The sequence below is a fragment of the Streptomyces sp. NPDC060205 genome (assembly GCF_042728395.1).
Taxonomy (GTDB): domain Bacteria; phylum Actinomycetota; class Actinomycetes; order Streptomycetales; family Streptomycetaceae; genus Streptomyces.
In genome coordinates, this window is the sequence record NZ_JBHWZP010000049.1 from 1 (window position 1) to 41,078 (window position 41,078).

Sequence of the window (41,078 nt, forward strand, 5' to 3'; positions counted from 1 at the left end):
AGCCCGGGGCACACCCCACCGGGCGGCGTGCCCCGGTTTCACCCCGCCGCGTAGTTCCGGAGGAACAACGCCTCCGCCACGGCGAGCCGCTCCAGCTCGTCCGGCGACACGCTCTCGTTCACGGCGTGGATCTGCGCCTCCGGCTCGCTGAGCCCGATCAGCAGGATCTCCGCCTGCGGGTACAGCGACGCGAGGGTGTTGCACAGCGGAATGGACCCGCCCTGCCCCGCGTACTGCATCTCCGCCCCGTCGTACGCGACACCCATCGCCTCGGCCATCGCCGCGTACGCGGGGCTCGTGGTGTCGGCGCGGAACGGCTGGCCCTGCCCGATCTGCTCGGTGCTCACCCGCGCTCCCCACGGCGTGTGCGTCTCCAGGTGGGCCTGGAGCAGCTTGGTCGCCTCGGCGGCGTCCACGCCCGCCGGCACGCGCAGGCTGACCAGCGCGCGGGCGCCGGCCTGCACGGACGGCGTGGCGCCGACCACCGGCGGGGCGTCGATGCCGAGCACGGTCACGGCGGGCCGCGCCCAGATGCGGTCGGCGACCGTGCCGGAGCCGATCAGCTCCACACCGTCGAGCACCTTGGCGTCCTTGCGGAACTGCGCCTCGTCGTACTGCAGGCCCTCCCACGAGGAGGCGCCCGCGAGCCCGTCGACCGTGGTCGAGCCGTCCTCGGCGCGCAGCGAGTCGAGCGCGCGGATGAGCGCGCTCAGCGCGTCGGGGGCCGCGCCGCCGAACTGGCCGGAGTGCAGATTGCCTTCGAGGGTGTCGACCTGGACGCGCACGAGGGTCATGCCGCGCAGCGCGGTGGTGACCGTCGGTACCCCGACCCGGAAGTTCCCGGAGTCGCCGATGACGATCGCGTCGGCCGTCAGCAGCTCGGGGTGTTCCTCGGCGTACCGCTCCAGTCCGCCCGTGCCCTGCTCCTCCGAGCCCTCCGCGATGACCTTGACGCCGACCGGGACGCCGCCGTTGGCCTTCAGCGCGCGCAGCGCCAGCAGGTGCATGATCAGGCCGCCCTTGCAGTCGGCGGCCCCGCGCCCGTACCAGCGGCCGTCCCGCTCGGTCAGCTCGAAGGGCGGCGTCCGCCAGCCGGCCTCGTCGAGAGGCGGCTGCACGTCGTAGTGCGCGTACAGCAGGACGGTCTTCGAGCCCTCGGGGCCCGGCAGGTAGCCGTACACCGACTGGGTGCCGTCAGGGGTGTCGAGCAGGGCGACGTCCTGGAAACCCTCGGCGCGCAGCGCGTCGGCCACCCAGTTCGCGGCGCCCTCGCTCTCGCTGCGCGGGAACTGGTCGAAGTCCGCCACCGATTTGAAGGCCACGAGCTCGGTCAGCTCCGTCTTCGCCCTGGGCATCAGGGAGAGGACGGTCTCGGCGACCGGATTCGACGACATGGGCACGCTCCTCGTGGGTGCGACGTTGTACGAGTGGGTACGGCTGCGAGTGCGCGCGAACGGGTGTGCGCGCTGCATACGCTGCCGATCCTCCCACAGCGGTCTTCGCCGGACGCCGCCGTAGGATGCGTGGAGCAGGTGCGGCAGGCGGCTGGATCGGAGCAGCAGACCATCGTGAGCAGCGAGAACTCTTCGGACGACGGACAGGACGACGGGCAGCAGGTGTGGGACGTCGTCGTGGTCGGGGCGGGACCGGCGGGCGCCTCGGCCGCCTATGCGGCGGCGGTCGCGGGGCGCCGCGTCCTGTTGCTGGAGAAAGCGGAGTTGCCCCGCTACAAGACGTGCGGCGGAGGCATCATCGGACCCAGCCGTGACGCGTTGCCGCCCGGTTTCGAGCTGCCGTTCCGGGACCGGGTCCACGCGGTCACGTTCTCGCTGGAGGGCAGGTTCGCGCGGACGCGGCGCTCCAAGCAGATGCTCTTCGGGCTCATCAACAGGCCGGAGTTCGACCAGCAGCTCGTCGAGCACGCGCAGAAGGCGGGCGCCGAACTGCGTACGGGGGCCACGGTCTCGCGGGTGGAGCAGCACGGCTCGGCGGTTCCCGACCGGCGCTCGGTCGCCGTCGTCCTCCAGGACGGCGAGACACTGCTGGCGCGGTCGGTGGTCGGCGCGGACGGCAGCGCCAGCCGGATAGGAGCCCACGTCGGGGTGAAGCTCGACCAGGTCGACCTCGGCCTGGAGGCGGAGATCCCGGTGCCGGAGACGGTCGCGGAGGACTGGAAGGGCCGGGTCCTCATCGACTGGGGCCCCCTGCCCGGCAGTTACGGCTGGGTGTTCCCCAAGGGAGACACCCTCACCGTCGGAGTGATCTCGGCCCGCGGCGAGGGCGCCGCCACCAAGCGGTACCTGGAGGACTTCATCGCCCGGCTCGGCCTCGCGGGCTTCGAGCCCAGCATCTCCTCCGGGCACCTGACCCGCTGCCGCGCCGACGACTCGCCGCTGTCGCGGGGCCGGGTGCTGGTGTGCGGGGACGCGGCCGGTCTGCTGGAGCCGTGGACCCGCGAGGGCATCTCCTTCGCACTGCGCTCCGGACGGCTCGCGGGGGAGTGGGCGGTGCGCATCGCCGAGGCCCACGACGCCGTGGACACCCGACGGCAGGCGCTGAACTACGCCTTCGCGATCAAGGCGGGGCTGGGCGTGGAGATGAGCATCGGCAGGCGCATGCTCCAGATCTTCGAGCGCCGGCCCGGTGTGTTCCATGCCGCGCTGACCGGCTTCCGGCCCGCGTGGAAGGCGTTCGCGGGGATCACCCGCGGCTCCACCTCGCTGGGCGACATGGTCCGCTCGCACCCGATGGCGGAGCGGGCCCTGAGCCGGATCGACCGCTGACGATCGAGCGCTGACGGTCGAGCGCCGACGGTCGGCCGTCGACTGTGGTGCGCCGACTGCGGGCCGCTGACTGCGGGCCGCCACCGACGGGTACCGACCGTCGGCGGTGGCCCGGGCGCGTACTCCGCCGGGAGTACGTGTGATCACCACGCCCGGCGGACGCCCCCGGCGGGCCGTGCCGTCTAGCGTGGCGGGCATGGAAGAGCAGCGCACACGCCGGTGCGGCGGACCCCCCTGGACCAGGGGCGGCCCACCGGGGAGCCGGTGGCACGGGCCCCCGTGGTGGAACCACCGCGGGGAGGAGGAAGAGAGCGGCGGCCACCCCCGGTGGCCGTGGCGTTCGACGCTGCTCCTCGCCGCGTTCGTCATGGTCGGCAGCAACTTCGCCGCCGAGGCGCAGCCCGGGCGGGAGCGGCTGGACGCCCTCGCGCGCGCCCTGCTCCTCGGCGGCGCTGTGCTGCTCCTGTGGCGGCAGCGGTACCCGGCGCTGGTGATGTGCGGCACCGCGGCCACGGCCCTCGTCTACTTCAGTGCGGGATACCCGTACGGGCCGGTGTTCCTCACGGTCGCGCTCGCCTGCTTCAGCGCGGTCCTCGCCGGGCACCGCCGGCTCGCCTGGGGTGCGCTCGGCACGCTGTGGACGGTGCATGTCCTGGTGGGGCACTGGCTCCACCGCTGGCTGCCGCCGGAAGGCGACCCGGCCTCCTCCTGGGGCGAGGAAGTCGCCGTCGCCGCCTGGATCGTGGCGATCCTCGCGGTCTCCGAGCTGGCCCGCGTCCGCCGCGAGCAGGGGGACCGCGACCGGGCGGAACGCCGTCAGGCGGCCCGGCGGCGCGCCGACGAGGAACGGCTGCGCATCGCCCGCGAACTGCACGACGTCCTCGCGCACAGCATCTCGGTCATCAACGTCCAGGCCGGAGTGGGCCTCGCGCTCCTCGACTCCGACCCGGAGCAGGCCCGGACCGCGCTCACCACCATCAAGGCCGCGAGCAAGGAGGCGCTGGGGGAGGTGCGCCAGGTGCTCGACACGCTCCGCACGCCCGGGGACGCGCCGCGCGCTCCGGCGCCCGGCCTCGACCGGCTCCCCGAACTGGTGGAACAGGCCGCGGGCGCCGGTCTGACCGTCGTCGTCGAGAACGGGGACGGCGGGGGGAAGCTCTCGCCGGGCGCCGATCTCGCGGCCTTCCGCATCGTCCAGGAGGCGTTGACCAACGTCGTACGGCATTCCGGGTCCCGCCGCGCGCGCGTGCGGGTCGGGCGCACGGGCGACGCCCTGCGGCTGCGGATCGACGACGACGGCCCGGCGACCGGTGAGGAGGCGGGCGGCAGCGGCAACGGACTGGCCGGAATGCGGGAGCGCGCGGCGGCCCTGGGTGGCACCATCGAGGCCGGACCCCGGAAGGACGGCGGGTTCCGGGTGCTCGCCGTGCTGCCGCTGACGAAGTCCCGCATCCCCGAGGAGGACCGGTGATCCGCGTACTGCTCGCCGACGACCAGTCGTTGGTCCGCGCGGGATTCAAGGCGCTGCTGGACGCCCAGCCGGACATCGAGGTGGCCGGAGAGGCCGCGGACGGTGCGCAGGCCCTGCGGGGAGTACGCCAACTGCGGCCCGACGTGGTCCTGATGGACATCCGTATGCCGGTGCTCGACGGGCTCGCCGCGACGCGCCACATCACGGACGCGCCGGATCTGGCGGACATCAAGGTCGTCATGCTCACCACGTTCGAACTCGACGAGTACGTCTTCGAGGCGATCCGTTCCGGGGCGTCCGGCTTCCTCGTCAAGGACACCGAACCGGAGGAACTCCTGCGTGCCGTCCGGGCGGTGGTCGACGGCGACGCGCTCCTGTCGCCGGGTGTGACGCGCCGGCTCATCGCCGAGTTCGCGGCCCGTTCGAAGGAGCCGGCCGCGGCGGACGCGCTCGGCGAACTCACCGAGCGGGAGCGGGAGGTGATGGCCTTGGTCGGCATCGGACTGTCGAACGACGAGATCGCGCGGCGCCTGGTGGTGAGCCCCCTGACGGCCAAGACCCACGTCAGCCGCACCATGGTCAAACTGGGCGCCCGCGACCGCGCCCAACTGGTCGTACTGGCCTACGAGTCGGGCCTGGTCCGACCGGGCTGGCTGGGCTGAGGCCCCTGCCGGAAGCGGACCAGCACCGAGATCACCCGCAGGACGAAGAGGGCGGCCGCGAGCCATGTCCCGGCGAGGAGGAGGACCTTCTCGACCGTCGCCGACAGGTCGAACAGCAGGGCGGGACCGGCCAGCACCCCGAACAGCACGGCCGCGGCGAACACGGCGCTGGCCAGGGCGTATCCGATCTCGACGGTGATCGCGTCCCGCTCGGACTGGGTCCGTCGCCCCCCGGTGTGTTCCATACGGGAAGTGTCACAGCCGTGCGCCCGGCGGGGCAAGGAAGCCCGCCGGGCGTACAGCGGCCGGGGCGGTCCCGCGGCGAGGGCGGTCCGGGCCGCGTTCGTGCCGGGGCAGGGGGTCAGTCGCGTACCGGCACGCGGTCGTCGTCCTGTCGCTGCGGTGTCGCCCTCGCCGTGTCCGGGGCGGGGTCGGACGTGGCGACCAGGATCGTCGTCTGCGGCGTGCGCTGCCGTCGCAGCCCGGTGGCCGTGATCAGCAGGCCCGCCAGGGCGACCGCGGCCACCACGACGAGGCCGGGCCGGTAGCTGTCCAGGACCGCCTGCGGTGAGGAGGCGCCGGACGAGTTGGCCGTCACGACGGCCGTCACGATCGCGAGGAAGATCGCCCCGCCCACCTGCACCGAGGTGTTGAGCAGCCCCGAGACCATGCCCTGTTCGTGGTCGTCGACGCCGTTGGTGGCCTGGATGTTGAGCGAGGGGAAGACCAGCGCGCAGGCCGCGCCGATCAGCAGCATCGACGGCAGGATCACCGCCGCGTACACGGGGTCGAGGTCGACGCGCAGGAACAGCGCGTAGCCGACGACCATCAGGGCGAAGCCCAGTACGAGCAGCCGCGGTGTGCCGAACCGGTCGACGATCGCGCCCATCTTCGTCGCCGAGAGCGCCACGAGCACGCCCGCGGGCAGGAAGGCGAGCGCGGTGTGCAGGGCCGACCAGCCGAGCAGCGACTGCATGTACAGCGTGACGAGGAACTGGAAGCCGACGTACGAGCCGAAGAACATCATGGCGCCGAGCTGGGCGCGGACCTGGTCGCCGGAGCGCAGCACACCGAGCCGGATCAGCGGGCTCGCACTGCGCAGTTCGACGCGGACGAAGACGGTGAGCAGGACCGCGACCGCGAGGAACGACAGCAGCGTACGGACCGAGGTCCAGCCCGCCTCGGGTGCCTCGACGACGGTGAAGACGAGCAGCAGCATGGAGGCGGTGCCGATGACGGCGCCGGGGATGTCGTAGCCGCGGTGGGTGCGGTCGCGTTCGCTGCGCGGGATGAGCTTCAGGCCGGCGACCAGGGCGAGGACCGCGATGGGCGCGGGCAGCAGCATGGTCAGCCGCCAGCTGGCCTCGGTGAGCAGCCCGGACAGGACGAGGCCCATCGAGAAGCCGGTGGCGGCGCAGGTGGTGTAGATCGACAGGGCGCGGTTGCGCAGCGGGCCCTGCGGGAACGTCGTGGTGATGATCGACAGCCCTGCGGGGGCGGTGAACGCCGCGCTCAGGCCCTTGATGAACCGGCTCGCGATCAGCAGCGGTCCGGAGTCGACGAGCCCGCCGAGCAGGGAGGCGAGGGCGAAGACGCCGAGGGCGACGAGGAACACCTGGCGGCGGCCGAGGAGGTCGGCGGTGCGGCCGCCGAGGAGGAGGAGGCCGCCGTAGCCGAGTATGTAGCCGCTGACGATCCACTGCAGGGTCGAGGTGGAGAGGTCCAGTTCGGAACCGATGGACGGCAGGGCGACACCGACCATCGACACGTCGAGCGCGTCCAGGAACATCGCGGCGCAGAGCACCAGCAGGGTGCCCCACAGGCGAGGCGTCCAGTGTCCCTGGGACGCGGGGGTGGTGAGCGGAGAGGTCATGGGCGCCACAGTACATGCGCATGCATTCAATGCAACTGCATTTAATTCCGATGCAACAAACTCGGAGCCTTGCTAAGGTGCGGCCATGGCGGCTGTGGAGAACGCCGAGCAGGGGCTCGTGGACCGGTGGCGCGACATCCTCGCGGTGCACGCGCGCACCCTGTGCGAACTCGACCGCGCACTGCATCAACACGGCCTGGGCGCAAGTGACTTCGAAGTCCTCGACGTACTGGCCGCGGGCGCGTCGGCGGACGGCGGCAACGCCTACCGCGTCCAGGAGATCGCCGAACGGGTGCATCTGAGCCAGAGCGCGCTGTCCCGGCTGATCGGCCGCCTGGAGAAGGACGGCCTCGTGGAGCGCTGCATGTGCCCGGAGGACCGGCGGGGCGTCCGCGTGTCCCTCACGGCGAAGGGGCGCACCCTGCACGGCGAGGTGCTGCCCCTTCAACGGGCGGTGCTGGGACGGATGCTGGCGGGCGGGTCGGGCTCGCGGGACTGACCGTCGTCCGCCGGTCCCGCGGCTCCGACCGGGCGCCGCACTCCGGCTCGGCGCCCGGCTGCCGGAGCGGGGGTCTACCGGCCGGCTGAGCCGTCGGTGTCCTCGTCGAAGCTCGCGAAGTAGGCCGCGGCCATGTCCTCGTCCGCGTGACCCTGCGCGGCGGCCCGCTCGAAGCGTTCGGCGCTCGCCGCCGCGACGTCCAGGCGGACCCCGTGCTGCTCACCGGCCTCGACGATGAGACGGGCGTCCTTGCCCGCCGTGGACACGGCGAAGGCGGCGGGTGACAGCCGGTCCTCCAGGATGAGGGCGCTCTTGGCGTGCAGATACCCCATGTCGAGGGGGCCGCCGGCGATGGCGTCGAAGAAGCTCTGCGGCTCCACGCCCAGCGCCTTGGCCAGGGCGAGGGTCTCGCCGGTCGCGCTCGTGGCGGCGATGACCCAGCTGTTGGCGACGAGCTTGAGGCGGGTGGCACTGCCCGCCGCCCCGTCCTCCCCGGTCCACACCGTACGGGCGCCGACCGCGTCGAAGACCGGCGCCACGGTCTCCCGGCCGTCGACCGGACCCGCGGCGAGGACGAGCAGCTGCCCCGCCTCGGCGGGCTGCCGGGTGCCGAGCACGGGCGCGTCGTAGAAGACCAGGCCCTTCTCGCGGGCGAACCCGGCCAGAACGCCGACGCCGTCGAGGCCCGCGGTCGTCGACTGGATCCACGGCGTGCCCGCGCGCAGGGCGGGCGAGGCCTGCCGCATCACGTCCAGTGCGGCGGGCCCGTCGTACAGCATGGTCAGCACGACGTCGGCGCCCTCCACGGCCTCGGCGGGCGCCTTGGCGATGTGCGCGCCGTCGGCGGCGAGCGGTTCGGCCTTGTCCGGGCTGCGGTTCCAGGCCCGGACGGTGTGCCCGGCCCGTGCGAGGTTACGGGCCATCGCGGCCCCCATGATCCCGGTGCCCAGGACACTGACGGTGAGCTTGTCGGTCATGACATCAACTTTCCTGTCCGTTCAATGCGGTGGACACCACTCTGCCGTGCGCGGCTCGATGCGGTGGACACCACTCTGCCGTGCGCGGCCGGCCATCGCGTTCCCCGGGCCGTTCGGTTCTCGTCGATTCCTTTCGGAATCGCCAAGAACGGTTCAACAACTGCTCAACAGCCGCTCAGGATTGAGCAACCCGAACAGAGGGGCGGCGGAGCGGACATACGTTCCCGTGCGTGATCTCTGACCCAGCACCCCACACAGCCGCCGGCGCGACACCCACCGCCCGGCGCTCCCTCCTGCGCGCCGCTCTCACCGGGACCGCGGTTCTCGGCGCGGGACTGACCGTCGGCGCCGGACCGGCGGTCGCCGCGGCGCCGGCCGCCGCGCGCACGCGGCCCACCACCGCCGCGCAGGCCCTGCGGGAGCTGTCGGCGGGCAATCGCCGCTGGCGCACCTTCCGGGAGAAGCACCCCGACGAGTCCCCCGCCGTCCGGCAGACGCTGACCGGCGGTCAGCACCCCTTCGCGCTTCTGCTCGGCTGCATCGACTCCCGGGTGCCCCCGGAGCTGGTCTTCGACCAGGGACTCGGCGATCTGATGACCGTCCGCAGCGCGGGCCAGGTCCTCGACGAGGCCGTGCTCGGCAGCCTCGCCTACGGGGTGCTCGAACTGGGCATCCCGCTGCTCATGGTGCTCGGCCACCAGTCGTGCGGGGCCGTGAAGGCGACGGTCGAGGCGGACGAGTCGGGTACGCAACTCCCCAACCACATCCAGTACTTGGCCGACCAGATCAGTCCTGCCATCGACCGTGGCAAGGAGGGCGACGCCCGCGTCGACGCGACGATCGACGCCAACATACGGCTCGTCCGTTCACGGCTCGCGGCGGAGCCCGATCTCGCCGCCAGGGTCGACTCGGGGGCGTTGCAGATCGTCGGCGCCCGCTACGAGCTGACCACTCAGCTCGTGCACCGCGTCAGCTGACACGCACGACGAGGACGGCCCCGGCCGACGCGACCGCAGGTCCGAACCCGTGAAGGCTCGGACCTGCGGCTGGGACCGGCACCGCCGGCCCGCGGCCGGGCGGGCGGGCGGGCGGTGCACGTGTACGGACCTTCGGCGCGGCACGCGCGCACTACCGGCGCGGGCGGCCCTCGTCGTCGTCCTCGACGCCGTCGGCGGCGATCCGCTCCTTGCGGACCTGACCCGTGACGGTCTCCTCCTCGGTGACCTCCTCGGTGCTCAGCCGCACCCGCTCCACCGGAACCGTCTCCGTCTCCACGACGGGACGCTCGGCGTGCAGCGTGACCTCGTGCTCGGCCTCGGAGATCTCGGGGCCCGACAGGGCGTCGCCGACGTTCGCGTCCGTGATGGGCTCGCGTACGACGCGTACCTCCTCGTGGCGCAGGGGCACCGTCTGCTGGACCTCCTCCGTCACCACGTACTTGCGCAGCCGCGCCCGCCCCGTCTCGTACCGTTCGGCGCCGACGTGCATGTGCTCCTCGGACCGGGTCATCGCCTCGTCCTGGGGCGTGGCCATGTCCCTCTCCGCGGTGCCGGCGGCCGCCGTCGTCCCGGCCGTGCCGGAGTGGGCCCAGCCGCCTCCGCCGGGCTGGTTCGCCTGCTGCCACGCGTCGTCCCAGGCGATGCCGTAGTACTCGTACAGCCGGACCTCCTCCGACTCGGACAGATGGCCGCCGCTGTCGACGTCGACGTTGGGCGCGTCCTTGACCATGCCCTTGGCGTAGGGCACCTCAAGGTGGTCCTCCACCACGACCGCTTCCCGGATGGGCACGAACGACTCGCTGGTGCCGAAGAAGCCGGTCTTGATGCTGACCCATTCCGGACGGCCGGTGGCGTCGTCGAAGAAGACGTGGTTCGCGTCCCCGATCTTGCTGCCGTCGGCGTCGTACACGGGATGTTCCAGTACTGCCGGTATCTGCTCCTGGGTGATCATCCTTCAGCACCCTCCTTCTGGGTCCGGTGTGCTGTCCGGGTCACCGCGACAGAAGGCGTGAAACATGGCAAAAGCGACAATAGCGATAGAAAGGGAAACTACTTTGCGGCCGGTTCAGGCCTCGCGCGGACGCGGGCCGCGAGTTTCCGCAGCAGGGGCCAGATCAGCAGCAGAGCCGTGACCGCGTACACGGTCACCGCGAAAGGCGTGTTGACCAGCCCCGACACACTCCCGTCGCTGATCTGCAGCGCGCGCCTCAGCTGCTGCTCGGCGTTCGGGCCGAGGATGACGCCGATGACGGCGGGCAGCACCGGCAGCCCGTACCGCCGCATACCGAAACCGATCAGGCCGATGATCAGCAGGATCACCAGGTCGACGACCTCACCGCCGACCGCGTACGCGCCGACCGCCGCGAAGAACAGGATCCCCGCGTACAGGTACGGGCGCGGGATGCGCAGCAGCTTCGCCCAGACCGGGGCCAGCGGGAGATTCAGGGCGAGCAGCAGGACCATGCCGACGAAGAGGGAGGCGATCAGGCCCCACACCAGGTCCGGCTCGCGCTCGAAGAGGAGCGGGCCCGGCTGGATGCCGTACTGCTGGAAGGCCGCCAGCATGACGGCCGCGACCGCCGTCGTCGGCAGGCCGAGCGTCAGCATGGACACCAGCGTGCCCGCCGCGGAGGCCGACGCCGCCGACTCCGGCCCCGCCACCCCCTCGATCGCGCCCTTGCCCCAGTCGTCCTTGTGCTTCGACAGCCGCTTCTCCGTGGCGTACGACAGGAACGTGGGGATCTCCGCGCCGCCCGCCGGGATCGCACCGAAGGGGAAGCCGATCAACGGGCCGCGCAGCCACGACTTCCAGGTCCGCCGCACGTCGTCGCGGCCCAGCCAGGGCCGGCCCACCGGGATCGGCTTGCCCGTGCTGCGCCGCAGATGCGCGGCCACCCACAGGGCCTCGCCGATCGCGAACAGGCCGACCGCCACGATCACCACGTCGATGCCGTCGGCCAGTTGCAGGGAACCGAAGGTCAGCCGCTGCTGGCCGGTCATCTGGTCCAGGCCGACCAGGCCCAGCGTCAGGCCGATGAGCAGGGACGCGAGCCCCCTGATCCGGGACGAGCCCAGCACGGATGTCACCGCGATGAACGCCAGCACCATGATGGCGAAGTAGTCCGGCGCGCCGATGTCCACCGCCAGGTCCGCGACCGTCGGGGCGAGCGCGACCAGCAGGAGCGTACCGATCAGGCCGCCCGCGAAGTGGCCGATGGCGGCGGCCGCGAGCGCCTGCGCGCCCCGCCCCGCCTTGGCCATCGGGTTGCCCTCCATGGCCGCGACCACGGCGGCGCTCTCACCCGGCGTGTTCAGCAGGATCGAGGTGGTCGAACCGCCGAACATCGCCCCGTAGTAGATCCCCGCGAACATGATGAACGCGCCGATCGGTTCGAGTCCGTACGTCACCGGCAGCAGCAGCGCCACGGCCATCGCGGGGCCGATGCCGGGCAGCACGCCGATCGCGGTGCCCAGCAGCACACCGAGGGCGGCCCACAGCAGATTGACCGGTGTGAGGGCCGTACCGAAGCCGTCCATCAGGGAGTTGAGGGCGTCCATGTCACAGCACTCCCATCAGCGGGCCGCCCGGCAGCGGTACCCCGAGCAGATTGTTGAAGACGACGTACGTGATGAGGGAGAGGACAGCCGCGATGAGAGGGTCCTTGTCGAGCCGGCGGCTGCCCAGCGCGAAGGCGGCGCCCCAGAAGAGGAGGGCGCCCGCGACGGGGAAGCCGAGCGGTTCGATCAGGACGGCCGAGCCGAGGAACACCCCGGCGAGCAGCAGCACCGTACGCCAGTCGGCCGGTTCGGACAGGTCGACGTCCTCGCCGCCCTCCGCCTCGCCGTGACCGCCGCGCAGCACGTCGACGGCGAGCAGCGCGGCGATCACGAGCAGCCCGATGCCGACCACGATCGGGACGGTCTTCGGTCCGACGGGTCCGCGCTGAGTGATGTCGACGTCCATGGTGAGCGCGTCGGTCAGGACGAGCACACCGAGCGCCAGCAGCAGGACGCAGACGCCGAGTTCGGAGTGCTCCCGCAGCCAGGTGCGGCGCGGGCCGGCGGGCGCCGGGGGTGTCGGAGGCGTCGCAGGGATGTCGGTGGTCCGCGTCGTCACAGTCCCAGCTCCTTCAGCACCGACACCACGCGCCTGTCCTGGGCGTCCAGGAAGTCGCCGAACCTCGCCCCGGTCAGGAAGGCGTCGTCCCAGCCGTTCGTCTCCAGGGACTTCTGCCACTCGGGGGAGTCGTGCAGCTCCTCGACGAGGCGTACGAGCTTGTCGCGTTCGGCGTCGGACAGCCCCGGCGGGGCCACGATGCCGCGCCAGTTGGTGAAGTCCACGTCGTAGCCGGACTCCTTCAGGGTGGGCGCGTCCAGCTCGTCGACCCGCTCGGGTCCGGTGACCGCGAGCACCCGCAGCTCACCCGCCTTGATCTGGTCGAGGTACTCGCCGACGCCGGACACCCCGAAGGCGACCTTGTTGCCGAGGATCGACGCGAGCAGTTCACCACCGCCGTCGAAGGGGATGTAGTTGACGTCCTTCGGTGCGATGCCCGCGGCCTTCGCCATCAGCATCGGCGCGAGATGGTCGGGCCCGCCGGGCGAGGAACCGCCGCCCACGGGCAGCTTGCCGGGATTCGCCTTCCAGGCGTCCACGAGCTGGTCGACCGACGTGTACGGGGAGTCCTTGGAGACCACGACGACGTCCTGCTCCTCGGTGAGCCGGGCGATCGGGGTGGTGTCCGCGAGGGTCTTGGGCGCGTCGTTGGAGCGCACCGCGCCCACCACGCCGAGCCCCATCGACATGGCCAGCTTGCCGTTGCCGTGCTCGCTCACCAGCCGGCTCAGCCCGACGGTGCCTCCGGCGCCCGGCAGGTTGAACACCTCGATGTTGTGGGTGAGTTCGGCGTCCTCGGCGTTCTTCGCCGCCGTACGGGCCGTGATGTCGTAACCGCCGCCGGGCGTGTTGGGAACCATGAAGCGCAGGCCGGGAATCTGGGTGCCGGTCTCGGCACCACTGCCTGTGGTGAGCAGCGGGGGTCCCACGAACACGAGCACGGCGGCCCCGAACAGGGCGAGGGGAGTGCTCAGGCGCACGAGTTCCACCACCTGTACATGAGATGCGGGGAGGGGCGTCCCCGTACTGGAGCCGGGGGGATACGGGGACGCCCTGGAATGGGGGGAGGGTGACGTGGGCCACATACTGCCCGTGAGCCGGGAGCCTGTCTCTCTTGCGGAACCAACGGAGGTTGTGGTCTTTGTGTCAGCCCCGGTCTCCTCCCTTTTCCCGGCCGCGGACGGGGGCCATGATGGAGCGATCCGGCAGCCGGGCCGTTCGGTGCCGTGTCAGTCAGTGCCGTGTCAGCGCCGTTCAGCACGAGAGATTGAGTCCGTCGTGGTCGCCGCCTTCCGTCGCCAGACCCTCGCGGGCGAGATGCTGGTGCTGCAGCTCGGCATCGTCGTAGTGGTGCTGGTGGCCGTCGCGGCACTTTCCCTCAGACAGTCGGAGCTGACCTTCACGCGCGTCGAGGGCCGCCGGGTCATCGCGCTCGCCGAGCAGTTGGCCGCGAACCCGCTGACGCGCAGCCAGCTGGTGCGGCCCGCGCCGCAGCAGGCCCTCGCGCCGCTGGTGAACTCCACGCAGACGCAGTCCGGAGTCACCTCGGTGACCGTCGCCGACGCGGACGGCCGGATCGTCAGCTCCACCGATCCCACGGCGGTCGGCGGCCCGCTCCCCCTCGGCGAGGGTGTCGCCGAGGGCCGCGGCTGGTCCGGCTCGCTGACGCTGGACGGCAGCCGCGAACTCGTGGCCCAGGTACCGGTGCTCGGCGCGACGCCGGAGAACCTCGGACAGCCGCTGGGTACGGTGATGATCGGTGAGGCGGACCCGACGGTGTGGCAGCGGCTGAGCGGGGCGTCCTCGTATCTGTTCGCCTACCTGGGCATCGCCAGCGGACTCGGTCTGATCGGCTCCTGGCTGCTGGCCCGACGCGTCAAACGCCAGAGCCTCGGCCTGGAGCCCCGCGAGATCGCGGGCCTCGCCGAGCACCGGGAGGCGATGCTGTACGGGATCGCCGAGGGCGTGATCGCCCTGGACCCGCAGCACCGGCTCACGCTGGCCAACGACATGGGGCGGCGCCTGCTCGACCTTCCCGCGGACTGCGTGGGCCGCAGCCTCGCCGAACTCGGCATCGAGGGACGGCTGCGGGATGTCCTCGCGGGGGACCGGAAGGGGGCGGCGGGCCCGGGGAACGGGCCCGGCGACCTCGGCGGCAGCGGGGAACGCGACGAGGTCGTCGTCCTGCACGGCCGGGTGCTGGTGATGAACCGGATGACCGTCACCAAGGACGGCCGCCCGCTCGGCTCGGTCACCACGCTGCGGGACCGTACCGAACTGGCCAGACTGGAAAGGGAGATCGGCTCCTTCCGCAGCTCCTCGGAGCTGCTGCGCGCGCAGGCCCACGAGTTCGCCAACCAGTTGCACACCATCTCGGGGCTGATCCAGATCGGTGAACAGGACGAAGTCGTGCGCTACATCAGGGGGTTGAACCAGCGCCGCCAGTCGCTGGACGTCACGCTCAGCCGCCGTGTCCGCGACACCGCGGTCGCCGCCCTGCTGATGGCGAAGTCCTCCCTGGCGGCCGAACGGAAGGTCAGCCTGCGGATCTCGGACGCGACCGCGCTCGACCGGCTCACCCCGGAGGACGCCGCCGATGTGGCGACGGTGGTCGGCAACCTCGTCGACAACGCGGTGGACGCCGCGTCCGTCGCTGCGGCGGGCCGTGATCCCCTCGGGCGCGAGCGATCGCATGGCCGGGCGGCACCCCACGGCCGCGAGGGACCCGACGGCCGCGAGGGACCCGAAGGCCGCGAAGGGCACAACGGCTTTAGGGGACGCAACGGTCACGGGGGCCTCGACGGCCATGAGGCATGGGTCGAGGTCGAACTGCGGCAGGACGCCTCCAGCGTGGAGATCGTGGTCCGCGACTCGGGCCCCGGCGTCGCTCCCGAGCTCGCCCGGGAGGTGTTCTCGCACGGCTTCACCACCAAGGCCGCCCAGGAGGGCGAGCGCGGGATCGGCCTGGCGCTCACCCGGCTGGTGTGCGAGCGTCACGGTGGCGAGATCTCGGTGACCAACACCCCCGACGGGGCGATGTTCACCGCACGCATGACCGTCAGCCACCTCACCGACGCGGTGGCGGAAGGAGCGACACGATGAACGGGGCGCCCGGTGGGGCAGACGCGACCGCGACGGCCGGCACGGCCGAGAGAGCCGACGGGTCGGACGGGTCGGACGGATCCGACTCCATCGATGTGCTCGTGGTCGACGACGACTTCATGGTGGCCCGGGTCCACCGCGCCTTCGTCGACCGCGTCGAGCCGTTCCGGGTCGTGGGGGTCGCCAGCACCGGCGAACAGGCCGCCCGCGCGGTCGACGAACTCCATCCCGACCTCGTCCTGCTCGACCTGTATCTGCCGGACGTCTTCGGGCTCGACGTGATCCCCCGGCTGCGTACCGCGGGGCACGACTGCGACGTCATGGTCATCAGCGCGGCTCGGGAGACCGACGCGGTCCGTGGGGCCGTCCGGCACGGCGTGGTCGACTACCTGCTCAAACCGTTCGAGTTCGAGGACCTGCGGGCCCGGCTTGAGCGGTACGCGGTGCGGCGCGGCCGGGTGCTCGCCACCGTCGTGCACGGCCAGGCCGATGTCGACCGGGTGCTGGCCGGAGCGGCCGTGCCCGCCGTGGCGCCCGCCACCCTGCCCAAGGGTCTGAGCGTGGAGACGGCCGCGCTGATCGAACGCACCCTGAGGACCGCGCAGGACACCCTGTCCGCCGCCGAGTGCGCGACCCTGGCCGGCATCTCCCGCGTCAGCGCCCGCCGTTACCTGGAGCACTTCCACTCCCTCGGCAGCGCGGAGGTGACCCTGCGCTACGGAGCGGCGGGCCGGCCCGAGCGCCGCTACCGGTTCCGTGGCCACCCGAGGACGGCCCCAAGGCCCGGCGACGAGGCCAGGGCCTAGCGGACCGCGCTCTCACACCAACTCTCACACCCTGACGACCGAGACGCCCGCCTCCTCGACGAGCTTCTCGAAGAAGAACTCGTGCTTCAGGAACGACACGTCGTACTCGCCGCCCGGGTACGGCGGGATCAACTGGGCCGCCTGGAACAGCCGCCAGCCGTCCCGCAGCGCCTCCACGCCCGACGCGTACGGGGGCACGTCACCGTCCCCGGTGGTGGGCGACGTGCGGCCCGTACCGTCGTACACCGACCAGCCGGCCACCGGGGAGTCCAGCGCCGACGTACCCAAGTAGAGGACCAGCACCTGCTGACGGACACTCATACGGCCTCCTGCTGAGGGCGGTTGGAGACGCGGGTGACCCAGTGCTCCAGGTCGAAGGACTCGTCGCCCGTGAGCGAGCGCCACAGCAGCACGCGGTTGTACAGCTCCAGACGGCCGGTGGCGGGCTCGTACCAGGGGAACGTCGTCGAGAGTTCCGCGGCCACCCGGGGGTCGGCGAGATCGGAGGTGTCCCACAGCCGGCGCTGGCGTACCGACGGATTGAAGCGGATCTTGAACATGTACCGCATGCCGTCGCTGTCGTTGCGCCGCCCGCCGTGCCACAGCCCGTGGTGCAGAAACACCACGGTGCCCGCCGGGCAGACCAGCCGTGACTGGCCGAGCAGGTTCTGGTACCGGCCGGTGTCCGACTCGTTCGTCCGCCGCAGATGACTGCCCGGCACGCTCAGGGTGCCGCCCATGTCCAGGGTGACGTCCTGCGGGTAGTACATCAGCTGGACGTCGAAGGCGTCCGTGCGGACGTCGATGATCGCGTCGCCGTGCAGCGGCTGGGCCGACCCCTCGTGGGGCTCGCGCACGTGCACCGCGTGATGGTCGACGAGCGGGCCGGGCCCGACGAGGCCGCGCAGCACCCCGGCCACCGCCGGGACACCGAGCAGCCGTCGTACGAAGGAGCCCTCGGGATAGGCGTCCGCCACCGTGCTGCCGTACGGCACGTCGGGCACGCCGTGCTCAAGGAAGCCGATCGCCTCGGCGTTCAGCTCCGCCGGCACCACCGCGTCCAGCCGCAGCGACCCGTGGGCCACGAAACGGGCCATCCGGACCGAGTCCAGCAGGGGAGGGTGTTGGGGGTCTTCCGGGGAGCGCTCGGGATGCGTCATGCGCCGACCGTACGGAGCCGGGCCCGCCGCGCGCGTTGGTCGGTTTCACCATCGCTGGTAGTTTTTCACCATGCGGGAGACGACCATCCACCTCGGCGAGCCGCCCGTCGTGGCCAACGCGGGCGTCGGCGTGCACGGGGTCGCGAGCCGCACGGACGTCTTCCGGCTGCCCGAGCTGTGGCAGCTGCACCTGTACCAGTACGAGGCGGAGCTGACCGTCGACGGCACACCGCACCACATCCGGCCCGGCCGCGTCGGCCTGGTCCCGCCGGGCGCGACCGTCCGCTACCGCTACCGGGGCCGCTCGGAACACCTGTACGCACACCTGCGCATCACCGCCGCCGGGAAGCCGCGGACCGTGCCCGTACTGCAGGACGCCGGAGCCGAACTCCCCATGCTCACCGAGCTGTTGCTCCAGGCGGTGGCGTCCGCGCCGGGCGAGCCCGAGCGCACCGGGGCCGAGATCTGGACCGCTCTGTGGCGTATCGCCCAGCTGGCCCCGGCCGCCGAACGGCCCGGCCCGCATCCCGCCGTCACCGCGGCGACGGCGTACATCGAGGGCCATCTCGCCGCCCCGCTCACCGTGCCCGCGGTCGCCCGCGCCGCGGGCGTCTCGCACAACCACCTGACCCGGCTCTTCCGCGCCACGACCGGTGCCACCGTGGTCGCGTACATCCGCCGCCGCAGGCTCGACCGCGCCCGGCATCTGCTGCGGGCCTCGACCCTGTCCATCCCGGCGGTCGCCGCGTCGGTCGGCATCCCCGACCTGCAGGCCTTCAACAAGGCCTGCCGGCGCGAACTCGGCGCCTCACCGCGCGCCCTGCGCGGCGAGAGCGGTGCTACCGCTGCGTCTGCTTGACGGCCTTCAGGACCACGAACTTCGCGTCGCTCGCGACCAGTTCGCTGTTGCCGAAGAGACGGCGGAGCTTCACGTGATAGCCCAGATGGCGATTGCCGACCACCCACAGCTCCCCGCCCGGACGCAGCGCGCGGCGCGCCCCGACGAACATCCGCCACGCCGTGGCGTCGGTGGTCGCCTGGTGCGAGTGGAAGGGCGGGTTGGTCAGGACCAGGTCGACGCTGTCCTGCGGAACACCGTTCAGACCGTCGTCGACCCGGAACTCCGCCTTGCCGTGCTCGGCCGTGTCGTCGGTGTTCACCCGGTACGTCGCCTCCGCCGAGGCCACCGCCTGGTACGACTCGTCGACGAACAGCACCTCGGCCTTCGGCCGCGCCAGGGCCACCGCGGTACCGACGACACCGTTGCCGCAGCCCAGGTCCACGACACGCCCGGCTCCGCGCTCGTACGGCAGGTGCTGCAGGAAGAACCTGGTGCCGATGTCCAGGCGCTCGGCGCAGAAGACGCCCGCCTCGTTGACGACCGTGCGGCCGGAGACGGGACCGATGCCGTCGGGCAGCGTGTAGCTCAGCGGCCAGGGGTTCGCCGCGGGCACGATCCCCGGGTTCGGGGTGCAGAAGATCAGCCGGGCCTTCTTCTCGGCCAGCGAGGTCCGGGTCGGCCCGATGATCCGCTCGAACAGCTTGAGGGTCGAGGTGTGGATCTCCTTGACCATGCCGGTGCCGACGACGACCGTCCCCTCGTGCACGGAGGGCGCCAGCCGCTGCAGCTGGTCCTCCAGCAGCGCGAGGCTCTTCGGGACACGCACCAGCAGCACGTCGACGCGCTCGGGCACCGCGTCCTGCGTGGTCAGAAGGCGTACGGACCCGTCGTCGGCGCCGTTGCGCGCCAGATTGGCGCGGGTCGCCTCCCGGGCGAGGAACGAGTCGGTGATCTGCACCGGCGCATGCGCCCGGAGGGCGGTGGTGAGGGCGCCCCAGCGGTCGCCGACCACGACGACCGTGCCGTCGAGCGCCTGGCCGCTGTCCGCGAGATGCCTCAGCAGGTACTCGTCGGAGGCGTCCCACGCACGGAGCTGGTCACGGGAGTCCTCGGGGAAGCGCGCCAGCGTCAGCTCGGCCGAGGGGGTCGTCATACGGTCGGTCATCGAGACCAGGCTAACTGAGGCGCAGCTCAGGGACGCCCGGCGACCACGCGCTAGGCCACGGCGGGAGCGTGCGCGGGCCCTGCGCGAGGATGGGAGCCATGGACGCCGAACTGTTTCCCAGGAGCCGGACGGAGATCGCGCCGGGCGCCGTGCACCTGCCGGACTGGCTGCCGCCCGGGCGCCAGAGGGACCTCCTGGAGGCCTGCCGCGACTGGGCCCGGCCGCCCGCGGGACTGCGCACGGTCCGTACCCCGGGCGGCGGCACGATGACCTCCCGGCAGGTCTGCCTCGGATGGCACTGGTATCCGTACGGGTACGCGCGGACGGTCGTCGACGGGGACGGCGCGCCCGTGAAGAAGTTCCCCGCCTGGCTGGGGGAGCTGGGGCGCCGGGCGGCCCGGGACGCCCTCGGGAACGCGGACCTGACCGCTCCCGGGGACCACACCGCGACGGCAGAAGGCCCGCCACCCCCGTACGACTACGACATCGCGCTGATCAATTTCTACGACGCCGATGCCCGCATGGGGATGCACCGCGACAGCGACGAGAAGTCCGGCGCCCCCGTGGTGTCGCTGAGCCTCGGCGACACCTGCGTCTTCCGGTTCGGCAACACCGGGTCGCGGGGCCGCCCCTGGACGGACGTGGAACTGCGCAGCGGCGACCTGTTCGTGTTCGGCGGCGCGGCCCGGCTCGCCCACCACGGCGTGCCGCGCGTCCACGCGGGTACGGCACCGCCCGAGTTGGGACTGACCGGCCGCCTGAACATCACCCTGCGGGTGAGCGGCCTCCGTAGCGCGTGAGCGGCTACTGACCGGTCACCGGGCGACCGGATCATGGGAGACTCGCCCTCATGAGCGGCGACACGGCCCCCGGAACGGTGGGAGAAGGAAGCACCAGGGCACGGCTGGACCGAGGGCGGGGTGCCCTCGGACCCGCGTTGGAGCTCGTGCACACGGGACGCGCGCCGACCCGGGCCGTGCTCACCGCCGAGCTGGGGGTCACCCGGGCGACGGCGGGCGCCGTCGCCGCGGAGCTGGAGGCGCTCGGTCTGATCCGCGTCGACGCCCGCCCGGGCGCTGCGGCCGGTTCGCAGGGCCGCCCCTCGCACCGGCTCGAACTCGCCGAGGACGGTCCCGTGGCGCTGGCCGCCCAGGTGCACGCCGACGGCTTCCGGGCCGCCCTGGTCGGCCTCGGCGGCCGGCTCGTGGCGACCGCGCCCGGCTGCGAGACCGTGGACGCCGACCCGGCGAAGGTGCTCCGCTCGGTCGTGGAGGCGGGTGCCGAACTGCTCCGGGAGACGGGTCGCCGCTGTGTGGGCGCCGGAGTGGCCGTCCCCTCGGCCGTCGCCGAACCCGAGGGCACCGCGCTCAACCCGCTGCACCTGGCCTGGCCGGCCGGCGCGCCCGTGCGGGAGATCTTCGCGGAGTGCGTCCGTGGGGCCGGCATCACCGGTCCGGCGTTCGCCGCCAACGACGTCAACCTCGCCGCGCTCGCCGAGCACCGGCACGGTGCCGGCCGCGGCTCCCGCGATCTGCTGTGCGTGGCGACCGGACACCGGGGGGTCGGCGGTGCGCTGGTGCTCGACGGGCGCCTGCACACGGGCAGTTCGGGCCTCGCGCTCGAAGTCGGTCACCTCACGGTCAATCCGGAGGGCCGCGCCTGTCACTGCGGCAGCCGGGGCTGCCTGGACGTCGAGGCGGACCCCCTGGCGTTCCTGACGGCGGCCGGCCGCGACCCCGGGCCCGAGGTGTCACTGCTCCAGCAGGCCAACGAACTGATCCGCGACCACCGTGCCGACCCGGGCGTACGCACCGCCGTCGAGGCACTCATCGACCGGCTCGGCCAGGGCCTCGCGGGCCTCGTCAACATCCTCAACCCGGACCGCATCATCCTCGGCGGCCTGCACCGCACCCTCCTCGACGCCGATCCGGAGAGGCTGCGGGCGGTCGTGGCGGACCGGAGTCTGTGGGGGCGCAGCGGCGGCGTACCCATCCTGGCCTGCACGCTGGACCACAACAGCCTGGTGGGCGCGGCCGAGTTGGCGTGGCAGCCGGTCCTGGACGACCCGATCGCGGCCCTGGCACACGCCTGAGCCGATCTGATCGCGCCGTTCCCCCTAAGCGGGACGGGGCGCAGCCCCCTCCCCGAGGGGCGCGGGGAACTGCGCGGCCCGCCCGCACCGGCCCGCAGACGAACGTCGTTTCACTGCTGCCCGTGGATCCACGTCCACCCGACGGCGTACGCCCGCTGCGGATTCGCCGTCAGGACCCGCTCCACCAGCTCGCTCCCCAGGGCGAGTTCGAGCCGGGGGCGGACGCGGCGCAGCAGATACGGCATCCCCGGCCCGCCGTTCACCGAGCGCGCCGCGGCCGTGGTCGTGTCCCCGCCGAGCAGCAGCCGGTCGCCGAACCCGGCGTCGGCGAGATCGCGTACGGCATCGGGCATGCGCCAGTCCGTCGCGTGGTTCGCGCGTGACGGACCGTCAAAGGCCAGATAGGCGCCGGACTCCGCGGCCTGCCGGTGCACCACCGGGTCGGGGGAGCGGTTGAGGTGTCCGAGGATCACACTGCCCGGTGCCACCCCCAACTCCCCGCAGAGCAGGTCGAGTACGTCGAGCGCGCCCGTGCCGAGCTCCAGGTGCACGGCGATCGGCGCCCCCGTGGCATGGTGTGCCTCGGCCGCCGCGGTCATCGTCCAGCGGGCATGCGCGTCGAGCGCGTGGAAACCACCCGCCACCTTGATGAAACCCGCCCGCACACCGGATGTGGCCAGCCCCTCGGTCAGCTCGGACACGAAGACGTCGGCGAGCCCGCCCCGCAGCCGGTCGAGCACCTCCGGCGCGTAGTGGACGGCCTGGTGCAGTCCCGTGGCGGCCACGACATGCACCCCTGCCGCACGGGCCAGCAGCGGCAGATCGGCGGCCCGCCTCCCCAGCCCGTACGGGGTCCACTGGGCGACACTTCCGCCGCCCGCCGCGCCGAACGCGGCCAGCTCGGCCGTCGCGGCGCCCGCGTCCCGCAACTCCTGCCCCGGAAGGCGGGGGCTGCTGAAGAAGAGATGGTCGTGCGCGTTGCACACCCCCAACTCCGCCGGGGGAACGTCCCCTAGGACCGTGCGGACGGTACGGGGCGCCCGGTCCCGGCTCACCACTGCCGTCCCCTGCGCAGCCGGTCACGCCCCGGCGCCGACAGATGCAGCACGCGATACGTCTCGCCCTCCGCCTTCGGCGTGTCATGGGCCCAGAGGGAGAAGTGCACCACCTCCCAGTGACGCGGGTCGACGGCGGCAGCGGCACCCACGACCCCGTCCAGCGCGGCCAGGCGCCCCGCCTCCAGGACGGCCTCCCGCGCCACCTCGGCGAGCGGCACGCCCTCGGGGACGCTCACCCGCCTGCGTACCGCGGCCTTCGGCGCCGCACCGGCGGCGCCCCCGTCCTCGTACGCCAGACCCGTCCAGTGCTGCACCACGGGGCGGCCGAAATCGTTCACCAGCCCCTGGAAACCGGGCCCCCAGAGGAAGGAGTTCATGCCCTCGGGGGTGTCCCACAGGTAGAACGGCGCGTACTGGTTGACCGGCGAGCCGTCCACACCCCGCTCCCGCAGCAGATACGCCTTCAGCCCGAGCCCGTCCCAGTCGTCGAGCAGATGCCCGACGCGGGCCACCCGGTCCCGGACGATGCCCATGTCGTAGTCCGCGGGCAGGGTGATCTCATACTCCATGGCGTGCATCGCTGCCTCCCGGCGGCTCAGGACGTAGTGGGGGCGGGGGAGTCGCCGACAGGGGAGCGGGGCGCGAGGAGGGACAGCAGTCCGCGGACCCCCGTGTCGAAGGCGGCGGTCGAGCCGGACGCGCGGGCCAGCACATAACCTCCCTGGACCGTGGCCACGATCGTCGCGGCGATCTCCTCGCCGTCCGGCGCCGGCGCGAACACGCCCCGCTCCTGGCCCTCCTCGACGATTCCGGCCAGCCGCTCGCGCAACCAGTCCAGCGTCTCGTCCACGGGCGCGCGCAGTTCGTCGCTCGCGACGACGTCCGGGTCCATCGTCAGCCGCCCGACCGGACAGCCGCGCAGGACATCGCGCTCGCGCCGCAGATACGCCTCGACCCGCTCGTACGGGGAACCGGGCCCGCCCAGCACCGCTTCGGCGGTGGCACGCATCTCCTCCGCGGTGCGCCGGATCGCGGCCAGGGCCAGATCGGGCTTGCCCGTGAAGTGGTGGTACATGCTGCCCTGGCCGGCGCCCGCCCGCTGCAGGATCGCTTTCGGGCTCGTGCCCACGTAACCGCGCTCCCACAGCAGCTCGCGGGTGGCTTCGATCAGACGCTCCGGAGTACTCACACAGTCACTGTACATACTAGTAGGTACAGAATCGAGAGCCAGACGGAGCCGAAGGCGCGAGGAGCAGCTGAAGTCCGCATTCCTACTCCCACGGAGGTACGCGCACTGCCGCTGGCCGTACGACGACCCGGACCCCCTCCCGGCGCGAGCCTCGAAGCATCACCGGAACACCCGGAACCAGCCGGAGTGCCGGACCTCCCGAGGAGATGACTTCAGATGCAGACCCTGGCGCACTGGGACGGCGGGCCCGGCCCGTGGATCCTGTTCTTCCCGCTGATCTGGGCGGCCGTCGTGATCGGTGTCGTGACCGTACTGCGCCGCACGGTGTGGCGCGGCCGGCGCGGCCCGTGGCACGGCCCCGACCGGCCCCGTCCCTCCGGCGACTCGCCGATAGCGATGCTCGGCAGGCGCTTCGCCGCCGGCGAGATCGACGAGGACGAGTACTGGCGGCGCCTCTCCGTCCTGGACGAGCAGTTCGGACGTACGGGCGCGGACGGACGCTACGGACGTACGGGCAAGGGCGGTGCGGCATGAACGCGCCACCCGCGACGACCGCCACCAAAGGCACCCGGACCGCGGCCCGGGTCGCCGGAGCGGTCAAGGTCTACGGAGCCGGCGACACCGCCGTACGGGCCCTGGACGGGATCGACGTCACCTTCCCCGCCGGACGCTTCACCGCGATCATGGGGCCCTCGGGCTCCGGCAAGTCCACGCTGATGCACTGCGCGGCGGGCCTGGACACCCTCACCTCGGGCGCGGCCTTCATCGGCGACACCGGGCTGGGCACGCTCGACGACCGCCGCCTCACACTGCTGCGGCGCGACCGGATCGGCTTCGTCTTCCAGTCCTTCAACCTGGTGCCGACGCTGACCGTCGCGGAGAACATCACACTGCCCATGGACCTGGCCGGGCGCGGGCGTGACCGCAGGGGTGGCGGGAGGGGTGACGGCAGGGGTGCCGGTTCGTCCGGCGAGTGGATCGACGCCCTCGTGGACGTCGTCGGCCTGCGCGACCGACTGCACCACCGGCCCGCCGAACTCTCCGGCGGTCAGCAGCAACGCGTCGCCGTGGCACGGGCGTTCGCGGGCCGGCCCGACGTCGTCTTCGCCGACGAACCGACCGGCAACCTCGATTCACGCTCCGGGGAGGAGGTCCTGAACCTCCTCGGCCGGGCCGTACGCCAGATGGACCGCACGGTCGTCATGGTCACCCACGACCCGGTCGCCGCCGCACACGCCGACGAGGTCGTCTTCCTCGCCGACGGACGCCTCGTGGACCGCATGGAGGCCCCTACGGCCGACCGGGTCCTGGACCGGCTGAAGGCGTTCGACGGCAGGTCCGACAGCAAGGGGGCACCGTCATGAACGCGTCCGTGCGGATCAGTGTCTCCTCGCTGCGCGCCCACAAGCGGCGCTTCGCCGGTACCTTCCTGGCGGTCCTGCTCGGTGTCGCCTTCCTGGCGGGCACGCTCGTCATGGGCGACACCCTGCGCGCCTCCTTCGACACGATGTTCGGCGACGCCACCAGCGGCACCGACGCCGTGGTCCGCAGCGCCGACACCATCACCACACCGGGGGAGAGCCAGGGTGTACGGCAGCCCGTGGACACCGACCTGGTGGCGGCCGTCGAGAAGATCCCCGGTGTCGCCGCTGCCGCCCCCGACATCCAGGGTGCGGGCCAGCTCGTCGGCGCGAACGGCAAGCCCATCGGCGGCCAGGGCCCGCCCACCCTCGCGGGCAACTGGATCGACGACCCCGAACTCAACGCCTACCGCCTCGCCGAGGGCCGCGCCCCGGCGAAGTCCGGCGAGGTCGTCGTCAACCGGGGCGCGGCCGAGAAGGGCGGCCTGCACATCGGCGACACGACGACCCTGCGGACGCCCGATCCCGTCGAGGTGACGATCGTCGGCCTCGCGACCTTCGGCGGCGAGGACGGCATGGCGCAGGTGACCTTCACCGGCATGACACGCTCCGACGCCGAGAAGTACCTGACCGCGAAGCCCGGCGACGCCGCGAGCATCCTCGTACGGGCCGGCCCCGGCACCGGTCAGCGGGAACTCGTCGACGCCCTGACTCCCGTACTGCCGACGGGGGTTGAGGCGATCACCGGTCAGGAGCTGGCCGAGGAGAACACCGACATGGTCTCCGGACAGTTCCTGACCCTCTTCACCGCGTTCCTGCTGGTGTTCTCCGGTGTGGCGCTGCTCGTCGCGACCTTCTCCATCCACAACACCTTCGCGATCGTGGTCGCCCAACGCACCCGTGAGAACGCCCTGTTGCGTGCCCTCGGCGCCTCCCGCCGCCAGGTCACCGCGTCGACGCTCGTGGAGGCGGGCGTGGTCGCCGTGGTCGCGTCCGCGGCCGGCCTCGCGGGTGGCATGGGTATCGCGGCAGGCCTGCAGGCGCTGTTCCCGGCCATCGGATTCCCCTTCCCCGAGGGCGACTTGGTGATCAGCGCCCTGTCGATGGCCCTGCCGCTCGCGGTCGGGGTCGTGGTCTGCCTCGGCTCCGCGCTGCTGCCCGCCGTACGTGCCGGACGCACCGCGCCCCTGGCCGCCCTGCGCGAGACGTCCGTCGACCGGTCCGGCGCGTCCCGGACCCGCGCCGTCGTGGGCACCGGACTCGCCGCTCTGGCGCTCGCCGTCACTCTGACCGGCGTCGTCGTCAGCCCTTCGCTGTGGCTCGCGGGCGGGGGCGCCGTGCTGGCACTCGCCGCCTTCGTGGTCCTCGGCCCGGTCGCCGCGACCAGCGCCGTACGCGTCCTGGGGGCGCCGCTGGACCGGCTGCGCGGTGTCACCGGCGCCCTGGCCGCGCGCAACGCCCTGCGCAGCCCCAAGCGCACCGCGGCCACCGCGAGCGCCCTGATGATCGGTGTGGCCGTGGTGTCACTGTTCACGGTCTTCGGTGCCTCACTGAAGGCGACCATGGACCAGACGGTGTCGCGGTCCTTCGCCGGGGACGTCGTCGTGAGCACCCCCTCGTTCGGCGCGGGCGGCAGCGGACTGAGCCCCGCACTCGCCGGCGCGATCGGCGAACGGCCCGAGGTCGACACGGCGGTCGGACTGGGCCGCGGGGTGGCCGAAGTCGACGGCAAGGGAAGGGCGTTGACGGTCACGGACCCGGTCGCGCTGGAACGGACCTTCGACCTCGGCGACATACGGGGCTCGATGCGCGGCCTGGGCGCCGACGGCATCGCCCTCACGGAGGAGGAGGCCGACAAGCAGGGCCTCAAGGCCGGCGACACCACCCGGCTCGTCTTCACGGACGGCCAGGAGAAGACCTTCACCGTCCGCGCGGTCTACGGCCGCTCCGAGCTGGCCGGTGAGTACGTCATCACCCGCGAGGCCTGGGCCCCGCACCGCACCCAGGACTCCGACACTGTCGTCGCCGTGAGCTTCAAGGACGGTGTGACGGCGTCCGAGGGCAAGGCGGCGGTCGAGAAGGTCGCGAAGGCGTACGGCAACCCCGAGGTGCAGACCCGCGACGAGTACGCGCGGTCCTCGGCCGGGGCCATCGACATGATGCTCACCCTGGTCTACGCGCTGCTCGCGCTCGCCGTGCTCATCGCACTGCTAGGCATCGCCAACACGCTGACCCTCGCGATCCACGAACGCACCCGCGAACTGGGCCTGTTGCGAGCCGTCGGGCAGACCCGGTCGCAGCTGCGCGCCATGGTCCGCTGGGAGTCGGTCCTGGTCGCCGCGTTCGGCACGGCGGGCGGGCTGGCGCTCGGCGGCTTCCTCGGCTGGGTCCTGGTCAAGGCGTCCGACGGCGCGTCGAGCAGCGCGTTCGCGTTCGCGGTGCCGCCGGGGCAGCTGTGCGTGGTCGCCGGGGTGGGGGTCGCGGCGGGCGCGTTCGCGGGGCTGCGTCCGGCTGGGCGGGCGGGGCGTCTGAACGTGCTGCACGCCATAGCGGCAGAGTAGTGCTCGCCTCTGGGGCTGCGCCCCCGGCCCCCCTGTCCTCAAACGCCGGACGGGCTCGGATGCTTCGGCTGCGGGCCGGTGGGGGCTGATCGCGCAGTTCCCCGCGCCCCTGGGGGTGGGGCTGCGCGCCGACCCTCCTGTCCTCAGGCGCCGGACGGGCTCGGATGCTTCGGCTGCGGGCCGGTGGGGGCTGGTCGCGCAGTTCCCCGCGCCCCTGGGGGTGGGGCTGCGCCCCGACCCTCGTGTCCTCAGGCGCCGGACGGGCTCGGATGCTTTGGGTACGAGGCTGCGCCCCTACCCCCATCCCACTCTTCAGCCTGTCCGGCGTTTGAGGACCGGGGGTTCGGGGGCTGGCCCCCGAGGCAGGTACGGGAATGGGTAGGGGCGGCGGGGGCGAAAACAACGGTCTACAACAAGCCCGCGCCCGCCAAGAACTTGCCCACCCCTTCGATCTCCTCCGTGGACAGCGGGATCTGGGGGGCCGCGACCGCCGCGCAGGCGATCACGCCCCTCAAATGCAGCGCCGCCTTGAACGCGCCGAGCGCAGCGGAAGAACCCCCCATCCGCCCCCCATCCCCCACCCGCACCATCCCGAACAACGCACACAACCGCTCCTGCTCGGCCCGGGCAAGCGCCCATTCCCCTTCCCGGCAGAGGCGGTACAGCCGCACGTACCCCGCAGGGTCCACGTTCGCGAGCCCCGGCACCGCCCCGTGCGCCCCCAGCGCGAGCGCGGAGTCGACGACCAGCTCGGACCCGGTCAGAACGCTGAAGCGGGGGTGGGCCCGGGCGCCGGTGACGACCGCCCGGAACCCGCCCTCGTCCCCGCTGGAGTCCTTGAGCCCGGCCAGCGTCCCCTCGGCGGCCAGTTCAAGGACCAGCTCGGCGCGCAACTTGGAGTGGACGGCGACCGGCAGGTCGTACGCGACGACCGGTACCGGCGAGCGCGCGGCGACGAGACGGTAGTGGCGGGCGATCTCCGCCGGATGGGTGCGCGTGTAGAAGGGCGCGGTCACGACCACGGCGTCGGCGCCCGCGTCGGTGACGTACCGGACGTGGTCGAGGACGCGCGGGGTCGTCATGTCGATGGCGCCGGCGAGGACGGGCACCCCGCCGGCCACATGGCCGACGACGGTCTCGACGATCAGCCGACGCTGACGGTCCGTCAAGTACGCGGCCTCGGAGGACGTTCCGAGGACGAACAGGCCGTCCACGCCGCCCTCCAGCAGATGGTCGACCAGGCTGATGAGTGAGGGGACGTCCACCTCGCGGTCCGGTGTCAGGGGCGTGCAGACGGGCGGTACGACACCGGTCAGCGGGGCGGGAAGGGTCATCGAGGCTCCTTCGGGGGATCGGCCGTGGTGACCGCCTGTGCGACCAGGTCCCGGGTCGACAGGCCGTCCTCCACAGGATGGTGGCAGCGGAAGCGGTGCCCCGGCGTCGACGCGGCCGAGAAGTCCGGCATGGACCCGGCGCACACCGCGTCCGCCTTCCAGCAGCGGGTCCGGAAGGGGCAGCCGCTCGGCGGGCGGGTGGCCGACGGGACGGGTCCGACGAGCGGGATCGGGTCGATGGGGTCGAGCAGGCCGGGCGTCGCCGAGAAGAGGGCGCGGGTGTACGGGTGCCGGGACCGGTCGGTGACCTCGTCGGCCGGGGACTCCTCGACGATCCGCCCGAGGTACATGGTGATGACGCGGTCGCTCATCCTGCGCACGGTCTGGATGTCGTGCGACACGAAGACCAGGGCCAGGCCGAGCCGTTCCTTCAGGTCGAGGAGGAGGTTGAGGATCTGGGCGCGGACCGAGACGTCCAGCGCGCTCGTCGGCTCGTCGGCGACCACCAGGTCCGGGTCGAGGGCCAGCGCCCGTGCGATGGCGACCCGTTGGCGCTGACCGCCGGAGAGCTGGCCGGGGAGGCCGTCCGCCAGCGCCCTGGGGAGTCCGACCAGGGACATCAACTCCCGTACGCGCTCGTCACGTTGTGCGGCCGTGCCCCGCTTGTGGACGTCCAGCGGGTCGCGCAGGATCTGCCGTACCGTCAGACGCCGGTTCAGGGCCGTCGACGGGTCCTGGAAGATCATGCCGGTGCCCGCGCCCACCGTCGTCCGGCGCAGTGCCGGGGCCATCGTCCACAGGTCGCCGCCCCGCAGGGACACCGTCCCGGAGGTCGGCTTCTGCACTCCCACCAGGACCTTGGCGAGCGTCGACTTGCCGCAGCCGGACTCGCCGACGACGCCGACCGTCTCGCCGGGCGCGATGGTGAGGCCGGCGCCGGTGAGGGCGTACACGCGGTCGCGGGAGAACAGGCCGCCGGTGCGCGCCTTGTGGACGACGTGCACGTCGTCCAGCTCCACGAGGGGGCCCGTGGCAGAGCTTGCCGGTCCGCTCATGTCACGGCCTCGCTTCCGTCGGCCCGGCCGGGGCCGGAGTGCTCGTCAGGACGATCGCCGGGTGGTGGCAGGCGACCTCGTGGCGGCCCGGCGGGCCCGCCAGGCGTGGGGACGTCGTGCGGCAGACGTCCGTGGCCATCGGGCAGCGGTCGGCGAACCGGCAGCCCGCCGGGAAGTCCGCCGGGGACGGCACGACCCCCTTGATCTGCGTCATCCGTTCGGCCGCCGACTCCAGGGACAGGACGCTGCCGAGGAGGCCGCGCGTGTAGTGGTGGGACGGCGACTCGACGAGGTCCGCCGTCACGCCCGACTCGACGATCTGGCCGCCGTACATCACGACCACCCGGTCGGTGACGTCCGCGACGAGGGCCAGGTCGTGGGAGACGAGGACGAGCGCGAAGTCCAGCTCGGTCCGCAGCCGCAGCAGCAGCTCTATGATCTGCGCCTGCACGGTGACGTCGAGTGCGGTCGTCGGTTCGTCGGCGACGATGAGCTTGGGGTCGCGGGAGAGGGCCATCGCGATCAGTACGCGCTGGCGCTGGCCGCCGGACAGTTCGTGCGGGTAGCTGCGCAGGGTGCGCTCGGGGTCGAGGCCGACCAGTTCGAGGAGTTCGGTGCCCGTGCGGGTGCCGCCCCTCCGGGTCACCTGTTTGAGCTGGGCGCGGACCGTCATCGCCGGGTTCAGCGAGGACAGGGCGTCCTGGTAGATCATCGCCATCTCGTGGCCGAGGAGCTTGCGCCGTACGCTCATCGGCTCGCCGACCAGCTGCCGTTGGTTGAACCGCACGTGGCCGCGAACCCGGGCTCCCTTCGGTTCCAGGCCCATCACGGTGAGCGCGGTCAGCGACTTGCCGCAGCCGGACTCGCCGACCAGGCCCAGGACTTCACCGGGCTGTACGTCGAAACTGATGCCGTCGACGATGTCCACGCCGCCGTGACGGTTGTCGAACCCGATGGCCAGGTTCTCGACGCTCAGCACCGGCTGCTGTCCCTGGGGCAGGGGGCGGGCCCGGCCGCGCAGCCGGCGGGCCGCCTCGGTCAGGCCGGGCAGTTCCAGGACCTTCCCGCTGCCGGGCTCGGGCGTCTCCAGGCGGTCCTCGGCCTCCCGCGTGGGCACATCGCGGGCCGCGGGCGCCGCCCACGCGTCCGAGACGCCCTCGGAGAGGATGTTCAGGGAGAGCACGGTGACCAGCATCAGCAGGCCCGGGAAGACGGTCGCCCACCAGCCGCCCGTCAGCACCATGTTCTTGCCGTCCGCGATGACACTGCCCCAGGACGGGTCCGGTGGCCGCACGCCCGCGCCGATGAAGGACAGCGACGCCTCGAAGACGATCGCCTCGGCGACCTGCACGGTGCAGAAGACCAGGACCGGGGCGGCGCAGTTGACGGCCACGTGCCGCCACACGATGTGCGGGGTACGCGCTCCGATGACCCGCTCGGCGGTCACGTAGTCCTCGCCGTACTGTGCCATCACGTTGGCCCGTACGACGCGGGCCATCGGGGGCATGTACAGGAACGCGATAGCGCCGATGAGGATCGGGATGCCGCCGCCGAACACCGCGACGAAGACGGCCGCGAGCGCGATGCCCGGGAACGCCATGACGATGTCCAGGCCGCGCATCAGCGTCTCGTCGAGAGCTTTGCGGGAGGTCGCCGCGACCGCGCCGATGACCGCGCCCACGACCAGGGCGAGCGCGGTCGCGCCGAGGCCGATGGCGAGGGACCAGCGGGCCCCGTACATCAGCCGGCTGAGGATGTCCCGGCCCAGGCTGTCCTGCCCCATCCAGTGCTCGGCCGAGGGGGCGCCCTCGCCGTGGCCGTCGTCGACGAGCGGGAACTGTTCGAGCGGGTCGTGCGGGGCGATCAGCGGGGCGAGCAGGGCGGTGAGGACGACGACCCCGATGACGACGACGGCGATCCGCGAGATCAGGGGCAGCCGGGTGAACCCCCTGAGGCGCAGGCCGGGCAGGGAGAGCGCGTCGGTGAGCCGCTTCCGGTACATCAGCATCACGCCTCGGCACTCCTCAGACGCGGGTTGACCAGCAGATAGAGGATGTCGATGACGAGGTTCACGACGACGAACCCGAAGGCGATCGTCAGGACGCCGCCCTGCACGACGGCCGGATCACCGTTCTTCACGGCGTCGATCATGAGCTTCCCCATCCCCGGCAGGTTGAAGATCGTCTCGATGACGACCGCCCCGCCGAGCAGATAGCCGACGCGCAGACCGAGCACGGTCAGCGGGTTCATCAGGGCGTTGCGCAGCACGTTCCGGCCGACCACGACCACCGGGGGCAGCCCGCTGCCGATCGCGGTCCGTACGTAGTCCCGGTCCAGCTCCTCCACGACGGCCGTGCGGACGATCCGGGTGAGCTGGGCGGCGACCGGCAGGGACAGGGCGAGCGCGGGCAGGGTCATGGTCTTCAGCCAGCCGGTGAAGGAGTCGGCCGGATTGATGTATCCGCTGGTCGGGAACCAGCCCGCGTCCACGGCGAGGTACTGGATCATGAGCAGCGCCAGCCAGAAGCCGGGCGCCGCGACCCCGGTGAGCGAGACGACCCGGATCAGCTGGTCGGGGAAGCGGTCCCGGTAGATCGCGGCGGTGACCCCGCCGAGCAGCGCGAGCACGACCGCGATGCCCAGGCCCAGGAAGGTCAGCTGCATGGTGAGCGGCAGCGCGGTGGTGACCTGGTCGACGACCGGCGCCCGGGTCAGCGCGCTGACGCCCAGGTCGCCGCGGAGCAGATCCCCGACGAAGTCGACGTACCGCACGAGGAACGGGTCCAGCAGTCCGTTGCGCTCCCGGAAGTCGTGCAACTGCTGCTCGGTCGGGTTCGCGCCCTGGAAGTACGCGGACGCCGGATCGCTGTCCGAGAACCGCATCACGACGAACACGAACATGACGATCCCGAGCACCAACGGAACAAGCAGAACGATCCGCCGGATCAGAATCCGAACAACCGCAACCAAGACTCTGCCTCTCGTCGGCCTTTAACTGGCTGCCCCTGCACATGTGCCTGATGCGCAAGCGGTCCTGCTTTTAGGGGCGCGGGGCTGTTTCGATTTGCGGCTCCGCCGCGGGGCGCGACCAGCCACAACGAACCCGCACCCTCCCCACAACCCTCAGACCCACTTCGCCTGGAGCACGTTTATCCCCGGATAGGGCTGAGCACGGATTCCCGTGAGCTCACCGGAATCCCACGCGGTCATCAACTCGTTGTGCACCACGGGGTAGATGACCACATTCTCGGCGACGACATCGATGTAGTCCTGAGTCATCGCCTTCTTCTTCTCCGCGTCCGGCTCCCTGGTGGCCGCATCCATCTTCTTGAAGAGATCCTTGGCCACGGAGCTCCCCTCCCACCGCGCATACCGCATCCAGGTGTTCCCGGGCCCGTAGTTGTAATGCATGATCAGATCGGCGTCGAGCCCGAACTGATTCGGATTGGACGCGGCCGCGACGACCTGGAAGTCCTTCTTCTGGTCGAGCTTCGTGAAGAGCGCGGCCGTCTCCTGGGGTTCGAGCGTCGTCTCGACGCCGATCGCGTCCCAGGACGCCTTGATGGTCGGCAGGCAGTCCACGATCCAGCTCACGTTGACCGCCATCAGCGTGACCTTCAGCCCGCTGGCCCCGGCGGCCTTCAGGAGCGCCTTCGCCTTGGCCGGGTCGTAGTCGTAGACGGGCTTCGCCCTGCGGTACGTCGGATTGCCCTCGTTGAGGAAGGACGAGGCGGCTTTTCCGTGCCCGCGCAGCGCGGCCCGGATCATCTTCTCCTTGTCGATCGCGTAATGCAGGGCCTGCCGTACCCGTACGTCGTCGAACGGTTTGTGGGCGGTGTTGAAGAGGAGGAAAAGATGGTTCATTCCCGCTCCGCCCTCGACCTTCAGGCCGCCCTTCTCCAGCTGGGCGATATTGGCGTACGGGATGTTGTCGGAGATCTGCGCTCCCGCGCTCGAACCGGAGATCTTCGCCACCCGTGGCGCGGCGTCCACTATCGTCAGCCAGTTCATCTTCTTGAACGCGGCCTTTCGCGGCCCGTTGTAGTCGGCGAACGCGGCGAAGGTGGTGTTGGACTTCGGATGGTGGGCGGTCTGCCGGTACGGGCCCGAGCCGATGGCCTTTCCGGTCGTCGCCTCGTCCAGCGCACCGGCTTTTCCGAACACGTGCTTGGGCATGATCTTCGCGAGGGTGAGCCGCTGCGCCCCGTCCGGGAACGGGAACTTGAGGATCAGCTCCACCGAGGTGTCGTCGACCTTCTTCACCTCCTTCAGCCAGGACGCGAAGAAGTTCTTGGCGAGGGTCGTCGTCTTCGGGTCCAGTACGCGGTCGTAGGTGAAGAGCACGTCGTCGGCGGTGACGGGCTGCCCGTCGTGCCACTTCGCGCCCTGGCGCAGCGTGAACTTCCAGGTGGTCGCCCGGAGGTCCGCCGGAAGGGCGGTCGCCAGCGCCGCGTACGGCTCACGGCTGATCGGGTCGGTGTCGAGCAGCCCCTCGTAGATGTGGTGGTTGCCGGCCATCGCGAAGGCCGAGGCCGTCATCAGCGGGTCCCAGCTCTGGTCGTTCCCGTAGCCGATCACCGCGGTGAGCGTCCGGTCGGCGCCCTCGCCCTCGCCGCCCGTCTCGTTGGTGGACTCGGGGCCCGAGGAGCAGGCGGAGAGCGTGGAGGTGATCGTGGCGGCGGCGCCGAGCGCGCCGGTGTACTTCAGGAACGACCGGCGGTGCAGCGCCGGTGCGGGGGTCGCGTCGCGCACGGTTCCTCCAGCAAGGAGTGGGAGATACGACGTCCTACGTCATAGGTGCAGCGTGACGATAAGAGGGGGCGTGGGGGCGGTCAAGGGAACGCGCACGAATGCCGTTTCTGCCAGAGGTGCGACCAATGTCGTCCTGGCGCAAGCAGAGTTGACGGACGGTCAACCCTGGATTGACGTGGATCCTGTCCGGAGGTGGGACGTGGGATGTCCCTGCCGCGTACGATGCGGCGCATGTCCGAGCGGAGCGCATCCGACGACTTCAGGAACACCCTCCCCGCGGCGCGCTCGCCCCGCGAGCGGCGCGTGAGCAGCCGGATCCAGCGAGAGGTCACCCAGCTGATCCTCGACCGCAGGCTCCGGGCCGGTGCGCCCCTGCCCACCGAGACGGAGCTGATGGAGTCGCTCGGCGTCAGCCGCAACTCCGTGCGCGAGGCGCTGAAGGCGCTCCAGGCCCTCGACATCGTCGAGATCAGACACGGTTACGGCACCTATGTCGGCCAGGCCTCGCTGACCCCGTTCGTCGACGGCCTCACCTTCCGCACCCTGGCCCGGCAGGGCGAAGACACCGACGACACAGGCGCGTTGGCCGAGATGCTCCAGGTCAGGGAGGTTCTGGAGGAGGGGCTGATGCGGCGGGTCGCGGGGGAGCTGTCGGACGGCGACCTGGCCCGCCTCGAAGCGGTGGTGGACCGGATGGAGGAGGCGGGCCTCGCCGGGCGTCCCTTCCCCGAACTGGACCGCAGATTCCATGAGTTGCTGTACGCGCCGCTCGGGAACGCCCTGGTCACACAGCTGTTGGGCGCCTTCTGGACCGTCTTCCGGCGGGTCTCGGGCGTCCGGGGCTGGACGGACGACCCGGCGCCCGCGGTCACCGTCCGCCGCCACCGTGACATAGTCGTCGCCCTGCGGGCGCACGACGTGGAGGGGGCGCAGCGGGCGATGGCGGACCATTTCCGGGGGATCGCGGCGAGAGCCGCCCAGGAGTCACGGGGGGTCGGATGACGGCGAGTTGGGACGAGGGGACGCCCGGAGTGCTCCGGCTGCCGTCCGGGCGGGCGGTACGGGGACGGGGGCTGCGCAACGCGCTCGACCCCGCGGTCGTCCACCCGACGTACGGCGTCTACCTGCTCGGCAAGGAGCCGTCCGCGCTCGCCGAACTCCCGTGGGAGACGCGGTGGTTGCGGTGGCCCGATTTCCGGCTCCCGGCGGACCGGGCCCAGGCGCGGACGGTGCTCACCGACCTCTGGGAGCGGGCCGCGGATCCCGCCCAGCGCGTCGAGATCGCCTGCGGGGGCGGCCGTGGGCGGACGGGCACGGCCCTGGCCTGTCTCGCGATCCTCGACGGTGTGCCGCCCGAGGAGGCCGTGCGGTTCGTACGACGGAACTATGACCGCCACGCTGTGGAGACCCCGTGGCAGCGAAGGTACGTACGCACGTTCGGGTGAGGGTGAGCGCCGTGACGCCGAGCCTGCCGCGGGCCTCCGGCTTCCACCGGTCTCCCTCAAGCCCGCAGCCGGACACCTGAGCCGCCCGGTAGCACAACCTTTTCTTCGGGTGGCGCTGAGTCTGAATTATGCATTCTGTGTCAATGCTTTTGGTGGCTTTATGCTCACCCCTTTGCCGCGCACCCGAATAGGGGTCGGGGCGTTAGCGACGTATGAAAAAACCAGAGCCGGCCGAAGCTCTTCGTATGGGGCGGTACGTCTACACCCCTGCCGTCGCCTATTCCGCACCGGGTGCACGGGGCACTCTGCGCGGCGACGGAAAACCGGTGGAGCTGCACGTAACCGAGCCACTGCTGGGTGAATTCCTGGAATGCCTCGACAGGGCGCAGTGCGATCTCGACCGACGATGGGGCGCCCAGGAGCGGTCCCACGGGAATGCTGCCCGTGTCTGACCGGGGCGGGCATTCCATGGACGACTACGCCGACTTCTTCGTGCCGGCCGACCATCCCGTTGCCCGGCGGGCCGGGGTCGGCGGCGGACGGCACCGCGGGCCCGTCGAGACGCCTTACCCGGGATCTCCCGCGGACCCCCTCGACTCGGCCTGGGACCCCGTCGAGGAGATGACCTATCTCCTCCAGGACGCCGTCCAGGACGCGGCGCAGGGGGCGGGACGGGACGCGGGGCAGGACGCCGGCGGGCCGGAGCCGGCCTGGACCGTGCCGCGGCCCCGCGCGGAGAGCGCGCCCCATGTCACGCTCACCGGCGACCCGATGGACAACCTGGCCACCATCACCGCCGAGCTGCCCGCCATCAGGTCCCATCCCGCCGGGCATCGGAAGGTACGCGTCCGCAGGGTGCGTTTCACCTGGCTGCAGACCGTCAGCTTCCTGATCGCCGCGCTGGCCGCCGCGGTCGTGTCCATGGTGAGCGTCTTCGGCGGGATCGTGTCCTACATCCCGCTGCGCCACGTCGCGTTCCTCACGCAGAGCGGTACGGCCGTGTGGTGGCCCCTGCTGGTGTACGGGCCGTGGACGGTGGCCTCGCTCTCCGTCCTGCGTGCCGCACTGCACCAGCGCCGGGCCGCGCACTCCTGGGTGGTCGTGCTGCTGTTCTCCTCCGTCGCGATGGCCCTGTGCGCGGCGCAGGCGGACCGGACGTTCACCGGTGTCGCGGCGGCGGTGCTGCCCTCGGTGGCGGCCCTCGCCTGCTTCCAGCAGCTCGTCCGCCAGATCACGATGACCCGGCCGGCCCGGCAGAGCCTGCCGCGGCACCGGCTGTTCACGAGCACGGCGCCGCGCACGGTACTGCCCGTGGCCGACCCGCCCGCGCCGGACGTGGTCGTGCGCTAGGGGGTTCGGGCGTCACGCTGCCACGGCGTCGATGAACTCCGTCCAGGCGCGGGGCCCGATGAGGAGGACGGGCCCCGCGACGGCTTTGCTGTCCCGCACGGGGATGATGCCGGGGACTCCGTCGGCTACCTCGACGCAGTCTTCGCCGCCGTCGCCCCCACTGTGGGTGCTTTTTCGCCAGCGGGCCGCGCCGATGAAGTCGTACGCGACCTCGACGCATTCGCCGCCGTTGTCGTCGCTGTAGGTGCTCCTACGCCACTGGGCAAGGCTCAGGTCGTACTGCCGCATCGTCTGTGGTCCTCCGCCGCCGACTCGATCAGGGCCAGGGACGCCTCCGCCGGCAGTGCGGCGGCCCTGAGCAGATCGTATGCCTCTTGCACGCGCTTAACCAGGGCGGGATCGTCCAGCAGATTCCCCGAATACACCGCCTCTGTATAGGCGGTTGGCGGCGCCTCCTCGAACTCCATGAGTTGCACCATCCGACCCATGAGGGGATACGCACCCACGGAGTACGGCAGCACCTGCACCAGCACTTGCCGCTGTCGCACCATCCGCGCGATGTGGTCGAGTTGCTTGGCCATCGTGGCCGCGTCGCCGACCGGAATCCTCAGCACGTGTTCATGCAGGATCACCCAATACACGGGCCTTGTAGCGTCGCTGAGGATCTGCGCTCGCTCCCTGCGAGCTGACGTCTTCTCCTCGATGTGCTCATCGGCGATGAGGGGGTTGCCCGCCAGCATCACGGCACGGGTGTAGGGCGCTGTCTGTAGCAGGCCTGGCACGAGGGTCGGCGCGAACGTGCAGATCTTCGTTGCCGTCCGCTCCAGCTCCACAACCTCGGTGAAGTAGTCCGCATACCGCTTGTCGTCGATGAGCTTTCGCCATGTGCGCTCGAAAAAGCCATCGGTTTGCAGGACCTCGTCGATCCTCTGGGCGACATCCAACTGTGGACGTCGAATTGCCTGTTCGAATTGCCCGATGTAGCCGCCCGACACAAAAACGCGATAACCCAACTCCGCCTGCGTCAGGCCCGCCTCCTCCCGGTGTCTCTTCAGCTCTGTTCCGAAGAACTCCCAAGCCGCTTGCCGTGAACCATTGGCCATGGAAAACCCCCTGTACTGCATCTGCGTTGCTGAGCGTAGAGGTCTTCCAAAGACTAAGTGGTGCGCGCCATCGTGGAGAGGGAAAGAGTAGAACCCGAAAAGGAAGGGGAACACCCGTGAGGTCTGCCCGCCAGGCACCCGACGCACAGCACTCGACGGCCTGCGTCGAACAAGCGGAGGAAACGGTGAAGGAATTGCGCGAAGCACTCGCAGCCGCAGGAATTAAGTTGCCGACACTCCGGATCGACCCGGCAACCTTGGCGCGGGAGTCCCCGTGCCCCCTCGTGGAACTGGGCCGGTGTTCCGTCGAGACGGCCGCCCGGCTCGCGGCGGTGCTCCGGTGAAGCCGACCGTCGGGACGTACGTCGTCGACACCCGAAGCGGACGGGTCGGCGTGGTCATGGGCCACGAGGGGCCGTACCTGCAACTGCGCCCCTACGGCGGCGGCCGGGAGTGGGACTGCGCACCGGACACCGTCCGGGGAGCCACCGTCGCGGAACGGCTCAGCGCCGCAACCGCGTACGCCAACGCACGCAGCCGGGGCGAGGTCCCTTGAAAGGACCCCGGCCACACCCGCCGCGCGCGTACGCGAGAATGGGTCCATGAGCCTGTTCCGCGACGACGGCATCGTGCTGCGCACCCAGAAGCTGGGTGAGGCGGACCGGATCATCACGTTGCTCACGCGCGGTCACGGACGCGTACGGGCCGTGGCCCGCGGGGTGCGCCGGACCAAGTCGAAGTTCGGCGCCAGGCTCGAACCCTTCTCCCACGTCGACGTGCAGTTCTTCGCGCGGGGGAGCGAGCTGATCGGCCGCGGGCTGCCGCTGTGCACGCAGAGCGAGACGATCGCTCCGTACGGCGGCGGGATCGTCACGGACTACGCCCGGTACACCGCCGGGACGGCCATGCTGGAGACGGCCGAGCGGTTCACGGACCACGAGGGCGAGCCCGCCGTCCAGCAGTACCTGCTGCTCGTGGGCGGGCTGCGCACCCTCGCGCAGGGCGAACACGAGCCGCACCTCATCCTCGACGCCTTCCTGCTGCGCTCCCTCGCCGTGAACGGGTACGCGCCCAGCTTCAGCGACTGCGCCAAATGCGGCATGCCCGGACCGAATCGCTTCTTCTCGGTCGCCGCGGGAGGTTCCGTCTGCGCCGACTGCCGGGTGCCCGGCAGCGTCGTACCCTCGGCGGGGGCCCTCGAACTGCTCGGCGCGCTGCTGACCGGCGACTGGGCTCACGCGGACGCGTGCGAGCCGCGGTACGTCAGGGAGGGCAGCGGCCTGGTGTCGGCCTACCTGCACTGGCACCTGGAGCGCGGCCTGCGCTCCTTGCGGTACGTCGAGAAAAGCACGTGATCAGCGGCAACTTGCCGTACGAGATCTGAGGAGACGAGAAGCAGATGGTGGTACGCGGGATCCTGGGGCGCCAGCGCCGCGAGTACAAGACGCCGGAGCCGCACCCGTCCGGTGCCCGCGCGCCCAAGCTCCCCGGCGAGCTGATCCCGAACCACGTGGCGTGCGTGATGGACGGGAACGGTCGGTGGGCCAAGGAGCGCGGGCTGCCGCGTACCGAGGGGCACCGGGTGGGGGAGGGCGTCGTCATGGACGTCCTCAAGGGATGCCTGGAGCTCGGCGTCAAGAACCTCTCCCTCTACGCCTTCTCCACGGAGAACTGGAAGCGGTCGCCCGAGGAGGTCCGCTTCCTGATGAACTTCAACAAGGATGTCATCCGGCGCCGGCGCGACGAGATGAACGACCTCGGCATCCGGATCCGGTGGGTCGGGCGGATGCCGAAGCTGTGGAAGTCCGTTGTGCAGGAGCTGCAGGTCGCGCAGGAGCAGACGCAGGACAACGACGCGATGACCTTGTATTTCTGCGTGAATTACGGGGGCCGGGCGGAGTTGGCCGACGCGGCGAAGGCGATGGCTCTGGATGTCGCCGCCGGGAAGCTCGACCCTGACAAGGTCAGTGAGAAGACGATCCAGAAGTATCTGTACTACCCGGACATGCCTGATGTGGACCTGTTCCTTCGCCCCAGTGGTGAGCAGCGGACGTCCAACTACCTGATCTGGCAGTCCAGTTACGCGGAGATGGTCTTTCAGGATGTGCTGTGGCCGGACTTCGACCGGCGTGACCTGTGGCGGGCGTGTGTGGAGTACGCGTCGCGGGACCGCCGCTTCGGCGGGGCGGTCCCGAACGAGGACCTCCTGGCCATGGAAGCGGACATGAGGGGCCGCCCGGACCCCAGCTGACGCCAAAAGATTGCGCAGTTCCCCGCGCCCCTAGGTACCTAGGGGCGCGGAGCTTTTAGGGGCGCGGGGAAC

Annotated in this window: 39 protein-coding genes and 1 pseudogene; 19 read left to right on the forward strand and 21 right to left on the reverse strand. The window is 71.5% G+C overall.

Annotation, left to right across the window (positions count from 1 at the left end; all coding sequences use genetic code 11):
- Positions 1–38: 38 nt before the first annotated feature.
- Positions 39–1,394, reverse strand: coding sequence for a dipeptidase (locus ACFWGJ_RS11840; RefSeq protein WP_387322820.1), 1,356 nt, complete (start codon positions 1,392–1,394; stop codon positions 39–41).
- 174 nt (positions 1,395–1,568) lie between these two features.
- Between ACFWGJ_RS11840 and ACFWGJ_RS11845 the strand changes: the two genes are divergently transcribed.
- From ACFWGJ_RS11845 to ACFWGJ_RS11855, 3 genes are all read left to right on the forward strand, one after another.
- Positions 1,569–2,783 carry a geranylgeranyl reductase family protein gene (locus ACFWGJ_RS11845; protein WP_387322822.1) on the forward strand — a complete coding sequence of 405 codons (1,215 nt, stop codon included), beginning with the start codon at positions 1,569–1,571 and terminating at the stop codon, positions 2,781–2,783.
- Between the two features lie 196 nt (positions 2,784–2,979).
- Positions 2,980–4,254, forward strand: a complete 1,275-nt coding sequence (locus ACFWGJ_RS11850; RefSeq protein ID WP_387322824.1) for a sensor histidine kinase — start codon at positions 2,980–2,982, stop codon at positions 4,252–4,254.
- Positions 4,251–4,916: a response regulator gene (locus tag ACFWGJ_RS11855; protein WP_387322826.1), complete on the forward strand. Its 666-nt coding sequence runs from the start codon at positions 4,251–4,253 to the stop codon at positions 4,914–4,916. The genes ACFWGJ_RS11850 and ACFWGJ_RS11855 overlap by 4 nt, the downstream gene beginning before the upstream one ends.
- Here ACFWGJ_RS11855 and ACFWGJ_RS11860 read toward each other — a convergent pair.
- Both ACFWGJ_RS11860 and ACFWGJ_RS11865 read right to left on the reverse strand, forming a co-directional pair.
- Entirely contained in the window at positions 4,877–5,161 is a 285-nt protein-coding gene (locus tag ACFWGJ_RS11860) for a DUF6332 family protein (protein ID WP_387322828.1), read from the reverse strand. The two genes, ACFWGJ_RS11855 and ACFWGJ_RS11860, sit on opposite strands and share 40 nt — an antisense overlap.
- 116 nt (positions 5,162–5,277) lie before the next feature.
- A complete protein-coding gene (locus ACFWGJ_RS11865) occupies positions 5,278–6,789 on the reverse strand; it encodes an MFS transporter (RefSeq protein ID WP_387322830.1) in 1,512 nt (503 codons plus the stop codon).
- Positions 6,790–6,874: 85 nt separating this feature from the next.
- On the opposite strand from ACFWGJ_RS11865, the gene ACFWGJ_RS11870 reads away from it, so the two are divergent.
- Positions 6,875–7,288 carry a MarR family winged helix-turn-helix transcriptional regulator gene (locus tag ACFWGJ_RS11870; protein ID WP_387322832.1) on the forward strand — a complete coding sequence of 138 codons (414 nt, stop codon included), beginning with the start codon at positions 6,875–6,877 and terminating at the stop codon, positions 7,286–7,288.
- A gap of 74 nt (positions 7,289–7,362) precedes the next feature.
- On the opposite strand, the pseudogene ACFWGJ_RS11875 reads toward ACFWGJ_RS11870, so the two are convergent.
- Positions 7,363–8,283: pseudogene (locus tag ACFWGJ_RS11875) on the reverse strand (NAD(P)-dependent oxidoreductase); the annotation flags it as partial.
- A gap of 212 nt (positions 8,284–8,495) precedes the next feature.
- Between ACFWGJ_RS11875 and ACFWGJ_RS11880 the strand changes: the two are divergent.
- Positions 8,496–9,242 carry a carbonic anhydrase gene (locus ACFWGJ_RS11880; protein ID WP_387322833.1) on the forward strand — a complete coding sequence of 249 codons (747 nt, stop codon included), beginning with the start codon at positions 8,496–8,498 and terminating at the stop codon, positions 9,240–9,242.
- Between the two features lie 151 nt (positions 9,243–9,393).
- Here the strand turns inward: ACFWGJ_RS11880 and ACFWGJ_RS11885 are convergent, their stop codons facing one another.
- The 4 genes from ACFWGJ_RS11885 to ACFWGJ_RS11900 form a co-directional block, all read right to left on the reverse strand.
- Complete coding sequence (locus ACFWGJ_RS11885; RefSeq protein ID WP_387322835.1) at positions 9,394–10,215, reverse strand: PRC and DUF2382 domain-containing protein; 822 nt, start codon at positions 10,213–10,215, stop codon at positions 9,394–9,396.
- A gap of 98 nt (positions 10,216–10,313) precedes the next feature.
- Positions 10,314–11,822, reverse strand: a complete 1,509-nt coding sequence (locus ACFWGJ_RS11890) for a tripartite tricarboxylate transporter permease (RefSeq protein ID WP_387322836.1) — start codon at positions 11,820–11,822, stop codon at positions 10,314–10,316.
- Between the two features lies 1 nt (position 11,823).
- The gene (locus ACFWGJ_RS11895; RefSeq protein WP_387322838.1) at positions 11,824–12,381 is read right to left on the reverse strand and encodes a tripartite tricarboxylate transporter TctB family protein; all 558 of its coding nucleotides are present in this window, start codon (positions 12,379–12,381) and stop codon (positions 11,824–11,826) included.
- A complete protein-coding gene (locus ACFWGJ_RS11900) occupies positions 12,378–13,361 on the reverse strand; it encodes a Bug family tripartite tricarboxylate transporter substrate binding protein (RefSeq protein WP_387322872.1) in 984 nt (327 codons plus the stop codon). Before ACFWGJ_RS11900 ends, ACFWGJ_RS11895 begins: the two co-directional genes overlap by 4 nt.
- 298 nt (positions 13,362–13,659) lie before the next feature.
- Between ACFWGJ_RS11900 and ACFWGJ_RS11905 the strand changes: the two genes are divergently transcribed.
- Together ACFWGJ_RS11905 and ACFWGJ_RS11910 are read left to right on the forward strand one after the other, a co-directional pair.
- A complete protein-coding gene (locus tag ACFWGJ_RS11905; protein WP_387322840.1) occupies positions 13,660–15,483 on the forward strand; it encodes an ATP-binding protein in 1,824 nt (607 codons plus the stop codon).
- Positions 15,480–16,289, forward strand: a complete 810-nt coding sequence (locus ACFWGJ_RS11910; protein WP_387322842.1) for a response regulator — start codon at positions 15,480–15,482, stop codon at positions 16,287–16,289. The genes ACFWGJ_RS11905 and ACFWGJ_RS11910 overlap by 4 nt, the downstream gene beginning before the upstream one ends.
- Positions 16,290–16,313: 24 nt before the next feature.
- On the opposite strand, the gene ACFWGJ_RS11915 is transcribed toward ACFWGJ_RS11910, so the two are convergent.
- Both ACFWGJ_RS11915 and ACFWGJ_RS11920 read right to left on the reverse strand, forming a co-directional pair.
- Complete coding sequence (locus tag ACFWGJ_RS11915; protein ID WP_387322844.1) at positions 16,314–16,610, reverse strand: hypothetical protein; 297 nt, start codon at positions 16,608–16,610, stop codon at positions 16,314–16,316.
- Positions 16,607–17,449, reverse strand: coding sequence for a phytanoyl-CoA dioxygenase family protein (locus ACFWGJ_RS11920; protein WP_387322845.1), 843 nt, complete (start codon positions 17,447–17,449; stop codon positions 16,607–16,609). Before ACFWGJ_RS11920 ends, ACFWGJ_RS11915 begins: the two co-directional genes overlap by 4 nt.
- A 70-nt stretch (positions 17,450–17,519) precedes the next feature.
- Here ACFWGJ_RS11920 and ACFWGJ_RS11925 point away from each other — a divergent pair, with 70 nt between their 5' ends.
- Positions 17,520–18,308 carry a helix-turn-helix domain-containing protein gene (locus tag ACFWGJ_RS11925; protein ID WP_387322846.1) on the forward strand — a complete coding sequence of 263 codons (789 nt, stop codon included), beginning with the start codon at positions 17,520–17,522 and terminating at the stop codon, positions 18,306–18,308.
- On the opposite strand, the gene ACFWGJ_RS11930 is transcribed toward ACFWGJ_RS11925, so the two are convergent.
- A complete protein-coding gene (locus ACFWGJ_RS11930) occupies positions 18,289–19,455 on the reverse strand; it encodes a methyltransferase (protein WP_387322847.1) in 1,167 nt (388 codons plus the stop codon). The genes ACFWGJ_RS11925 and ACFWGJ_RS11930 overlap by 20 nt on opposite strands.
- A gap of 98 nt (positions 19,456–19,553) precedes the next feature.
- Here ACFWGJ_RS11930 and ACFWGJ_RS11935 point away from each other — a divergent pair, with 98 nt between their 5' ends.
- A complete protein-coding gene (locus tag ACFWGJ_RS11935; RefSeq protein WP_387322849.1) occupies positions 19,554–20,255 on the forward strand; it encodes an alpha-ketoglutarate-dependent dioxygenase AlkB family protein in 702 nt (233 codons plus the stop codon).
- A gap of 50 nt (positions 20,256–20,305) precedes the next feature.
- Positions 20,306–21,547, forward strand: coding sequence for an ROK family protein (locus ACFWGJ_RS11940; RefSeq protein ID WP_387322850.1), 1,242 nt, complete (start codon positions 20,306–20,308; stop codon positions 21,545–21,547).
- Between the two features lie 110 nt (positions 21,548–21,657).
- Here the strand turns inward: ACFWGJ_RS11940 and ACFWGJ_RS11945 are convergent, their stop codons facing one another.
- The 3 genes from ACFWGJ_RS11945 to ACFWGJ_RS11955 are packed head-to-tail and all read right to left on the reverse strand — an operon-like array spanning position 21,658 to position 23,809.
- Positions 21,658–22,602, reverse strand: a complete 945-nt coding sequence (locus ACFWGJ_RS11945; protein ID WP_387322851.1) for a phosphotriesterase — start codon at positions 22,600–22,602, stop codon at positions 21,658–21,660.
- Positions 22,599–23,183, reverse strand: a complete 585-nt coding sequence (locus ACFWGJ_RS11950) for a DUF4865 family protein (RefSeq protein WP_387322853.1) — start codon at positions 23,181–23,183, stop codon at positions 22,599–22,601. The genes ACFWGJ_RS11945 and ACFWGJ_RS11950 overlap by 4 nt, the downstream gene beginning before the upstream one ends.
- A gap of 17 nt (positions 23,184–23,200) precedes the next feature.
- Positions 23,201–23,809, reverse strand: a complete 609-nt coding sequence (locus ACFWGJ_RS11955; RefSeq protein ID WP_387322854.1) for a TetR/AcrR family transcriptional regulator — start codon at positions 23,807–23,809, stop codon at positions 23,201–23,203.
- Between the two features lie 201 nt (positions 23,810–24,010).
- Between ACFWGJ_RS11955 and ACFWGJ_RS11960 the strand changes: the two genes are divergently transcribed.
- The 3 genes from ACFWGJ_RS11960 to ACFWGJ_RS11970 are packed head-to-tail and all read left to right on the forward strand — an operon-like array spanning position 24,011 to position 27,716.
- Entirely contained in the window at positions 24,011–24,328 is a 318-nt protein-coding gene (locus ACFWGJ_RS11960) for an SHOCT domain-containing protein (RefSeq protein ID WP_387322856.1), read from the forward strand.
- Entirely contained in the window at positions 24,325–25,158 is an 834-nt protein-coding gene (locus ACFWGJ_RS11965; RefSeq protein ID WP_387322857.1) for an ABC transporter ATP-binding protein, read from the forward strand. Before ACFWGJ_RS11960 ends, ACFWGJ_RS11965 begins: the two co-directional genes overlap by 4 nt.
- Positions 25,155–27,716 (forward strand): ABC transporter permease, encoded by a 2,562-nt coding sequence (locus ACFWGJ_RS11970; protein ID WP_387322858.1) that lies wholly within the window; start codon positions 25,155–25,157, stop codon positions 27,714–27,716. The genes ACFWGJ_RS11965 and ACFWGJ_RS11970 overlap by 4 nt, the downstream gene beginning before the upstream one ends.
- Before the next feature lie 407 nt (positions 27,717–28,123).
- Here the strand turns inward: ACFWGJ_RS11970 and ACFWGJ_RS11975 are convergent, their stop codons facing one another.
- The 5 genes from ACFWGJ_RS11975 to ACFWGJ_RS11995 form a co-directional block, all read right to left on the reverse strand.
- The gene (locus tag ACFWGJ_RS11975; protein ID WP_387322859.1) at positions 28,124–29,050 is read right to left on the reverse strand and encodes a dihydrodipicolinate synthase family protein; all 927 of its coding nucleotides are present in this window, start codon (positions 29,048–29,050) and stop codon (positions 28,124–28,126) included.
- Positions 29,047–30,105: an oligopeptide/dipeptide ABC transporter ATP-binding protein gene (locus ACFWGJ_RS11980; RefSeq protein ID WP_387322860.1), complete on the reverse strand. Its 1,059-nt coding sequence runs from the start codon at positions 30,103–30,105 to the stop codon at positions 29,047–29,049. The genes ACFWGJ_RS11975 and ACFWGJ_RS11980 overlap by 4 nt, the downstream gene beginning before the upstream one ends.
- A 1-nt stretch (position 30,106) precedes the next feature.
- Positions 30,107–32,113: a dipeptide/oligopeptide/nickel ABC transporter permease/ATP-binding protein gene (locus tag ACFWGJ_RS11985; protein ID WP_387322861.1), complete on the reverse strand. Its 2,007-nt coding sequence runs from the start codon at positions 32,111–32,113 to the stop codon at positions 30,107–30,109.
- Positions 32,113–33,075 (reverse strand): ABC transporter permease, encoded by a 963-nt coding sequence (locus tag ACFWGJ_RS11990; protein ID WP_387322862.1) that lies wholly within the window; start codon positions 33,073–33,075, stop codon positions 32,113–32,115. Before ACFWGJ_RS11990 ends, ACFWGJ_RS11985 begins: the two co-directional genes overlap by 1 nt.
- 153 nt (positions 33,076–33,228) lie before the next feature.
- The gene (locus ACFWGJ_RS11995) at positions 33,229–34,857 is read right to left on the reverse strand and encodes an ABC transporter substrate-binding protein (protein ID WP_387322863.1); all 1,629 of its coding nucleotides are present in this window, start codon (positions 34,855–34,857) and stop codon (positions 33,229–33,231) included.
- A gap of 231 nt (positions 34,858–35,088) precedes the next feature.
- On the opposite strand from ACFWGJ_RS11995, the gene ACFWGJ_RS12000 reads away from it, so the two are divergent.
- The 3 genes from ACFWGJ_RS12000 to ACFWGJ_RS12010 all read left to right on the forward strand — a co-directional run bounded on the left by ACFWGJ_RS12000 (position 35,089) and on the right by ACFWGJ_RS12010 (position 37,652).
- The gene (locus ACFWGJ_RS12000; RefSeq protein WP_387322864.1) at positions 35,089–35,859 is read left to right on the forward strand and encodes a FadR/GntR family transcriptional regulator; all 771 of its coding nucleotides are present in this window, start codon (positions 35,089–35,091) and stop codon (positions 35,857–35,859) included.
- Positions 35,856–36,302: a protein phosphatase gene (locus tag ACFWGJ_RS12005; RefSeq protein WP_387322866.1), complete on the forward strand. Its 447-nt coding sequence runs from the start codon at positions 35,856–35,858 to the stop codon at positions 36,300–36,302. The genes ACFWGJ_RS12000 and ACFWGJ_RS12005 overlap by 4 nt, the downstream gene beginning before the upstream one ends.
- A gap of 435 nt (positions 36,303–36,737) precedes the next feature.
- Positions 36,738–37,652: a DUF2637 domain-containing protein gene (locus ACFWGJ_RS12010; protein ID WP_387322867.1), complete on the forward strand. Its 915-nt coding sequence runs from the start codon at positions 36,738–36,740 to the stop codon at positions 37,650–37,652.
- 12 nt (positions 37,653–37,664) lie between these two features.
- Here ACFWGJ_RS12010 and ACFWGJ_RS12015 read toward each other — a convergent pair whose 3' ends face one another.
- Both ACFWGJ_RS12015 and ACFWGJ_RS12020 read right to left on the reverse strand, forming a co-directional pair.
- Positions 37,665–37,940, reverse strand: coding sequence for a DUF397 domain-containing protein (locus ACFWGJ_RS12015; RefSeq protein WP_387322868.1), 276 nt, complete (start codon positions 37,938–37,940; stop codon positions 37,665–37,667).
- Positions 37,922–38,755 carry a Scr1 family TA system antitoxin-like transcriptional regulator gene (locus tag ACFWGJ_RS12020; protein ID WP_381833407.1) on the reverse strand — a complete coding sequence of 278 codons (834 nt, stop codon included), beginning with the start codon at positions 38,753–38,755 and terminating at the stop codon, positions 37,922–37,924. Before ACFWGJ_RS12020 ends, ACFWGJ_RS12015 begins: the two co-directional genes overlap by 19 nt.
- A gap of 340 nt (positions 38,756–39,095) precedes the next feature.
- Here ACFWGJ_RS12020 and ACFWGJ_RS12025 point away from each other — a divergent pair, with 340 nt between their 5' ends.
- From ACFWGJ_RS12025 to ACFWGJ_RS12035, 3 genes are read left to right on the forward strand one after another with little or no spacing between them, the layout of a single operon-like run.
- Positions 39,096–39,311 (forward strand): hypothetical protein, encoded by a 216-nt coding sequence (locus ACFWGJ_RS12025; protein ID WP_381833410.1) that lies wholly within the window; start codon positions 39,096–39,098, stop codon positions 39,309–39,311.
- A gap of 46 nt (positions 39,312–39,357) precedes the next feature.
- A complete protein-coding gene (recO, locus tag ACFWGJ_RS12030; protein WP_387322869.1) occupies positions 39,358–40,110 on the forward strand; it encodes a DNA repair protein RecO in 753 nt (250 codons plus the stop codon).
- Positions 40,111–40,154: 44 nt separating this feature from the next.
- Positions 40,155–41,006: an isoprenyl transferase gene (locus tag ACFWGJ_RS12035; RefSeq protein WP_387322871.1), complete on the forward strand. Its 852-nt coding sequence runs from the start codon at positions 40,155–40,157 to the stop codon at positions 41,004–41,006.
- Positions 41,007–41,078: the final 72 nt, after the last annotated feature.

Coding starts and splice junctions, on each gene's coding strand:
- ACFWGJ_RS11840 (WP_387322820.1), bottom strand. CDS start 1,394: ATGTCGTCGAATCCGGTCGCCGAGACCGTCCTCTCCCTGATGCCCAGG.
- ACFWGJ_RS11850 (WP_387322824.1), top strand. CDS start 2,980: ATGGAAGAGCAGCGCACACGCCGGTGCGGCGGACCCCCCTGGACCAGG.
- ACFWGJ_RS11860 (WP_387322828.1), bottom strand. CDS start 5,161: ATGGAACACACCGGGGGGCGACGGACCCAGTCCGAGCGGGACGCGATC.
- ACFWGJ_RS11865 (WP_387322830.1), bottom strand. CDS start 6,789: ATGACCTCTCCGCTCACCACCCCCGCGTCCCAGGGACACTGGACGCCT.
- ACFWGJ_RS11870 (WP_387322832.1), top strand. CDS start 6,875: ATGGCGGCTGTGGAGAACGCCGAGCAGGGGCTCGTGGACCGGTGGCGC.
- ACFWGJ_RS11885 (WP_387322835.1), bottom strand. CDS start 10,215: ATGATCACCCAGGAGCAGATACCGGCAGTACTGGAACATCCCGTGTAC.
- ACFWGJ_RS11890 (WP_387322836.1), bottom strand. CDS start 11,822: ATGGACGCCCTCAACTCCCTGATGGACGGCTTCGGTACGGCCCTCACA.
- ACFWGJ_RS11910 (WP_387322842.1), top strand. CDS start 15,480: ATGAACGGGGCGCCCGGTGGGGCAGACGCGACCGCGACGGCCGGCACG.
- ACFWGJ_RS11915 (WP_387322844.1), bottom strand. CDS start 16,610: ATGAGTGTCCGTCAGCAGGTGCTGGTCCTCTACTTGGGTACGTCGGCG.
- ACFWGJ_RS11920 (WP_387322845.1), bottom strand. CDS start 17,449: ATGACGCATCCCGAGCGCTCCCCGGAAGACCCCCAACACCCTCCCCTG.
- ACFWGJ_RS11925 (WP_387322846.1), top strand. CDS start 17,520: ATGCGGGAGACGACCATCCACCTCGGCGAGCCGCCCGTCGTGGCCAAC.
- ACFWGJ_RS11930 (WP_387322847.1), bottom strand. CDS start 19,455: ATGACCGACCGTATGACGACCCCCTCGGCCGAGCTGACGCTGGCGCGC.
- ACFWGJ_RS11935 (WP_387322849.1), top strand. CDS start 19,554: ATGGACGCCGAACTGTTTCCCAGGAGCCGGACGGAGATCGCGCCGGGC.
- ACFWGJ_RS11940 (WP_387322850.1), top strand. CDS start 20,306: ATGAGCGGCGACACGGCCCCCGGAACGGTGGGAGAAGGAAGCACCAGG.
- ACFWGJ_RS11950 (WP_387322853.1), bottom strand. CDS start 23,183: ATGCACGCCATGGAGTATGAGATCACCCTGCCCGCGGACTACGACATG.
- ACFWGJ_RS11955 (WP_387322854.1), bottom strand. CDS start 23,809: ATGTACAGTGACTGTGTGAGTACTCCGGAGCGTCTGATCGAAGCCACC.
- ACFWGJ_RS11960 (WP_387322856.1), top strand. CDS start 24,011: ATGCAGACCCTGGCGCACTGGGACGGCGGGCCCGGCCCGTGGATCCTG.
- ACFWGJ_RS11965 (WP_387322857.1), top strand. CDS start 24,325: ATGAACGCGCCACCCGCGACGACCGCCACCAAAGGCACCCGGACCGCG.
- ACFWGJ_RS11970 (WP_387322858.1), top strand. CDS start 25,155: ATGAACGCGTCCGTGCGGATCAGTGTCTCCTCGCTGCGCGCCCACAAG.
- ACFWGJ_RS11975 (WP_387322859.1), bottom strand. CDS start 29,050: ATGACCCTTCCCGCCCCGCTGACCGGTGTCGTACCGCCCGTCTGCACG.
- ACFWGJ_RS11980 (WP_387322860.1), bottom strand. CDS start 30,105: ATGAGCGGACCGGCAAGCTCTGCCACGGGCCCCCTCGTGGAGCTGGAC.
- ACFWGJ_RS11985 (WP_387322861.1), bottom strand. CDS start 32,113: ATGCTGATGTACCGGAAGCGGCTCACCGACGCGCTCTCCCTGCCCGGC.
- ACFWGJ_RS12000 (WP_387322864.1), top strand. CDS start 35,089: ATGTCCGAGCGGAGCGCATCCGACGACTTCAGGAACACCCTCCCCGCG.
- ACFWGJ_RS12005 (WP_387322866.1), top strand. CDS start 35,856: ATGACGGCGAGTTGGGACGAGGGGACGCCCGGAGTGCTCCGGCTGCCG.
- ACFWGJ_RS12010 (WP_387322867.1), top strand. CDS start 36,738: ATGCTGCCCGTGTCTGACCGGGGCGGGCATTCCATGGACGACTACGCC.
- ACFWGJ_RS12015 (WP_387322868.1), bottom strand. CDS start 37,940: ATGCGGCAGTACGACCTGAGCCTTGCCCAGTGGCGTAGGAGCACCTAC.
- ACFWGJ_RS12020 (WP_381833407.1), bottom strand. CDS start 38,755: ATGGCCAATGGTTCACGGCAAGCGGCTTGGGAGTTCTTCGGAACAGAG.
- recO (WP_387322869.1), top strand. CDS start 39,358: ATGAGCCTGTTCCGCGACGACGGCATCGTGCTGCGCACCCAGAAGCTG.
- ACFWGJ_RS12035 (WP_387322871.1), top strand. CDS start 40,155: ATGGTGGTACGCGGGATCCTGGGGCGCCAGCGCCGCGAGTACAAGACG.